This window comes from Pseudoalteromonas sp. MB47 (assembly GCF_011319765.1).
Taxonomy (GTDB): domain Bacteria; phylum Pseudomonadota; class Gammaproteobacteria; order Enterobacterales; family Alteromonadaceae; genus Pseudoalteromonas; species Pseudoalteromonas simplex.
Genome location: NZ_VFBD01000025.1, coordinates 1 through 57,671 on the forward strand (window position 1 = coordinate 1; position 57,671 = coordinate 57,671).

Consider the following 57,671-nt stretch of genomic DNA (forward strand, 5'->3'; position numbering starts at 1 on the left):
GGAAACGATCCTTCACACACCAGGACACCTTCCTCTTGATCGGATCGACGTATGGTTTCAGGACGAAGCACGATTTGGCCAGCAAAATCCGACTACGCGCATTTGGGCTGAAACAGGCACTCGGCCACGGATTGTAAAACAACAGCAATTTGACTATGGATACTTATTTGGCGCGGTATGTCCAGCGACAGGCCAAACAGAAGCGTTAGTAAGTCCATTTGTAAATAAAGAAGCGATGACGCAGCACATGCGCCAGATATCACACGCGACACCTGCTGGAAGACATGCTGTCGTGATCATAGATGGCGCAGGCTGGCACACATACGATACAGCTGCAGAATTTAAAAACCTAACGCTTATAAAGCTTCCACCTTATTCACCAGAGCTAAATCCAATAGAGCAAGTATGGAGCTGGATACGACAGCATTGTTTATCCAATAGAGTGTTTTCGGGCTATGACGAAATTGTCGATGAAGTTTCAAAGGCATGGAATCACTTTATTTCAATCCCGGATCGAGTGAAGAAAATGTGCAATCGGGAATGGATTAAATTGATTTAATCTTTATGCGGAATGGTATTACCACGCTGTTGGGTTCCGCTGCGCTCTCCCCAACCTACACCAGAACTTAAAACTTTACTCTTTCAACTTTCCCCTCGCTAACTATACTCTCGTAACTCACGAACTCGCTCAGCTACCGTTCATTAAATTAACTTTGCTTTGTTTATGGCTTTGATTTAGGATCAAATCAGTTTAAAAGCAAGAACTAATGGCCTGTGTCTAGATTACTTATTTGTTTATTATTATTTTTTTCGAGTGCTTCAACCTTTGCTGTTGAGGTGACTAATTTATATCAAGATACTCTTAAAGTTGCAGACAAATCACGTGATGCTCGTTTGGCAGCAAGCCGTGAAGCGCTGCTAAATGTGTTGGTGAAAGTAAGTGGGGAGACAAGCGCAGATCAAAACCCGGTTGCTAAACAACGCACCCGCGACATTTCCGATTACATGCTCAAATTTGAATATGACGAAAAAGCAGATGGCAGTTTAAATCTAGTTGTTAAGTTCGAAGCCAATAAGATTAATGCATTAATCAAAGATCTTGGCTTGCCACTTTGGGGGACACGTCGTCCTTTGGTGGCGATCTGGCTAGGCATTGAAGATAACTGGCGCCGTGAATTGGTTACTCAAGAATCATACCCACAGCTTGAACAGCTTATATACGACAAAGCAAGTCGTCGTGGTTTACCTGTGGTTGTGCCACTACTTGATTTACAAGATCGCGCTATTGTTGGGATACCAGAAGTGTGGGGTAATTTCTCTGAGCCTGTAGAGCGAGCTTCAAGCCGTTATAGTGCTGAGCGCAGTATTACTGCAAGAATGTATCAACAAGCTGATTCAGAAACCTGGATCCTTGATTGGCGTTTCACTAATGCTGAATTATTCGATACTAATCGTTTGATGGGTGATAAGCAGCAAATTGTTGCAGATATGATTGATAGTTTAGCAGGTGGCTTAGCAGCAGAATACGCAATAGATCCAACGATGATTGGCCAACTTGCTACAGCAACTTTCTATCTTAAAGGTATCAATAACTTTGTTGATATTGAATTTGCTAAACGCCGTTTAGAGAGCTTAAGTGTTGTTACTCGTGCCGTAATATCTGTGCGTACACCTGATAGCGTTCAATTTACTGTTAATCACACTGGCAGCATGAATGATTTTAGAAAAGCGTTAGAACTTGATAGTGCCTTTAAAGCGTATCAGGACCCGCGTGATTTCTATCAAGTAGTCAATAAAGGTGAGCTTGAATATCAGTGGCAGGGGCTTTAATCGCAGTGCAAGAACCAATGCAAATGGCATTACCTGTTACTTTGCCTGATGATGAAACATTTACTTCTTATTTTGGTGGCGAAAACTCGCTTGAAGTGAGTCACCTTAAAGATGCGTTCACAAAGCTTAGTAACAAATTTCAATATACTTATTTATGCGGTTTGGGCGATTCAGGTAAATCGCACCTGTTGTATGCGACCTGTATTCACGCTCAAGAGCGCGGTTTGTCAACCATGTTACTTTCGATGCGTGAAGTGATTGACTACGGCCCTGTGGTACTTGAAGGTCTCGAAAACCTTGACGTGTTATGTATTGATGACGTGCACTTGGTAGCAGGCAACGATGCATGGGAGAAAGGATTATTTAACTTTTTCAATCGCTTTAATGAGCCGGGCAAATACCTTGTGGTCACAGCTGATTTATTACCTGACATGCTACATATCAACCTACCGGATTTAGTTTCGCGTTTGAAGTGGGGCACAACGTTACAAATTCGTTCAATGAGCGATGATGACAAAGCCGAAGCGCTCGTACGCCGTGCTCACATGCGTGGCCTTGAATTGACGGATGAATGCGCGCGCTTTTTATTAACGCGATTAAGCCGTGATATGCGTGCATTATTAGACGTTTTAGATAAACTTGACCACGCCTCAATGGCTGCACAAAGAAAATTAACAATTCCTTTTATAAAATCAACGTTAAAGCTTTAGTAGGGCTAGAATCTAGTCCTTGCTTTCAGTTATCATTAGCTATTACAAAAATCCTTCTGTGAAAGACCAGGTACTCAATGAACTTAGAAAATATTTTAGCGCAAGCACTTGAGGCAGTTGCCAGTGCGAATGAAATCGCGCAACTAGAAGATATCAGGGTTAATTACCTTGGTAAAAAAGGTGAAATCACCAGCTTACTTAAAACGCTAGGCAAGATTGCCCCTGAAGAGCGTAAAGAAGCGGGTCAAGTGATTAACCAAGCAAAACAAGAAGTACAAACAGCCATTAACGAAAAGCGTGAGTTACTAGCAAGTAAGGCTCTTGAAGAGAAGCTAGCGGCAGAAACGATCGACGTAACTTTACCGGGTCGTGTTATGCCAACAGGTGGCTTACACCCAGTAACTCGTACTATTGAACGTATTGAAAGCTTTTTTGGTGAGTTAGGTTTTGCGGTTAAATCAGGTCCTGAAGTTGAAGATGATTTTCATAACTTCGATGCGCTAAATATTCCTGAGCACCACCCAGCGCGTGCTGATCACGATACTTTCTATTTCAACCCTAAGCTTGTATTACGTACACAAACAAGTGGTGTACAAATCCGTACCATGGAAACTGAGCAGCCACCACTGCGCATCATTTCTCCAGGTCGTGTTTATCGTAACGATTACGACCAAACACACACGCCAATGTTCCACCAAGTGGAAGGCTTAATGGTTGATACAGATGTAAGCTTCACTGAGTTAAAAGGTATTCTGCACGACTTCTTACGTAACTTCTTTGAAGAAGATATGGAAATTCGTTTCCGTCCTTCTTACTTCCCATTTACCGAGCCATCAGCTGAGGTTGATGTTATGGGTAAAAACGGCAAGTGGTTAGAGGTATTAGGCTGTGGCATGGTTCACCCTAACGTTCTTAAATCAGTGGGTATTGATCCAGAAAAATACACAGGCTTTGCATTCGGTATGGGTGTTGAGCGCTTGACGATGTTGCGTTACGGCGTAAACGACTTACGTGCATTTTTCGAAAACGATTTAAAATTCCTAAACCAGTTCCGTTAAGAGTGAAGATATAAAATGAAATTTAGTGAAAAGTGGTTAAGAGAGTGGGTTAACCCAGCAATCGACACACAGGCTCTTTCGGAACAGTTATCAATGGCTGGTCTTGAAGTTGACGGTGTTGAGCCTGCAGCAGCTGAGTTCACAGGCGTTGTTGTTGGTGAAGTGGTTGAGTGTGGTCAACACCCAGACGCTGATAAGTTACGTGTAACTAAAGTAAACGTAGGTGGTGATGAGCTACTTGATATCGTGTGTGGTGCACCTAACTGTCGTCAAGGTTTAAAAGTCGCTGTTGCGACTGTTGGCGCTGTATTACCAGGCGACTTCAAAATCAAAAAAGCCAAACTTCGTGGTCAACCTTCACACGGTATGCTGTGCGCATTCGTTGAGTTAGGTATCAGCGAAGAAGGTGATGGCATCATGGAATTACCAAGTGATGCACCAATCGGTACTGATTTACGTGAGTACTTAAGCCTAGACGACAACATTATTGATGTTGACTTAACACCTAACCGTGGTGATTGCCTAGGTATCAAAGGCCTAGCGCGTGAAGTGGGTGTACTTAACAGTGTTGATGTAAACACACTTGAAATCGCAGCAGTTGCTGCAACGATTGATGACAAAGTATCGATTGAGCTTGTGAATGATGATGCGTGTCCTCGTTATTTAGGTCGTGTGATCAAAGGTATTAACCTTGATGCAGAAACACCACTTTGGATGGTAGAAAAACTTCGTCGCAGTGGTATTCGCTCAATTGACCCTGTTGTTGATGTAACAAATTACGTGTTATTAGAGCTAGGCCACCCAATGCACGCATTTGATTTAAATGCAATTGAAGGTGGTATTAAAGTACGTAGCGCGAATGCAGGCGAAGAGTTAGTTCTGTTAGATGGCAACACTGCAAAACTAAACGAGTCTACGCTTGTGATTGCTGATCACAATAAAGCGCTTGCTATTGCAGGTATTTTTGGTGGTGAAAACTCAGGTGTAACTGAAGCAACTTCAGATATTTTATTAGAAAGTGCATTCTTTAACCCTGTCGCTATTGCGGGTCAAGCACGTAGCTACGGTTTACACACAGATGCGTCACACCGTTACGAGCGTGGTGTCGATTTTGCACTGCAAAAAGATGCGATGGAACGAGCGACAGCATTACTTCTTGAAATTGTTGGCGGTGAAGCAGGTCCAGTTGTTGAAGCAGTTGCAACTGACAAATTACCAAAAGTAACAGAAGTGCGTTTACGTCGTGAGCGTTTAGACCGTGTAATTGGCCACCACATTGATGATGCAAAAGTAACTGACATCCTAACGCGTTTAGGTTTAGACGTTAAAGTTGTTGATGGTGTATGGAGTGCTGACGTACCTAGCTATCGCTTTGATATTCGTATCGAAGAAGATTTAATTGAAGAAGTTGCGCGTGTATACGGCTATAACAGCATTCCTAACGTTGCACCAACTGCTAAATTAAAAATGACTAACCATGACGAGTCGCATGTTGCGGTAACTAAATTCCGCAATACGCTTGTAACACGTGGTTACCAAGAAGCAATTACTTACAGCTTCGTTGATCCAAAAGCACAAGCAATTTTACACCCGCAAAGTGATGCGCTTGTATTGCCACACCCAATTTCGGTTGAAATGTCAGCAATGCGCGTGAGCTTAATGCCAGGTCTATTAGCGTCGCTAGTTTACAATCAAAACCGCCAGCAACCACGCGTCCGTTTATTTGAGCACGGCTTAAAATTCTTACGTGACGAAAATGCTGAAAACGGCGTAAACCAAGTTGCTGTTATCGGTGGTGTAATCTCTGGTCTTGCGCACGGTGAACATTGGGTTCAAGAAAAGCGTAGCGTTGATTTCTATGACTTAAAAGGTGATGTTGAAGCACTTTTAGCTATTAGTAACGATTCGTCACGTTTTGAGATAAAAGCAGAGCAGTCTGATGGCTTACACCCAGGCCAATCAGCGGTTATTTATGTTGATGGTAAGAAAGTAGGTTTCTTTGGTGCAGTGCACCCACAAGCGCAAAAGTCACTAGATATCAACAACACAGCATTTGTGTTTGAAATCGAAATGTCTGCACTAGAAAAAAGAAAATTACCAGAAGCCGTGGCAGTGTCGAAATTCCCGTCAAACCGCCGTGATATCGCGATTTTAGTGGAAGATCACGTAAAATCTGGCGATATTTTAAATGTCATAGAAAAAGTTGGCGGAAATCAATTGGTTGACCTAAACTTATTCGATGTGTATAAGGGCAAAGGTATTGAGCCAAATTATAAGAGTTTGGCGATTGCTCTAACACTGCAAGCGGTTGATAGAACGCTCGAAGAGAAAGATATCAATCAAGTAGTTGATAATGTGGTGGCCGCACTGGCCGAACAATTTAACGCATCGTTGAGGGACTAGATATGGCGCTTACTAAAGCCGACATAGCTGAACACCTATTTGAAAAACTCGGGATCAATAAAAAAGATGCCAAAGATTTAGTTGAAGCGTTTTTTGAAGAAATCCGCTCAGCGCTAGAAAAAGGCGAGCAGGTTAAGCTCTCTGGATTTGGTAACTTTGATCTTCGAGATAAGAAAGAACGTCCAGGCCGCAATCCGAAAACAGGTGAAGATATTCCTATTTCGGCGCGCCGAGTTGTGACTTTTAGACCAGGTCAAAAGCTAAAAACTCGTGTAGAAGTTGGCACAAGCAAAGCAAAATAAGAAAAGGCAGCGTTAGCTGCCTTTTTTATTTGTCTGAGCACTGCACATTAGCGAGTTGGAATTATCAAAACCCGCGTGGTGATACGAAGCTTCCTTCTTGGATACTGTCGTAGGTTTTTTGTGCTAAATCATCTAAGCTGTCTAGGCTTTTGCCTGCGGCAGCAAGTTGATTTTCGATAGGTAAAATATCGACATCTTCATACCCTGATAATTGTGCTACACGTGCAAACGTGTAGGCATGCTTATACTTTTCGTGTTTGTAGAATAAGCTCACAAGAGTAGGGTAGATCTCAGGGTTGGGTGTTTCACCTGCTTGATTTAGCTCTAGCGTTTTGTAGAGCAAATCAATGGTTTTTTCATCATCAAACTTCACGTAGTAGCTAGCTAAGAAAAACTGCATTTCGGCATCTTCAGTCACCCGTTTATCTTGTTTTTCTTCCAAGGCGAGTAATTTAGTTAACGCAGATTGGTCATTATTACGTGACCAATGGTAATACAACAAGCCTGGGTGGTCTGTGTTTTTGGTATCTTGAAAAATACGTGTCATTTCTTTGATGCTTGTTAAATGACCTTCAACACGAGACGTAGTTTTTTCTTTTAGTTTTATATGCTCAATCTTGGCGGCAAGCGACACACATTGATCGTATTTCTCAAAGTCTTTTAATAATTGGTATTTGTTTTCGTCTGTTGGCGACTTATATTCAACATAACGTTGAATGATGACCTCGGCACGTTGCTCTTTACAGTGACTGTCTTTATTTAAATCACTGCAGAAGCCAGGTGTTTCGTCGCACACTTTCGCTAGTGTAAGCGGATCTTCACAGCCTGCTAATGCCAATAAACCAAGCAACACGCTTGCTCTTAATAACATTCCTTAACCTCTACTTAATTTGTACTACTTTATTCTAGCGCAATGATTTGTTCTGTAACAGTGGAGAATCGTTCGAGTTTAAATTAGAATACCCCTGCCTGAGATGTGTTGCTCTCAAATCACAACACATTTTTTAAGGCTATCCGTTCAAAATTGTTTAATTAGGTAAAAAAAATGACCTCATCTCACGAGTTAGAATACACAAGCAGCTGGCAAGAACGTCAAGATTACGCAGAAAGTATGCAACCTATTATTGGTAGACTTTACCGTAATCGTGGTATCGAAATCGCTGTATATGGCCGTCCTCTCGTTAATGCCAGTACAATCGATATCATCAAAGCACACAAAACAGTTGCTCAGTTTGAAGGTACAAAACTACGTTTACGTGAAAGCTTCCCTTTCTTAGAAGCAATTAGCAAAATGGACTTAAACTCAGCACGTATCGATATTGGTAAACTAGCGTATGGTTATTTGTTTAACGATGCTGCTAAAGGTCGCTCAGTTGAAGAGTACTTAACTGACGAATTAGCAGAAATCGCAAACTCAGAGCGTAAAGAACCACGTGATGTTGTGTTATACGGTTTCGGTCGTATCGGTCGTTTATTAGCGCGTCTTTTAATCGAGAAGTCAGGTCCTTATGCAGACCTACGTTTACGTGCAATCGTTGTACGTGGTGGTAAAGATGGTGACCTAGAAAAGCGTGCAAGCTTACTTCGTCGTGATTCTATCCACGGTCCATTCAATGGCTCAATTACAATTGACAAAGAGCGCAATGCAATTAAAGCTAACGGTAGCTACATCCAAGTTATCTATGCTAACTCACCAAGCGAAGTTGATTACACAGCTTACGGCATTGAGAATGCGCTTATTGTTGATAACACAGGTATTTGGAAAGACGAAGCAGGCCTTGGTCAGCACTTAGAAGCGAAAGGCGCAGCTAAAGTATTATTAACTGCACCAGCTAAAGGTAACATCAAGAACATCGTGTACGGTGTTAACAACCAAGATATCAAACCTGAAGATAAAATTGTCTGTGCAGCAAGCTGTACGACCAATGCTATTACGCCAACGTTAAAAGCGCTTAACGATAAGTTTGGTATCAAAAATGGTCACGTTGAAACTGTTCACTCGTACACCAATGACCAAAACTTAATTGATAACTACCACAAAGCTGAGCGTCGTGGCCGTGCTGCTGCACTTAACATGGTTATCACTTCAACAGGTGCTGCAAAAGCGGTTTCTAAAGCTTTACCTGAGCTTGAAGGTAAACTAACTGGTAACGCTATCCGTGTTCCTACGCCAAACGTATCAATGGCTATCTTGAACTTAAACCTTGAAAAAGGTACAACTGTTGAAGAACTAAATGCGTTCTTACGTGAAACAGCACTTCATTCAGACCTTCGTGATCAAATCGATTACACAGCGTCTACTGAAATCGTATCGACTGACTTAGTAGGAAGCCGTTACGCAGGTGTTGTTGATTCACAAGCGACAATCGTAGATGACAACCGCGTTGTACTTTACGTTTGGTACGATAACGAGTTCGGTTATAGCTGTCAGGTAGTACGTTGTATGCGTGATATGGCTGAAGTAACTTTCCCAAGCTTACCTCGCTAATACCTAAGTTATAAAGAATCTAGAAGCCAGCATTATGCTGGCTTTTTTAGTCGTGAAAGTTTTTGCAAATTTTCAGCATGTGATAGGCTGTTAAGGGTCTACACCATATTACTAACAAAACGTTCTAACTACAGAGCGTTGACTTAATTCTGAACTAACAAGCGAATAGCTAAGAATTATTTTTAACCAATAGGTTTATAGAATGAAAATCACCAGCAATTTTGACAGTGGTAATATCAAGGTTATTGAAGCCGTTGATCCACTGAATATTCAATTAGAAATCAATAAAGACAATCAGTCTGATTTTTTCCAGTGGTTTCACTTTCGTCTTGAAACAACTGCGTTTCAAAACCATAAATTATACATTAATAACCTAGAGAACTCAGCATACCCTGATGGCTGGGAAGGTTACCATGCGGTTGCATCATACGACCGTCAAACTTGGTTCCGTGTCCCATCTGAGTACGCAAACGGCACACTATCATTTGAAGTAGAGCCTGAGTGCGGCAGCATGTACTTTGCTTACTTTGCGCCATACAGCTATGACCGTCACTTAGATTTACTAGCATGGGCACAAAGCCAACATGCCTGTGAATTAGAAACATTAGGCGAAACCCTTGATGGCCGTGACATGAGTGTTTTACGTGTGGGTATTCCTAGCAGTGAGAAGAAAAAAATCTGGATCACGGCGCGCCAGCACCCAGGCGAAACTATGGCTGAGTGGTACGTTGAAGGTTTACTTCATAAATTACTTGATGATGAAGACCCACATGCAGCGGCACTATTATCTAAAGCGGTATTCTACATCGTGCCAAATATGAACCCAGATGGCAGTGTGCGTGGTCACCTACGTACTAACGCTAAAGGCGTTAACTTGAACCGTGAATGGCAAACACCGAGCATGGAAAATAGCCCTGAAGTTTTCTTAGTGCTTAACAAAATGCGAGAAACTGGCCTTGATATGCACTTAGATATTCATGGTGACGAAGCAATTCCTTATAACTTTGTTGCGGGTAGTGAAGGTATCCCGGGCTACGATGATCGCTTAAAAGAGTTAGAAGATAGCTTTAAAGCTGCGCTTTTAACTGTGACGCCTGAGTTCCAAGACGAACATGGTTATCCAAAAGATGAGCCGGGCCAGGCTAACTTAACTGTCGGTTCTTCTGCTGTCGCGCATGAATTTAATGCATTAGCGTACACGGTAGAGATGCCATTTAAAGATAACGATGATTTACCAGATCCAGATTATGGCTGGTCAGATCGTCGCTCGTATCAATTTGGTCAAGATACGTTAGCGGCTATTGTTAACGTGGTTGATAAATTAAGATAACGACCCTTACGGGCATCAGCAAAACTGATGCCCGTAATTGTATCTGATACCAATTTGCAAAAATACTTAATTAAACAAATTGGTATGAAAGTTAAAAAAGCAGCGGTGCAGAGCAGGATGCATCGAATGTTAATTTAGTAGGTACATTTATCATATTGAAAATTAACTGTTAACAAACTTGGTTGGTTTAAGTTAATATCCAATATATTCAGCTGTGAAGTAACAAAATTTCATTTTTATTTCTCACAGTTATCGAGTCGCGCATTCTCACAAGCTCACGCTGAGTATCGTAACTAACAATAAAAAATATAATCATAGAGGATATCCATGGAAGCTTTAGTAAGCGCCGTTAACGACATAATTTGGAGTGATGCACTCATTTATTTATGTCTAGGCGCAGGTCTGTTTTATTCCGTTTTAACCCGATTCGCACAAGTTAGACATTTTAAAGAAATGTGTAAATTATTACTTAGCTCTAATAATTCAGATACGGGTATTTCTTCGTTTCAAGCGCTAGCGGTTTCGTTATCAGGCCGTGTAGGTGTAGGTAATATTGCCGGGGTTGCTGCAGCAATCGGCTTTGGTGGTCCGGGTGCGATTTTCTGGATGTGGATAGTTGCGTTTCTTGGTGCAAGTACTGCGTATGCCGAGTCAACACTTGGTCAGATTTATAAATCAGAAGAAGACGGTCAATACCGCGGTGGCCCAGCATATTACTTCGACCGCTGCTTACAGCAAAAGTGGTTAGCCGTATTATTTGCAGTATCGGCGATTATTGCTTGTGGTGTATTCCTTCCGGGCGTTCAAGCGAATGCGGTAGGTAATGCATTCACACAAGTTTTTGGTGAAGGCACATTGGTTAGCACCAGCTTTGGTGAAGTAGGTAGCTTTAAGTTGGTTGCTCTTGCAATCATCTTAATTGTGCTTGCATTTATCATCTTTGGTGGCATTAAGCGTATCGCAAACTTCACACAAATTGTGGTGCCATTTATGGCGCTAGGTTACATCGTGTTAGCGTTAATCGTGGTGTTCTTAAACCTAGATAAAGTGCCAGGTATCTTCTCAATGATCTTATCTGATGCATTCACCGCGCAAGCAGGCTTTGGTGCTGCTATTGGTTGGGGTGTTAAACGTGGTATTTACTCAAACGAAGCAGGGCAAGGTACGGGTCCGCATGCAGCATCAGCTGCCGAGGTAGATCACCCAGCTCAACAAGGCTTAGTGCAAGCATTTTCTGTTTATGTTGATACCATTTTTGTTTGTACAGCAACTGCGTTAATGATTCTAATCACTAAACAATACAACATTGTGGGTGAGTTACCTGCAGGTCAATTCATTGTGCAAAACGTTGATGCTGCAACTGAAGTAGGCTCTGCTGCTTTTACACAAATGGCATTATTTAGCGTATTTGGTGGCTTTGGTGAAGCATTCGTTGGTATTGCTTTATTCTTCTTCGCATTTACTACAATTCTTGCTTATTACTATATTGCTGAAACGAACGTTGCTTATTTAAACCGTTATTTCAAAGGCAATATTCCGTTGGTTGTTGTGAAGTTTGTCATCATGTTTATGGTGGCTTACGGTATGGTAAACAACTCAGGTTACATCTGGAATATTGGTGACATTGGCGTAGGCTTAATGGCCTGGATCAATATTGTGGGTATTTTGGCTATTTTCTTTGTCGCAAAACCTGCACTTAACTGTTTACGTGATTACGAAGATCAAAAGAAAGCCGGTGGTGAAATCACTTTTGATCCAGTTAAATTAGGCATTAAAAATGCGACTTTCTGGGAAAAGCGTCTAGCTGAAAAGGCGAAACAGAAACAATAAATCGTTTTTTTGAGTTTTTACGGTGAATTTAGTTGTGCAGGTTTTCGAATCTTCATAAATGAATGAAATTCAAAAAAGACATCGACTCATAAAACAAGTACAATAAAGGGCGCCTAAAGGCGCCTTTTTTATGCGTAGTATGGAGAAAGATATGGCGATTATTAGTTGCCCGCAGTGTGCAAAATCAATATCTGACAAACATAAGCAATGCCCGCATTGTGAATGCCAAGTCACCGATCTAAGCAATGAGCAATTGCAGCAAATGCAAAAAGAAACGCGCATTCGTAGACAACAAAAGTTTATGAATCAGTCTTTCCTCGCACTGATTTTATTTTTAGGGGGCTTTTTCTGTTATTACTTTATGCACCCCGAAGCAAAGTCTCTTGAGTGGTATGCCTATACATCGGCAATGGCAGTAGGTTTTGTGTGGTATCTTGTAAGCCGCATCTATTTAGTTGTTTTAAAAAAGAAAAAGTAACATGAATATTGATCACATCGTTAAAAATATCACCCCAGAAGTATTTGAACGTCTTCAGTATGGTGCCTCTACGGGTAAGTGGCCAGACGGCACTCCTTTGACTGAGGAGCAAAAACAACAAACCGTTCAACTCGTGATGCTTTATCAGGCTAAAGTTTCGCAAAGCAATGAGCAGTTTACCATTGGCGCAAATGGTGAAATGGTGCAAAAGAGCAAAGCTCAATTGCAAAAAGAATTCGCATCAGAAAATGAAATAGCTAGGTTTAGTGAAAATGATCTTTAAACACCTGTTTACTCCAAAATGGAAGCACCCTAAAAACCAAGTGCGTTTAGCTGCGGTTGAACGTCTTGATACAGAGCGTGACCTTAGCATCTTAAATAGCATTGCCCTTGAAGACAGCTCAGCTGAAATCCGCAAAAAAGCATTAAACAAAGTGAACGATATCGTTTTATGGTGGCAAGCATACAAGCAAGACCAAGCACTGAAAGACCTTGCTGAGCAGCATATCAATCAAGCGGTTTTAAATACCGACAGCCAACTAGATGCAAATATCAAAAATGAGTTTATTGAGCGTTACGCACCTGTCAAAACTCTTGAGAAACTCGCCTTTGCAGAAAAAGAACTTCAAGTTCGTGTTAAGTTATTAAAGCGTTTAGCAAACCCAAGCTTAATTGATAAAGCTTTTAAAGAAGGCCGTGAAGAGCTGCAATTGCAACTTGTTGAGCTTGTGATTAATCATCAACTTGCTAAATCACTATTAAAGCATGCAAAAGGTGAGGCGCATACCCAACTGGCGACTCATCTTGACAATGAACGCTTAGCGATAGAAATGCCTGCCAAAGTAGAAGCTGATACACGTGTGGTATTAGCAAAGCTTAATGCGCTTCGTGATAAAAATGACTTTCAGTTAGTGTCGATGCAACATGCTGAGTTATTACAGCAGTGGCAAGCTATCGAACTAAAATGGCTGAGCGATGAGCAAGTAAGCACGCTTGATAAAAAATATTCAGCGATTACGCAAAAGCTTGAATCGCATATTGCAGTTTTAAGTAAAGAGCATGAAGCAGCGCAGCAAGCGTTAGCTGAGCAACAACGTCAGGTATTAGCACTTGCAAGCCTTGAAGCAATTGGCGAAGAAATTGAAAATGCATTGCAATTAGGCTTAGAAACGCCAGAGCAAATTCAGCAAGATTGGCTCGAGGCAAAAGTTGCAGAGGCAAAAGATGCCTTAGTAGAGGCGAACTTACCTGAAAGTAAACATGTTAGTGATGTAAAACAGCATTTAGCAACTTTATTTAAGCAAGTTGAACAGTTACCGCAACTAGTTAGCGCGATTGCTGAGTTTAAAGAGGCATTTGATCAATTAAATATCGTTGCGACAACTGAAGATGAAAGCGAGTTTGACGGCTTAAAGCAGCAGTTTGAGCAACAGCAAAAACTAGCACGTAAAAAGCTGGCAAGTATTCCTAGTCGTTTACAAGGTCGCTTTAAAGCAAATTTAGCTGAAACAATAAACAGCTGGCAGCAAGCGATGGCACCGCTGACGAATAAGTTTGAGAAAAATCAACAAACAGCTAAGCGTAAAGCTCGTGATGTAAAACGCTTAATTGAGCAAGGTCGCTTTAATGTTGCCTTTGGTGTGTTTAAAGGTTTTGAAGAGCTATACGCAACACTTACAGACTATTACAAACAGCCATTAAATAGCCTTAAAGCTGATTTAGAAGCCCAACTAGCAGAAGCAAAAGATTGGCAAAAATACGCATCGGCACCAAAGCGTGATGCGCTACTCGTTGAAGTAAATGAACTTGTTGCAACCGAGTGTACTGACCCTAAACAACGTGCAGAGCATGTTAAACAGTTACGTCGTCGTTGGAATGAGTTAGGGCGTTTAGATACTGATGCAGAAAAGCAACAAGGCGAGTTATTCGATCAACAAATTGAATTACTGTTTGCGCCTTGTCGTGAGTATTTCGCAGAGCAAGAGCAACAACGTGAACAAGCTAAAGCACAGCGCGTTGAAATAATCTCGCAAATGCAGCAGTTAACAGAGCTTGATAGCTCTTCTGATGAGTTTGATTGGAAGCAGTTTGAAAGCAAGTTCAACCGTACCGCAAAAGCGTGGCGTTCTGCAGGTAACGTCGATCCTAAAACATACCGTGAACTACAAGCGCAATTCAAAGCTGCACAATCACAAGTTCAAACTCAACTTGCTGCATTTCATAAAGCAAACGCTGATCAAAAAGCAGCACTTGTTGAGCAAGCAACACAGTTATCACAAAGTGATGATTTAGCTGCTGCGTGCCAAGAGCTAAAAGCGCTTCAACAAACTTGGCAGACTATTGGCTTTGCTGGAATGAAAGCTGAAAACACCTTATGGCAGCAATTCAGACGAGTTAATGACGAGACTTTTGCTAAGCGCAGTGCTGAGTTTGAACAGCAAAAGCAAGTACAGCAACAAAATGACGAAGTTGCCGCACAGCAGTTAAGTGAGCTTGAGTCTGCACTTGAGACCGTGATGCATCTTGCACAGCTTAAAGATTTAACAGTGAAGCTAGCAGAGCTTGAATACTCAAAAGCGTTATCCGCACGCGTGACTCAGTTAGAGGCAGCGATTAGTGCAAAATCAGCGCTAATTAGTAAGCAAGCAGAGCAGTCTAAATTAACGGCTTTATTTGCTGCTCTTGAAAGCAACAGCGAACTGCCTTCGCAGTTTCAAGCTTCATTAACAACTAAGCTAAACGCTGCGCAGCTGTTAACTCGTATCGAAATTCTGGCAGGCGTAGAATCGGCTGATAGTCAGTTACGTATGACAGAGCAAGTTGCGATGTTAGATGATAAACACCGTGGCGAACAGGCAGATGTTTATTATTACTTAAAGCAATTACTTGCAGTCAGTGAGGGTTCAGTTTCAGCTGACACACTAGCAAGGCTTAAAGCAATATTTGCAATTTAACGAATAAAACCGCTTTTTAAAGCGGTTTTTTTCCGTGTGTTTTTGAGGAAAACAATGAGAATTTTATTACTACTTACCTGTTTATTTTTAGGGGCATGTAAAACGACAGATCAAGGGATGTCTGTTTACTCGTTTACCAACTCTGAAATTGAAGCAGCCCTTGCTAATCAATTACCAAAACTAAGTGAACAGATTAAGCTGATGGGCTTACCCGTTGATTTTGCGGTAAACGACCTGAGTGTCAATGTTGGCCCAGATAAACGTGATGTGGTGGTTTTAGGGGCCGATTCTAGTGCCGTCATCAAAGCGTTTGCGCTTAAGTATCCAGTACGCTTAAAGCTACAAATCGAAGGTAGCCCATTTTATGACAGCGAGAAAAAAGCGGTCTTTTTACGTAATGTAAAACTGGTTGATACAACAATCGACACCGCGGGTTTCAAGGGCAGCTTAAACTTATTAGATGATCAGGCAATGCAAGTGATTAACGGCTTTTTAGCGGTTAATCCTGTCTATAAGTTAAATATGAACGACCCTAAAGTTGCACTATTGAGCAAATTACCATTAGATATGAAAGTATCTCAGGGCGAAATTATCTTAGTGCCTACACTGTAAACCCATACGATATATTAAAGCGGCTTCTAGTCGCTTTTTTTATGATTGCTTGTTAAGCATGTTCAACCTTGTCATAATTGCTCGTGATATTTCGCGAATTGAGTGATTACTATGATCAAGGAATTTTTAAACGACCCCACGTTATTGCTAAACGCCGTTGGCGAGGGAATTTATGGCTTCGATTTATCGGGTAATGCAGTTTTTGTAAACCCTGCTGCGGAGCGCATGACAGGCTGGAAAGCAGACGAACTCCTTGGTAAAAAAATACATCAATATCATCACCATACTCGTAAAGATGGCTCGCCATATCCCGCAGATGAATGCCAAATATATTGCACCATGTTCGATGGCAAACACCGTCATGTAAACGATGAAGTATTCTGGCGTAAAGATGGTAGTTATTTTGCTGTTGAATATACATCAACACCAGTGTACAAAAACGGTGCCCTGATTGGGGCAGTCGCGATTTTTCGCGATGTATCCAAACAACAGCAAACAGAAGCGGCGTTGCGTGATGCCTTAGCACAAGTTCAGCACCTATCTGAGCAGCTTCAAGCTGAAAATGCTTACCTTATTTCAGAGTTAAATGAAGATTGGCAAGATTCTGGTTTAGTCGGCCAAAGCCATTCATTTCAAAGTATGCTTGAGCAAATTACTTTGGTAAGCCAAACCAATAGTACGGTTTTGATTTTAGGTGAAAACGGCACGGGTAAAGAGCTGGTGGCACGAAACCTTCACCGCTTGAGCAATCGTGCGGAGCAACCTTTCATAAAAGTGAACTGTGCGGCGTTTTCAGCCAACTTAATTGAGTCTGAGTTATTTGGTCATGAGAAAGGGGCGTTTACTGGCGCTAATGAACGCAGAAAAGGGCGTTTTGAACTGGCTGATAAAGGCACTTTATTTTTAGATGAAGTGGCAGAGCTGCCATTAGAGGCGCAAAGTAAATTACTGCGGGTACTACAAGAGCAAGAGTTTGAGCGCGTCGGGGGCAGTCAAACTTTAAAAGTCGATATCCGAGTGTTAGCTGCAACAAATCGTAACTTGTGGCAAATGGTTGAGCAGGGCAGCTTTCGAATGGACTTGTATTATCGCTTAAATGTGTTTCCTATTCGAGTGCCTGCGCTTCGTGAACGCAAGGAAGATATTCCACTCCTCGCAGCAAATATTATAACGCAGTTAAACAAGCGCTTAGGTAAACAGTTAAAAGGGCTAAGCAAAGCAACACTCACCAAACTGGCGAATTATGATTGGCCAGGCAATATTCGTGAGCTACAAAATATCCTTGAACGTGAAGCAATTCTGTCTAAGCAAGCTGTATTACAGCTTTCAGCACCTTTGAGTAACGAGCAATCAAATGAGCAGGTGGTTTCTCTTGATGCTGTTCAAAAGCAGCATATTTGTGAGGTGCTAAAACGCTGTAACGGGCAAATATCAGGTGAAAATGGTGCTGCAACCTTGCTGGGACTTCCCGAAAGTACCCTTAGATCAAAAATGAAAAAGCTAGCGATAAAGCGTTAGTTCGTGATATATCGCGATCATTCGCGATATATCGTGCTTTTGAGCGTTCAAATATAAATTTAATCATTTAATATCAATAACTTATTTTTAATTTTTCTTGGCCTGATTGTTGCTCTGTCAGGTTATTACCGACACAAAAGTAAGTAGCAAAATGAAATTTGATATTAAAGAGCAAGACTTAATCATCAAGCCCTACAACCAAGAAGGGCCAATTTATATTCGTGAGCAAAAGGGGTATTTCCAACGTATCCGCCGTTACTTAGGCTGGGTGCTGATGCTGACGTTCATCGCCATTCCGTGGATCCCCTATGATGGCCGCCAAGCCGTATTACTCGATGTAGCCAGCCAAAAATTTACCCTGTTTGATTTAACGCTGTTACCACAAGATTTTATGATCTTAGCTATGTTATTTATGACAGGGGCGTTTGCATTGTTTTTCGTCACTAATTGGTTAGGGCGTGTTTGGTGTGGTTACACTTGTCCTCAAACAATTTGGATGCTGATGTTTACTTGGATCGAACACAAAGTTGAAGGTAACCGTAATCAGCGTATTAAACTTGATAAAGCTGAATGGTCAGTGAGTAAATGGCAAAAGAAAATTACTAAGCATGCAGCTTGGCTGGTGATCTCATTGCTTACATCTATGTCATTTATGGCTTATTTCATCCCCGCTAAGTCTCTATACATGAGCTTATTTACCCTAGAAATGTCTGGTATCGTCAGCTTTTGGGTATTCTTGTTCGCGTTTTGTACCTATGGTAATGCGGGATTCTTACGTGAAAAAATGTGTACAGTGGCGTGCCCATATTCACGTTTTCAATCTGTGATGTTTGATAAAGACACGTTAGTTGTTACCTACGATCAAGCGCGAGGGGAGTCTCGTGGTGCGCGTAAGCGTAAAGCCGACCCTAAAGAATTAGGCTTAGGTGACTGCGTAGACTGTAACCTATGTGTTGAAGTATGCCCAGCGGGTATCGATATTCGTAATGGCTTGCAGTATGAATGCATAAACTGTGGCTTATGTATCGATGCATGTGATAGCACTATGGAAAAATTCAACTATCAAAAAGGACTGATCAAATACGCCTCAGAAAAACAAATGGAAGGCAAAACGACCAACCCATTTAGATTAAAACTGCTTGGCTATGGTGGTTTAACGGCGCTGTTTGTCGTTGGCATGGTTGTGTGGATGGCAATGCGAACACCTATTGAGGCCTCTGTCATTCGTGACCGTAATTCCCTGTATCGTGTTAATTTTGAAGGTTTAGTAGAAAACCCATATACCTTATCAATTATCAACAAAACACAGCATAGCTTGAGCTATTCAATCGGTATCAGTGGTATTGCAGAAGCAAGCTTACAGGTGCCTGAAAAGATAACTGTTGAAGCAGGTCAGATGAAACGTGTGCCTGTCACTGTGGTTGCTGATGGCTACGAGTTAAAGTCAAAAGTAACGCCTATTAGTTTTCACATTCAAGCATTAGAAGATGCTGATATCGCAATAACTAAAGAAACTAAGTTTTACCGAGATTAACCTCAATCACGGCTCTAGAAACGAAAATGGCTTGTTTTTAACAAGCCATTTCTGCAAATTCGAGCTGCTTTAGCACATAAGCTTTAGCGCTGTCTAAATCATCAAATAAACAGTCCATTATTTGAATTGGAGATTGTGCTTGTGCAATGATGCGTTTCATTTGATTAAGCACAATAGACGAGCTAAACATATAAGCGGTTGCTATACAGTTAGTGCCTTGCAGGGCACGGAATAATTGAGTAAAACCACGTTCTGCATCAGGGGTGGTAGCAAGTAAATGGGTAGAATGACTAATATACGCCCACGGCTTTCCAGCGAAAGCAGTAATATGCTTTTTTAAATTGATTGCAAAGTCATTGACTAAACGAGCGTTAATATTGCCAGAAAACTGCCCAATAACAATTGGACCTTCAGTAATAATCCTGACACTGCCATAGTGATTCTTAAATTCCAATTTGCTTCCTTTTGAACTTAAAAAGAGCGCGAATTTTATACAATTCTATGTATGTGTCTAGTTATTTAGTATACAAATTTCAAAAAACATAACTTTTTCATTAATTTTATTTTTATGTGAATACTATCTAATTATTTTGCATTGGAGTGAATAAATAATCCACTCCCTTTTTAAAGTATAGCTAACTATTTGTTAACAATGTAATTTAGAGCACCGGTAATTGAGGCTACTTGTGCATCAATACAAATGTCATCATTTGCTTGTGGACTATCAGGGTAAACCTCTGTTGTTGTGACATATTCTGCATCGGTTAAGCCCATACATAACCCCAGTTTTTTCGCTTGGTAATTAATTACACCAAATTGAGTTTGTGGTACGCCAATCAATTGGTTATTCTCATCACTTGGTGCGATGTGGGTTACTTTCTCAACTGATTTTATAATCGCTGTTTGAAATGCATCATGCGGACGCTCACTATCAGCGACAAGATAAAAGCCATCTGGGATATTCCAGTTATCGTGGGTCGTTGCATCACGTGCTGCTAGAGCAGGGCGAAACTCACTATTATCAGTGTCTGTCGTTTCATGTAGGTCAATATGCACATAAGGTGCAATAGTGTTATCTGCTAAATATTGCATAATTGCTGCAGACTCTTCAGCGGGGCTATCTGCATAGAAAGAGCGATTTGGATCCGTGGCATTTGGATTCCAGCGGTTAATCGTTTCATATCCCCAAGGGCTGATACACGGAGCCACTAAAATATTAAAATCAGCAAAGTAGTCTTTGGCACTTCTCTTAGCAAACGCTAAAGCACCATGCACGCCACTTGTTTCATAACCATGAACACCACCGGTAACCAGCACAACAGGTTTATCAGCTTGCCATTGTTTGCTCTTTAAAATGTAAAGAGGGTATTTGTCGCTGTCGTAACTTAATGCGCCATATTGCTCAATATTGAAATCGCTTGTTAAAGAGTCTAGTTGCGATACAACATCATCTAAATAGCTACGCTTTACTGACTGTAATTCAAACCATGCTTTCTTATCTTCTTTGTTCCACGGCTTACCAGGGGTTCCTATAGGGTAACTCATAAAATACCTTGTTGTGACTTGCTGCAAAACGCCAAGCTTATCTAAGCTGTTAAGCTGCTGCAACTAGATAAGCTCAGTAGTAAAGTTACCTTGCTCGTACAGCTTTGCATGATGGTGCTTATGGGTCTCAAATAAGTAATTACGAAGTGCATCTTCACCTTGGCACACTTTCACTATTTTTCCGGCAATTCCTTTGCTGGTCGTTCTTATTGGCTTTACGCTAAGAATAACCTGTTCTTCACTCGGTAAATTAAATGCCAACAGTATTTCTTTATTGAGAATAGGAGTTTGACGCTTTGGCTTGAGTAACACGCCTGTGCTTGATAAAGACAATATTTGAAATTGTTCGGTGTGTATTTCGAGATCAGGCGTACGCCAGCTGCGCTCAATGCCTTTGGTGTCTATTACTTCTGGTGCGCTAAGTACAGGGATCAGCTGACCATTCTCGTCCTTGGTAAATTCAAGCGGAAACCACAATTGATAAATCCCCACTTCAGCAAGCAGTGTCAGTTTGGCATTGGTAAGTAAGCCGTTTAATTTATCAGGCAAATTGAGCCTAATAGACATTTTTGTGTCGGTTGGATCGCTATCAGTCCGTTCTGCCTCGAATAAACGGTTGAAAAAAGTGAGTTCTTGTTCGGATAAATGTGCCATATAAAGCTCCTTTTAAAGCACGCTTAGTTATATGTATCATAAATTGTTCAAATTATGCACGTATAAAGAGCATTAATTGTGCCAGCAGCTTTGTGATTTATTTTGCAACGTATTTCACTTACACTGATAAAAAAACTAACAAGGATTTTATTTTGTCGAGCCTGACTGGTGTAAATAAAAGTTTAGTGATATTTGCTGCTTTAGTCGTTGTTTTAGCTGGTATTAAAGCTGCAAGTGTGATTGTTATCCCATTTGTATTGGCAGCCTTTATTGCCATTATTTGTAATCCCTTAATTCGTTTCTTTGCCAAATACGGTATCCCTAAAGGCATTGCTGTTGTATTTGTGATGTTGATGATTGTCGGTGTAGGGATAAGCCTTGCCGGGTTGGTTGGGCAATCGATGACCGATTTCTCTGAAAAGCTGCCTGAGTACAAAGCACAACTAAAAGAAGAATTTGTCTGGGTGGTCAATGTTGCAGCGAGTTATAACATCCTGATTGATAAAGAGCAGATTATTTCTTTATTCGATCCGGGCAAAATGATTGATGTTGCAACCAACATGCTCACAGGCCTCGGTGGCGTGATGGCTAACTTGTTTTTGATCATCCTAACCGTGGTGTTCATGTTGTTTGAAGGACCTATGCTGAGTAAAAAAGTGCATTTAGCACTGGACGATCCTGAAATGAAAATGCAGCAGGTTGATCGCTTTTTAGATTCAATTAATTCTTATCTGGCTATTAAAACGCTGGTTAGCTTAGGCACAGGTATGCTTGCAGGCTTTATGCTGTGGGCACTTGATGTTGATTACTTTGTACTTTGGGGTGTAGTGGCGTTCATGCTTAATTACATTCCAAACATAGGCTCTATCATTGCTGCCGTGCCTCCTGTGTTACTTGCTTTGATAACTCAAGGCCCACTGGTTGCAGGGTTTATTGCTGGCGGATATTTGGTTATTAACACCGTCATGGGTAACATTGTTGAACCGCGCTTTATGGGTAAAGGGTTGGGTTTATCGACGCTGGTGGTGTTTTTATCGTTAATATTCTGGGGCTGGCTGATGGGGACCGTGGGCATGTTGTTGTCAGTCCCATTAACCATGATAGTTAAAATAGCCTTAGAGACTAGTCAAGAAGGGCGATGGTTAGCTACCTTGCTTGGCAATGGCGAAGAGCTAAAACTTGAAGAGTAATACCAATCCGCAATAATACTTAATCATTTTGAGGGATTAAACCTGTCGCTATCTGCGTTAAAAATTTCTGATTTAGAACAACTAAATAACGAAATTTTTGCCTTGCTATCAACGAGGTTTTCTTGCCTCAAAATAGACCACTTAATTAAGCGAATTGGTATAAAAAGGCGCTTAAGCGCCTTTTTGTCCATGAAAATCTGTGAGTTGCTATTACTTTAGAGGTCGCTGTAAAACCTGCACATGGTTTTTTAGGATCTCAATTTCACATTGCTTGTAGGCAATAGCGGCTTTCGTACTATTTGGCATTTTTTGTAGATAACGCCAACGACAGCTGTCTTCTAAATAACGCTCTTGGTTCTTGATGCTGCGATTAAAAATCGGTAGCAATTGGCTGTTACCGCTATCTTCTTTGATTTTCTCAAGATCCATAGTGAGCTTATTAATCCACATCTTTTGGTCACGCTGCAGATCGGCGATAACTTGATCAAGACATTGAATATAGCGTTTGGTGTCATCGGTATTGTTGCTAGCAAGCTCACACGTTTGCTCTGCTTGAGCATGCGATGCACTCGCAATTAAAGCTAGAAAGCTGCCCTTAACGAGTATTGATGTTTTATTTTTTATCATGGTAATTAAACTCTAATATAAACTCAGCACCGGCTAGTTTCTCTGCATCTTTAATGGTTAAGGTGCCATTATACGAGTTGACTAAATCCGACACGATAGCCATGCCGACACCGTGGCCACTTTCATAGGTATCGAGTCTGGTACCGCGAGTCAGTAATGATTCACGCTTGTGCTCAGGGACACCTGGGCCATCATCACTTATACTGAGGGTTAACTTTTTGTTCTGCTTAACCTTTATATCGACCTGTGAACGGCAAGCTTTACAGGCATTATCGATTAAATTACCAAGTAGTTCCATCAAATCTGTTTTATCACCCAAGAAATAGTCTTTTTCACTAACCTCTGAGGTAAATATAATATCTTTGTCGCGATAAACCTTGCTCATCGCGCTTATAATTGAGTCAATAACAGGCTTGATATGAGTTTGTTTCTTCCATGTGTCAGACGCACCTGTTGCAGCGCGCTTTAACTGGTGTTCGATCATCACATTAATTCGGTCTAGCTGCTCTTGTGCATCCGCATCATTGGCTAAAGGGCTTGATTTAAGCACTGCCAAAGGCGTTTTTAATGCATGAGCAAGGTCGCTCAACGAAGCACGGTAACGCTCTTTTTGGCGTTGCTGCGATTCAAGCAATAAGTTTAAATCGGCTTTAATAGTTTGTAGTTCAACCGGGTAAAGACCTTTAATTTGTTGGTTATCACCCGACTCAATGGCTTTAATTTCTTTATCGAGTCGTTGCAGTGGTCTTGCACTCCAAACAAAACCAATCGCCATGAGTGCAGCAATGGACACTCCCATGACATACATCCAATTTACGAGTGTCTGCTTAAAGCCATCCATCAACCTCAGTAGGGCATCATTACGCTTTAATAGGATAAAACGTGCATGCTCAGATTGATCAATGTTTTCTAAAATAACGGTAAGGGTTAATTGCCAGTACACGGTATTGTTGTATTCAACCCGACGAAAATCCGCAGAGCCAGCTGGGGCTTCAAAGTTATCAGGAATAAAGTTGATATTAGTAGCCGATTCAGAATACCAAACTGGTAAGTCACCGCGATAAACCATCGCGTAGGTATCTGAGTTTAATCGATTTAGCTCTGGCGTTAAGATGGTGCTTGGCATAACAATGCCACGTTCAGTGAAATCAACTTCAGAAATTAATGAATATAAGTGAGCTTCGAGGGTTTTTTCGGTCGCTTCGACCAAAGAGGCGTAGTAAGCCTTACCAATTGAGAAAAACAGAATTGGTAGGGCGACTAATAAAACAAAGACAAGGATAAATCCTTGCCTTACTTTAAGCGGTATTTGCGATGCTACCACTGACTTTTTAGCCTATAACCACGGCCGCGTAATGTTTCAACAGGGTTAAGGGTACCATCAGGGTCAAGCTTCTTACGTAAACGCAATACGAAAACTTCGATTACGTTTGAATCAAGGTCAAAGTCTTGGTCGTAAATGTGCTCAGTTAGTTCAGATTTAGAAATTACCTTTTGTGGATTAACCATTAGGTATTCTAAAACTTTGTATTCGTATGCCGTTAAGCTAAGTTCTTTATCGTTAACCCATACTTGCTGTGAGCGAGTATGAATTTTAATAGGGCCAGCTGTCATTTCTGGGTTTGCTTTACCGGCGCTACGGCGGATAAGCGCATTACAGCGGGCAATTAGCTCTTCAACGTGGAAAGGTTTAGTTAGGTAGTCATCTGCACCTGCATCTAAGCCTTCTACTTTATCTTGCCAACGGTCACGTGCCGTTAAAATCAAAATAGGAATGGTAATACCTTGTGCACGTGCTTTGGTAATTAGTTCAATACCATCAACTTTAGGTAAGCCTAAATCGACTACCGCCATATCTAGCGGGTATTCGGTAATATGGAATAAACCAGCTTCACCATCGTGACAAAGGTCAACGCTGTAACGCTCTTTTTCTAGGGCATTACGAAGGTTATCTGCTAAGTGTAAATCATCTTCAATTACTAAAATTCGCATTCTTAATCCTTTTTCACTTCGCCAGTCTTTTTGTTCACATGGACATCAACCACGTGGCCGTTCGTTTTTAAAATTCTTACGGTAAATACTTTATCTTGCTCTGTGATTTTTAGGGTTCGGCCGTCTTCAGACTTTTTGGCGATCGTCACAGCCTGCTTTTTAGTCACCTCTTGGGCTTGTTTCTTATTGGCATCAGCATGAAAGCTTGATAATGCAAATAAAAGACTAAAACTGAAGGCTAATAATATGCGCATGACGGGGAACTCCTAAACCAGACCCATTTAGTTTAATTAACCAATTAACTAAAATTCAAGTAATTACGTTAAATTCTGTAATTCAATAGCCAAATCTTAGTTAATAAGCCGTGAACAAACACTGAATTATTGGTTCAGTTAAGTTCAGAGGTTAACCAAATACTTTCTTAAATGGTTTTACGACTGAGTTGTCGTAAACACCCGCCGCAATATACGGATCGTTTGCTGCCCATTCACGTGCTGCTTCTAATGACTCAAACTCAGCAACCACTAATGAACCAGTAAAACCAGCGTCAGCTGGATCTTCACTGTCAATGGCTGGCAATGGGCCTGCCGTAAATAAACGGTTTTGATCGTCTAATTCTTGAAGGCGTGCTAAGTGAGCAGGACGTGCAGATTTGCGAGCTTCTAAACTATTTTCAACATCCGTTGAATAAATCATATACAGCATGGTGTGTTCTCAATGTTATTTTTAAAAAATAGTAGCATATTCTTAGCAATAGACGAGAGATTATTCGCGTAATAATCTTTACACAAACCCATATAACTTTAACTTATAAAGCTTGAAATACGCGGTGTAACACTGGTAGAGTCGCTGGGTTGAGAAAATAATAATAAGGTTTTTAAATGAGCGAAAAACGTGAGCATTTTAGCTCCCGCCTCGGTTTTATTTTAGCGGCAGCCGGTTCTGCTGTAGGTATCGGAAACTTAGTAGGTTTTCCTGTTTCAGCCACAAAAAACGGCGGTGGTGCTTTCCTTTTAGTCTATGCATTGTTTGTCATTTTTATCTGTTTGCCAGTGATGATGGCTGAAATGGCCATGGGTCGTAAAGCGCAAAAAGATCCACTAGGTTCATACAAATTTTTAGCGGGTAATGATCCAAAATGGAACTTTGCTGGCTTTTTAGCTGTATTAACGCCATTTATGATTGCTGTTTTTTACATGGTGATCACGGTATGGATTTTCGGTTATTTATCGCAAACCGCTTTTGGTAATCTAGATGCCTTGGCGCAGCCGGATAATTTTGGCACCTTTATCAATAGCTACACCGTGTTTGGTTATATGGCCGTGGTTGCCATCATCGTTAACTTGATTTTAGTGGGCGGTGTTAAAGAAGGTATTGAAAAAGCGGCTAAGTTTATGATGCCAGCTTTATTTGTACTACTCACCGCGTTGGTTGTATACGTACTAACTCTTGATAACGCAATGGCCGGTGTTAAGTACTATGTTGTTCCTGACTTTTCAAAAATGGATGCCAGCGTATTAAATGGTGCATTAGCTCAAGCGTTTTTCTCGTTGTCACTGGGTATGGGTATCTTAATGACCTATGCATCGTATATTTCTAAGAAAGATGACATTGTTGGTAGTGCAAAAATGGTTGCAGTTACTGACTCGATGGTGGCATTTATTGCTGGTCTAATGGTGCTTCCAGCTATTTTCAGTTTTAACCCAGATACTGACCCTAGTAATTTATCAGATTCGTCAGTATCGATGATTTTTGTTTACCTACCAAAAATTTTATTAGCGTTACAAGCTGATATTGGCTACGTGGGTGCATCAATTGTTGCGTTTGTATTCTTCTTACTTGTCTTTTTTGCTGCAATTACGTCACTTGTATCAATTGTAGAGGTGCCAACAGCGACTTTAAGCGACCGCAAAGGTATTAGCCGTAAAAAAGCACTGGCTATCTTAACTTTATCTACAGGTGTTTTAACTGTGCTGTGTACAATGTCATTTGGTATGGTTGACTCGCTTACAAAGTTTGTTAGCTATGGCGGTGCAGATAAGAGCTTATTTGATATTGTTTATGATGTGTTTTACGACACAATTTTACCGCTTAACGGTTTAATGGTGTGTTTATTCGTTATGTATCGTTGGAAAAAAGCTAACTTGTCGGCAGAGTTAAGCCAAGGCTGTGAAGGCTATATTGGCAGCTTCACAGAGAAGTATGTGAACTTCTCACTATCAACGTTTATCCCTGCCATTTTATTACTAATCTTTGTAAATACGGTGGCGACTAAGTTTTTTGCATTTAGTATTTTCGGATTTTAAAGACCAGTTCAATACTTAGCCGCGCACTTTGCGCGGCTTTTTTATGCCTATTAAATTAAAAGGCCCCCGCATCGAGCGCATCACCCAAGCCAAGGGTAAACATCCAAAGTCCCCATAAACTGTGTTCAATCACACACACGAAGGTTGAGCGGCTTTGCGCATAGGTGTAAGAAAACAGCAGCCCCCCTAAAAAAGCCAACAGTACAGCCAAAACATTCGCATAGACAATATGCGCCAATGCAAACACTGATGCGCTGACAATAATACGCACTGTTTTACTTGGCATAATGCGTTTGTAGCGATGGAAAAAATAGGTTCTAAAAATAAGCTCTTGCGGCATCACCGATAAAATGGGGTAGAGCAATAACAACATTAGCCAATCGTTAAACGAGTTTCGTGGCAGTGAAAACCAGTTTTCTTGATTCATGATCCCGTAAAACATTCCAGAGAATAGCGCCCCTAAAAAGAAGAAACTAAATAAGCGACGTTTTACCGCACTAAATTGCCCAAGGCTTGTTAAACGAAAGCGTTTAAAATGGGGATCAGATAAAAGCAACATGCCGCACACGGCCATTAAAATAATAAGGGCAGGAATAAGCCAGTTAGCGAGGTAGGCACGAAGAAAGAAGCCTAATAGCGGCAAAGAAACAAATATGAGGGTAAATTCAAGCCAGCGGTATTGGTTAGCGTTCAATGTCGTCTCAGCGTGTTTTTTGCTTACGCTAACAAGCTAAGACGACAGATTTATGACATTAAGATTGCTTTGGATCTTTCTCTTCGTCATCTTCTGGTAAGTATTTGAATAGGGTGATGATCGTTGCTAACACGCAAACAAAGGTAATGCCCATTAAGCCAAACACTTTAAAGTTAACCCAAAAATCGAGCGAGAAGTTATAGGCAATGTAGATATTCAGCGCCGAGATACCTGCAGTCACCGCAACCCAAAATAGGTTAAGCTTATTCCAGAGCGCTTCAGGTACGTTGATTTCTTGTTTACTCTCAGAGGCATTTTCTAAAATCGAGCTAAGTGCTTTTTTCACTAGGTTTTTGCCAAGAATATAGCGGCTTACTAACAAAGTAACACTGAAAATGGCATACACAATGGTGGCTTTCCATTTTACGAACTGCTCGTCGTGGAACACTAAGGTGAGCGTACCCAGTACAACTGCAATGGCAAAAAACACCCAGTGACGGGTTGGCACTTTACCATCTTTAAAATAACAGTAAGCAACTTGAATTAAGGTGGTTAGCATCAGCAAGGCTGTTGCCCAATAAATATCAACTAACTTGAAAACCGCAAAAAACAGGATCAGCGGGATGTATTCAATAATCGCATGCATAAATTTATAAATGCTCTAATTTAAAAAGATACTGGGTTGTATCAAGTTATCGTGCAAGATACAAGGTTGACTTAGCAGCCCTGAAAGCTTAGCCTCCCGAGCCAATCTGGCCTAAACCTGCGTTTAGGTTGTTTTAACTTATCTTTTTCCGCTTAACCTCAGATGATTAAGCGGCGTATTTTGGAGCACTTTTTATGAATAAAGCCGCGTTAGTATCGCAAATGGCTGCCCACAGTGAATTAACAAAAAAAGACACTCAAGCTGCCTTAACCAGCATGTTAAATGCTATCGAAAAGTCTCTTTCTGAGGGCGATCAAGTGCAAATTAATGGCTTTGGTACGTTTGCTCTGAGTTATTACCCAGCACGCAAAGGACGCAACCCACAAACCGGTGAAGAAATTGAAATAGAAGGCGCTAACAAGCCAGTTTTTAAACCTGCTAAAGCACTCAAAGACGGTTTATAAGCAGGATTTGCAAAGCTGTTGTAGTATTTACAGAGCATAAATAGAACACCTGAAAATTTATTCAATATTTTCAATCTATTAAGTTTGGCATGTTGTATGCTGTTAATCATTTAGGTTTACCTAAATAAGGAGATAACATGTCAAATTTAAATAGCCAACTGAATGGTAAAAAGATTGCTATTCTTGCAACCAATGGTTTTGAGCAAAGCGAGCTATTGTCACCACGAAGCGCATTATTAGAAGCGGGTGCACTTGTCGAAGTTGTGTCACTTGAGCGTGGCGATATCACCGCATGGGATGAAAACCAATGGGGTGAGCGAGTCAGTGTTGACCGTGTAGTCAGCGAAGCAGACTCTGCTGAGTATGACGCGTTACTTCTGCCTGGTGGCTTATTTAACCCAGATACGTTACGTCAAGATAGCGAAGCAAAAGCCTTTGTTGATGGTTTTTTCAGTGCCGGTAAAAACAAGCCCATCGCCGCGATTTGCCACGGCCCATGGTTATTAGCCGAAATTAATAAACTACGCGACCGCAAAGTGACCTCATACCCAAGTATTAAAACTGATTTAATCAATGCAGGAGCTAATTGGGTTGATCAAGAGGTGTGTGTTGATGAGGGCATAGTTACAAGCCGAAGCCCAGCCGACTTAGAGGCTTTTAATCGAAAATTCATAGAAGAAATTAAAGAGGGCGAGCATCGCCATCATTAATCATAAATTGTTAAGCACAAAAAAGGGCCTTTATGGCCCTTTTTTAAGCAATACAATAAGTTACTTTGTAGCTGCCTTCATACTGGCTACAAACTCTTTTAAACCAGTTAGCATCGCTGCCTGGTCATCAAGATTTGCCTCGATGATTTTAACAACCGCAGAGCCTGAAATCGCACCAGCAGCTCCTGAATCGAGTGCTGACTTAACATCTTCTGGTGTTGATACACCAAAACCAAGTAATGCCGGTGCAGCATGGTAGTCTTTTAGTTTTTTAACTAATGAATCTGCTGGCATTTGTGCCTTGGTTTCTGTGCCTGTTACACCTGCGCGTGAAAGAAGGTATGTGTAACCACGGCCATATGACGCACACTCTCGTAAAGTGTCATCATCAGCATTCGGTGTAGCAATAAAAATTGGGTCAATGCCATTTTTCATTGCTGTTTGGCGAAATAGCTTTGATTCATGTAGCGGCACGTCAGCCACTAAAATTGAATCGACACCGGCTTCTTTAGCATCTTGATAAAACTTCTCAATGCCACGCTTAAACACAAGATTTGAATACAATAATAGGCCAATTGGAATATTGGCATTGTACTGGCGCACTTGTTTGATGATATCAAAGCAATCTTGGGTATTAATGTTTTCATCAAGTGCACGAATGTTGGCAGCTTGGATCACTGGGCCATCAGCAATCGGATCAGAAAATGGAATACCTAGCTCAAGGGCATCAGCGCCGCCATCAATTAAGCTTTTGATGATTTCTACACTCAGTGCTTTATTAGGATCGCCAATCGTAACAAAGGGTACAAAAGCACCTTGGTTTGTTTCATTTAATGTGGCGAACAGTTGTCCGTAACGGTTAGTCTGGCTCATAGTGCGCCTCCTTCTGATAAAACACTGTGTACGTGAGCCAAATCTTTATCGCCTCGGCCGCTTAGGTTAACCACTAAAATGGTGTCTTCGGTTTGTTGCTCGGCATATTTAAGGGCATATGCGAGGGCATGGCTTGATTCAAGCGCCGGAATAATCCCCTCGTTCTTAGCCAGTAGTTGGAATGCTTCAAGTGCTTCAGTATCGGTAATACCTACGTACTCAGCACGGCCAGTTTCATGTAAGTGCGCATGTTGTGGGCCAACAGCAGGGTAATCAAGACCTGCTGATACAGAGTAAGACTCTTCAATTTGGCCATCATCATCTTGCATAATGTAGGTATAGGTACCGTGTAAAATGCCTTTGGTGCCTTTACATAAGGTTGCACCATGCTGGTGGGTATCTAAGCCTTTACCAGCAGGCTCTACACCAATTAATTTTACGCTTGGCTCATCAATAAAGTCTGTGAACATACCAATGGCGTTAGAGCCACCACCCACGCAAGCAAGCACAGCATCCGGTAAGCGGCCTTCAGCTTTCAGTACTTGTTGTTTTGCTTCTTCACCAATCATTTTTTGGAACTCTCGCACCATGGTTGGGAATGGGTGAGGGCCTGCTGCAGTGCCTAGTAGATAGTGAGCATCTTTGTAATTTGCTGACCAGTCACGCAGGGCTTCGTTTACGGCATCTTTTAAGGTGCCAGAGCCCGCTGTGACAGGAATAACCTCTGCGCCCATTAATTTCATACGAAATACATTTGGTTGTTGGCGTTCAACGTCTTTTGCACCCATGTAAATACGGCACTTTAAGCCAAGTAGGGCGCAGGCTAGGGCCGTTGCAACACCGTGTTGGCCGGCACCTGTTTCTGCAATCACTTCTTTTTTACCCATGCGTTTGGTAAGGAGTGCTTGACCAAGTACTTGATTGGTTTTGTGCGCACCACCGTGCAGTAAATCTTCACGCTTTAAATACAGTTTTACTTTAGGGTTTTTAACTAAGTTACGTGTCAGTGTTAATGGCGTAGGGCGGCCTGCGTATTCATTTAATAGTTTTTCAAACTCAGCCTGAAAAGCTGGATCGCTTTGCGATTTATTAAACTCTGCTTCTAGTTGCTTGAGTGCTGGCACAAGCAGCTGTGGTACAAACATACCACCGAATTCACCGAAATAAGCTGGATTTTGCATTCTAACCTCAATAATTTCTGATATGCGAAAACGCATTTTGTAATTTTGTTTGGCACTTTTTACCCGCTGACGCTTCAACGCCAGAATTTAGGTCAAGACCATTAGCACCGCGATAAAGCGCTGCGTGAATATTTTCTGGGTTTAAACCCCCGGCTAACATAAACGGCACGGTTGTCGTTTCTAGCACAGACCAATCAAATGCTTCGCCTGTGCCGCCTTTTTGGCTTTTGCTGTAAGTGTCGTACAAATGGCGGTCAACCCCTTCAAGCGGTTTGGGTAATTCGCCTTTAACGGCTTGGGCTTTCCAAATTTCACAGCCAAGCGGTAATTGCTTTCTGAGACTTTGAATATACTCGCTATTCTCGTCACCATGTAATTGCACTGCAGCTAATTTTAAGCTTTGTGCATAATCGACCACTTGTTCAAGAGGTGCATTGACAAACACACCCACATACGCGAGCGGGGCACTTTGCGTAACTTGCTTGGCACAGTCGATATCGACATAGCGCGGTGACTTAGGATAAAAAATTAAGCCACCATACACAGCACCACTGGCGTAGGCTGCCATCGCATCTTGTGAACGGGTTAAACCACACACTTTGTTCTCACCTAAAATGACTTTACGGCATGCGGCTTCTAAGTCGCGCTCAGCCATCAGTGAGCTGCCAATTAAAAAGCCATCGCACAATGGTGCAAGACGTTTTACATCTTTATGGGTATAAATGCCCGATTCTGAAATCACTACTTTGTCATTTGGGATAAGCTGACGTAAACGCTCAGTTGTTGCAAGATCAGTACTTAAATCACGAAGGTCGCGGTTATTAATACCGATAAGGCTGGCATTAAGTGCAAGTGCACGACTAACTTCTTGCTCATTGCTAACTTCAGTGAGGACCGACATATTTAAAGAATCAGCCACTTTATGAAGCGCTAAATATTGCTCGTCATCAAGGACAGAGAGCATTAATAAAATGGCATCACCACCAGATAAGCGTGCTAAATATACTTGGTACTCATCAATAAAGAAGTCTTTACAAATAAGCGGCTGTTCAACTTGGCTGCGCACATACTCAAGGTACTGATAGCTGCCTTGGAAATATTTTTCATCTGTTAGTACGCTCATACAGGTTGCGTACTTTTTATAAACCGATGTAATTTCGTCTAAATTAAATGGTTCGCGAATAAGTCCTTTTGACGGTGAGGCCTTTTTACATTCTAAAATAAACTGTGTACCGGTTGCTGCTAATGCGCCTTCAAAGTCTCGCTTGGTTGGCACAACCTCGTTAATGAATGACTCAAGCGGGCGCTGTGCTTTTCTTTGTTCTAATTCAATACGTTTGTCGGCAACAATTTTGTCTAACACGTTAGCCATGACTTACCTCAATAATTGCGTTCAATGTGTCCATCGCTTTGCCTGATGCTAATAAATTGCTTACTTGATCTGCGGCTGCTTTTAAATCACTTGCTTTATCGGTTAAATAAAGAAGAGCGGCAACGTTGGCTATAATGGCTGCGTTATGCGCCATTTCACCTTGACCTTGTAAAATCGCTAAGCTTGCTTTTGCGTTATATTCTGGGCCTTGGCCTGCTAGTTGTTCAAGTGAATAGTTTGCAAGACCAAAATCGCTCGCTGTTAGCGTGTATTCACTCAGTTCACCGTTATTAAGTTCAACCACTTTGGTTGTTCCGTGTAAGGCAATTTCGTCAGTGCCTGCACCGTGAACCACCATAGCGCGTTTTGTGCCAAGGGTTTTTAGGGTTTCGGCCATTGGTAAACACAGCGAAGGGTCATAAACACCAAGCAATTGCACCTCAGGGGCAGCAGGGTTCGCCAGTGGCCCTAGGATATTAAAAATTGTGCGGCTTTTAAGGGCCGTACGCACGCCCATCGCATGGCGTACACCACTGTGATAATGCGGTGCGAATAAAAATGTAAAGCCGGTATTGTCTAAACAATGGGCAGCTTGCTCAGGGCTCATATCGATATTGATACCCAAGGCTTTGAGTAAATCTGCAGAGCCCGAGTTACTCGACACACTGCGATTACCATGTTTGACCATGTTGATGCCCGCAGCGGCAGCAACAATAGCAGCCGTGGTACTAATATTAATTGTGTTTGAGCCATCGCCACCGGTACCACAGCTATCAGCAAGTAAGGTTTTGCTGGTTTGAAATGGCACTGCATTGGCGCGCATTGATGCCGCCGCACCGGCGATTTCATCACTTGTTTCGCCTTTTAGTTTTAGGGCGATAAGTGCAGCCGTTAATTCAATATCATTAAGCTGGCCATTCATGATGGCATCAAATAATGCAGTTGCTTGCGAAAATGATAAATCTTGCTTTGCTAATAATTGGTTTAACTGGGTTTGAGTTGTTGCTTCCATGTTATTCCTCTACTGCACGCGTGCGGTTAAAAATTCAATGCTTTGCTGTAATAGCAATGCGCCATTTGGCGTTAAAATTGACTCAGGATGAAACTGATAGCCAAGGGCATTATCTTGTTGATGGTAAATTGCCATCGGAATATTTTCATAACAAGCAATTACTTCAACGTCATCAGGGACTTTGGTTGCCATTAATGAATGATAACGAGCAACCGGCATTTTATCGCCCATACCCGCGAATACTGGGTGCTCAGTCAACGAAATAATTGATGACTTGCCATGCACAGTTTCACCTGCATGACCAATAACCCCACCGTAGCTTTGTGTTAGTGCTTGCTGGCCTAAACAGATGCCGAGCATAGGGAAGCGGCCTTTACACAGTTCAATGAGTTCCATTAAACAACCCGCATCAGATGGTGCGCCAGGGCCAGGTGAAAGCACTAATAATACAGGCACTGTCTCTTGGCACATTTTGTCGAAGATGCTTTGTGCACTGATGTTATTACGGTATACCACTAACTGGCACCCTAACATAGAAAGTTCATCGACTAAGTTATAACTAAATGAATCAAAGTTATCTAAAAAGTAGATTTTATAGGCTGATGTTGTCGTCATTATTGTGCCTCGTAAGTCGATTGAATCGCAGTGATCACAGCTTGTGCTTTAGCGCGGGTTTCATTGGCTTCTGATTGTGGATCTGAATCAAACACCACACCTGCACCTGCTTGCACATAGGCTGTGCCGTTTTTAACAAAGGCAGAGCGAATAACAATACAGCTATCCATGGCGCCATCGCCCGTTAAATAACCCACAGCACCACCATAGCTGCCGCGGCGTTTTTGTTCGGTTTTACGAACTAACTCAGCAGCGCGTACTTTAGGTGCACCCACTAAGGTGCCCATGTTCATACAAGCTTGGTAAGCATGTAGCGCATCGAGTTCAGGTTTTAAAGTACCCACAACGCGTGAAACTAAATGCATCACTTGTGAGTAGCGGTCTACTTTTAATAACTCTTTAGCGTGACGTGTGCCTGGTACGCTAATACGGGCAACATCATTTCGCGCTAAATCAACTAGCATCAGGTGCTCGGCACGCTCTTTTTGGTCGTTGCGAAGTTCAAGCTCAATGCGGCTGTCTAGGTCTGGATTAATTTGCCCGTTAGCAAACTTGCCACGAGGGCGAGTGCCGGCAATAGGGTATACCTCAACTTGTTTACTCTCTGCGCAATATTTGAGGGCTGACTCGGGTGATGCGCCGAATAACACGAACTCTTCATCGCGCATGTAAAACATATATGGGCTTGGGTTTTGTAGTTTTAATTGGCTATAAGCATGAAGTGAGTCAGGGCAGGCGAGAGAAAAAGTACGTGATGGCACAACTTGGAATATATCGCCATCAACGATGTTATTTTTTAACTTGATGACATGTTCGCAGTATTGCTCGTCGCTAACATCAACAGAAATTGGGTTTGAGCCTGTTTGCTTTTGCCCTTGGTAGCTTTGTGCATTGTCACATACGGCATTTAAACGCTCTAACTGTTGACCAACCTCAAAGCAGTTTGCATGGACTTCAGGGCCGTTGAACACATTGCCAATTAGCTCGGTTGTTTTTGCTTGATGGTCGATGACAACTAACGTTTCGGCTAGGTAGAAAACATAATCCGGGCAGCTGTTTTCGCCGTCAGGCACATCAGAAAGAGTTTCGAAATTAGCAACCATGTCGTAGGCAAATACACCGCCTAAGAACACAGAAAATGGGTTATCTGTGGTGCTTTTAATACTATTAATACAGCTACGTAGCGCACTAAAAGCATTATCTGCTACTAATTTACTGGCTTCATCAATATCGCTTGCTACCTCGTTGTAGGTTAACGTTAATGTATCTTCTACAAGCTCTGCAGAGCAGTTTTGCACATGAGTTTGTAAATAAGGCAGTAATTGTTTGCCGTTATTTGACTGTGCAGTGAGTGTGACCTGCTTGCCTTGGCAAACAATACGTAGCGCTGAGTCAACCAAAATTAGACTTTTTACACTGTCTTTAGAATCAATTTCAGCAGACTCTAACAGCAGTGAATTAGGCTTATCGAGTAAACTGTATAACGCAAGTGGGCTACTGATGTAATCGCGCACTTGAGTGATACTGGTTACTTCACCCGGTGTCGTTGTTATATGACTAAAAATCAAACCTCATTCTCCCTCATTCCCAAAAACTCTTTAAAAAACAAAACCCCGCGAAGCGATGCTTGGCGGGGTTCGTATAAAGATGCCTATAAATTAGATAGACCCTTACCGTCCCGCTAAGCCAGGCGCCACCACCAATGATGTGTAAGAGTTGCTATGTAATTCATTATAAAACCTTAAAATTTAGATATAAAAAAACCCGCTACTTGAGCGGGTTTTGAAATCGTTAGACACGACAATTCGTCACCCGCTAGTTACGAGTGCCACCACCAAATTGTGATTTGAATTGTTTTGTTCATTGTTATTACTTATTTAACGTGTCTGAAAGTGCATACAGTAAAGCGTACCTAAGCGGATACTGTCAAGTATTAATTTACATATTAGTACGAGTTCGGCATTTACCCATCGCAATTGCCCATTTATGAGGGTATATATGTCTAACCTAAAAAGATAATCACGCCCTGGCAGTAAATTTTTGTTATACTCACATCATTGATTCAAGAACTTACGTAAAGCAGTCTTTCCCTTTGATAAAATACGATTTACATAGCCACACCACATACTCAGATGGTCAGCTATCAGTCGAGCAATTGTTACACCGCGCGGTTGAGAAAAACATAGATGTGTTTGCAATTACCGATCACGACACGTTAAGTGCGATAAAACCAGCTCGCCAAGTCATTGCAGATGATAATTTACCGCTTAAATTAATTGCTGGCGTTGAAGTATCAACAAAATGGGAAAGTTTTGAAATTCATATAGTTGGCTTAAATGTTGATGACGAAAATGACGCACTGTTGTCATTATTACAAGCGCAACAAGGCAAGCGTGAAGAGCGCGCTTTAGAGATAGGTCGTCGCCTTGCTAAAAATGGTTTTGAAGGCATTTACGACCAAGCAAAAACATTTGCCGAAAACGCCCAAATCACACGGGCGCATTTTGCCCGTGCACTGATTGAACGTGGTGTAGCTAAAAACTTTCCTGGGGTATTTAAGAAATACTTAGGGCGAGGAAAAACAGGTTATGTACCAAGTAGTTGGTGCGATATGCAAACTGCAATTGCTGCCATTCATCAAGCCGGTGGGGTTGCCGTTCTAGCACACCCTGGGCGTTATCAAATGTCGAATAAGTGGCTACGGAAATTAATTATTGAATTTAAAGATGCCGGTGGCGATGCGATGGAAGTTGCACAACCACAGCAAGCACCCAGTGAGCGCCAGTTTTTAGGTGAACTTTGCCGTGAATATGGTTTACTTGCGTCGCAAGGGTCAGATTTTCATTTTCCGACAAGTTGGTTGGAGTTAGGTAAAAATTTATACTTACCAAAAGATTGCCAAGGGGTTTGGCATGCATGGGAAGGGCAATAGGAGCGTGTAATGAGTCAGTTTTTTCATATTCATCCAGATAATCCGCAACCACGCTTAATCAGCCAAGCGGTTGATATTATTAAGCAGGGCGGTGTTATTGTATACCCAACCGATTCGGGTTACGCACTTGGCTGTAGCATTGGTAATAAGCAAGCAAAAGAGCGTATCGAACGTATTCGTGGCATTGAAAAACACCATAACTTTACTTTGGTCTGCCGCGACTTATCTGAGCTATCTACCTATGCTCGCGTTGATAATCAGTTATTCAGATTGATTAAAAATAACACCCCTGGGCCTTATACGTTCATCTTTAAAGGCACTAAAGAAGTACCAAAGCGTTTATTAAACGAAAAGAAAAAAACCATTGGTATTCGTGTTATCGAACACCCAATCACCTGTGCTTTATTGGCTGAATTAGGTGAGCCGTTAATGTCGTGCTCTTTAATTTTACCGGGTGAGCAATATACCGAGGCAGATCCTGATGAAATTCGCGATCGCATTGAAAAGCAAGTTGATTTAATTATTCATGGTGGTTATCTTCCTGAACAGGCAACCACAGTAATTGACTTGTCGGATGATGATATCGAAATCTTACGTGTGGGTTGTGGTGATACTAAACCATTTGAGTAGAGACTTCATTGACTAGCCCAGAGCTTGACGCGCCAGATAATTTACAAGAGCCAGTACAGCAAAAGCTGCCACTGGCTTTTTTGCATGGTAAAGCGGTGGTTGATAAACCTGAAGATTTATATATTCCCCCCGATGCGCTAGAGATCATTTTAGAAACCTTTGAAGGTCCTCTCGATTTACTTCTGTACTTAATCAAAAAACATAAACTCGATGTGCTAGAGCTCTCTATTTTTAGTATTACTGAGCAATACGTGAGTTATGTTGAAATGATGAGCGAGTTTCAGCTTGAGCTGGCAGGTGAATACCTTGTGATGGCGGCGCTATTAGCACAAATTAAATCACGATTATTATTACCAAAACATGAAGAGCTTGAAGAGGAAGAAGACCCACGAGCTGAGCTTGTAAGACGTTTACAAGAATACGAACAATTTAAAAAAGCCGCAGAAAATCTTGATGAAATCCCTCGCGAAGGCCGCGATATCTTTGTTGCCGAAGCACTGGTGCCAGAATTCAGTGAGCGTGAGGTACTGTTACCTGACGTTGACATGAAAGACTTGTTAGTTGCGCTAAGCGACGTTATGGCCCGAGCTAAAACATTTGAACACCATCATATTACCGCAGAAGCCTTATCGACCCGTGAACGGATGAGCTTAATCTTAGATAAACTCTCAGAGGCTCAATCACAGCTGCCTTTTAGCACTCTTTTTACGGTAGAAGAGGGCAGAAGTGGTGTTGTAGTAAGCTTTATCGCCATGTTAGAGCTGGTGAAAGAAAACCTGATCAGCTGCTTTCAGGTAGATGCCAATAGCCAGATTTATGTTGGTTTGGTGGAAGAAAGCGAATAGCTAGAAGTTAATGGTTTTAAGCAGTAAGTTTTAAGTTAGCTGTCAGAGTAGACTGAAAAATATAAGGAAAGCAGATGCAAAGTAAACATTTTACAATCAAAACCATGACCAAGAAGGAAGTCGAACTCATGATTGATTGGGCTGCAGCAGAAGGCTGGAATCCGGGCCTTAATGATGCAGAGTGTTATTTTGCTGCTGATCCTGAAGGATTTCTTGTCGGTTTTCTAGATGATGAACCTATTGCTACAATTTCTGCCATTAATTATCACGATGCATTTGGCTTTATCGGCTTTTACATTGTTAAACCTGATTACCGAGGCAAAGGCTACGGAATGCAAATTTGGAATGCCGCGTTAAAGCGCCTTGAAGGGTTGAATATTGGCCTTGATGGTGTGGTGGAGCAGCAAGAGAACTACAAAAAATCTGGTTTTAATCTGGCTTATCGCAATATCCGTTTTGCAGGAATAGGCGGTGGTAATTTACCGCAAAATGCTGACATTGTTGATCTTAATACTGTGCCATTCGAAATTATTGACGCATACGAACAGGCTTTTTTCCCGGTAAATAGAGCAAACTTTACCAAAGCATGGTTAAGCCAACCCCAATGCGACGCTTTGGGCGTAATGAACAATGGAGAACTGGCAGGATACGGCGTAATTCGCAAGTGCCAGAACGGCTTTAAAGTTGGCCCCTTATTTGCCGACTCACCAGAATTAGCTGAATCTTTGTTCCTTGCTTTAAAATCTAAAGCGAGTGCATCCGACGCTATTTTCCTTGATACACCAGAAATCAATCAAGCTGCTGTTGCTTTGGTACAGAAATACAACATGCAGGTGTCATTTGAAACCGCCAGAATGTACACCGGTGAATGTCCGAACTTGCCATTAAACCGTATTTTTGGCGTCACTTCTTTTGAAATCGGCTGAGTTTATTGGGTTGAGTGATTAAACGGTTGTGCGTAAAACTCAAAATTTATCACGTTAAGAATTAGATGCTTTTATCAACGAGTATTCATAATATTGCTAGCACCTAGCACCTAGCACCTAGCACCTAGCACCTAGCACCTAGCACCTAGCACCTAGCACCTTCTGTCTTTTTCCTTTCCACTTTCCCCTTACTACTTTCACCTTTCTCCTTTGCCTGGGTGTGCATATACGCACAGAAGCTGTTCGTTTTACGCTATTTTCATTATATAAATCCTAAGCTAAGCTGTATCTAGTTTCACGATTCTCATGGGAAATGAGTATGTTAAAGAATTCAAAGTCAAGTTATGGCTGGGTGGCCATCTTAGTGCACTGGTTAATGGCACTTGGGGTGTTTGGTTTGTTTGGCTTAGGCGTATATATGGTTGAGCTAACCTATTACGACGCTTGGTACAAAGGCTCTTTGGACTTGCATAAAAGCGTTGGTATTACCTTAGCAGCATTATTGCTGTTTCGATTTGGTTGGCGTTTGTTAGGTACTCAGCCTGAGCCTGTTGCAGGTAGCTCAAAAGCAATGAATCTAGTTGCTCACTCAGTTCATAAACTAATTTATTTAGCTTTAATCGTCATTGTGACATCTGGCTATTTAATTTCTACGGCTGATGGCCGTGCAATTGAAGTATTTAATTTATTTGCTGTGCCGGCATTACCAGAGTCTGTCGCGAACCAAGAAGATATTGCAGGTAAAATTCACTTTTATGCCGCGTATGGGCTAATAGCTGTGGTTGTTTTACATGCTTTAGGGGCACTAAAACATCATTTTATCGATAAAGATAAAACCTTAATTAGAATGATCAAACCATTGAAGGATGATTTACATGAAAAAATTACTATTAGGCACAGCACTAAGTGCTGCACTTTTCTCAACAGCTAACGCAAATGCAGCTGACTACGTTATTGATACAGATGGTGCGCACGCATTTGTCACTTTTAAAATTAAGCACTTAGGTTACAGCTGGTTACATGGTCGTTTTAATACTTTCTCAGGTGATTTTAGCTATGACGATAAAGCGCCTAATGCATCTAAAATCAATGTAACGATTGATACTAAAAGCATCGACTCAAACCATGCTGAGCGTGACAAGCACTTACGCGGTAAAGACTTCTTAAATGTTGATAAATACCCAACTGCAACATTTAAAAGTACCTCAATCAAGTTCGATGAAGACGGTGATGAAGCAGATGTAACAGGTGAATTTACCTTAAATGGTGTGACTAAAACCATTACTTTTGAAATTGATAAAATTGGTGAAGGTAAAGATCCATGGGGTGGATACCGTGTTGGTTTTGAAGGTGAAACAAGCCTTAAACTAGCTGACTATGGTATCGACTACAATCTAGGCCCTGCTTCTACGCATGTTGATATCGGTTTATTCATTGAAGGTGTGCGCAAGTAAGCACCATTAATACGACTGCCAATTCGCATAACTATGTGGATTAGGAAATTAAAAGTGCCGCTCAATGAGCGGCACTTTCGTTTCTATCTTTTAACCTTTTTTCTAAAATGGGCTGTAAATTATCAGGTAGCCAGCGAACTAAAACATCATGAAAAGCGTTTGTGTGAGCTATTTTTTCAAGGGTTTCATCTAGTAGTTTTACCGTTTCTTTGCCTTGTTTGTTATTTGTACAACCTATATAACCAACGCTTAATGCCGGTGCTTCGGTGAGTGTCAGTTGGGTCAATTCATCTTTAAAGCCCATTGAGTGCGCCAAATAGTAATGTTCGCTAGGGTAGCCAAGTAATATATCAATGCGCTTCTTATGCAGCATATAAGTTAAGCTTGCGAGTGTATCTCTGCCGGGGCGTGAGATAATATTAGCGTCATGGCTTTCGTTAATCACGCTATCTATATCGGCGCCAAACGAGCGGCTCATTGATACCCCTAATGCCAAGTGTTTTTCGTTTAATAACGACTTTAAAGACACGGGTTTTGTCACGTCTAACTTAAGTTTTGTGGCTAACTCTTTACGTATGGCAATGGAGGGTGATAAACCCACTGTTGAAGTGTGCTCTGTAAACTGAATATGCTGCTTACGGTGCTCGCTTTGATATAACGACAGCATACAGTAATTGTTGTGTGGGTTTGATAGTTCATGCACGGCGCGACTGGCTGACAATAGGGTGCGTTTAAATGAAACCTCTGGCAGAAATTGCTCTAGTAATTTGATCACACTTTCGTCACGACCTGTGCCTTCATATTTGTCATTCATGATGTAGTAGGGAGCAAAATCAACCATGATCCATTCGATTGACTTCGGTTGCTTAGTTGCAGCAACGGGGAGGCAGAAAAGTAATAGTAAAATAGAGCACGTAAAACGCATTTTTACTACCTATTTGTGGGCTTAAAATATAAGTGTAGCAGGAATTTAGCTATATGCAGGCTGGTGATGAAAAACTAAAACGCCAGCGTATTGGCTGGCGTTTATCGGTAGGGTTTAGTTGGCTTTTAGCCACTTCACAAATTGGCGTGCATCACTTGCCTTTTGGAAGATGGCGTTTTTTAAACCTTGCGTGTCACTAAAAATTACACGCTGTTTATTTACCGAGATTGATTGCACTGGGTGTGCGATCTGGATCAAAGATCCGTTGTATTTATATGACATAATAAAACTCACTCTTTCTTTTGTCTGTGTCTGTAGAGCTTTAATAGGCATTTAAAAAATACAGACCGACATTTGTTGTCTTGCTAACAGTGTTGACTAAGTTTGTGACAGTTTGGTGATGATTTGAAAATTCATCAAAATGTCATTTAGCAAACGAGTTGCAAGTATTTATACGAATATGCGGGAATTACTGGATCAAGGTAAGGGGTTAACCGCGTGGTTTCTAAAAACCAGACAAGTAGATTACTGTAAGAATTAACTAAGCGCAAGGTTTATTTTTTAAACATCAAAAATAATTTCTGGATGTTTAATAGAAACGGGCGTATTGTGATTAGGCACAAAATAACAATAAGAAGTATGCATATGAATTACCTTTTGGTGTCAGATATATTTGGTAAAACAGCGCATTTATCGCTGCTTGCCCAGCAGCTTCGCGGTAAGGTGAGTCTTTGCGACCCTTACCAAGGAGAAATTCAGCTCCCTATAAATGAGCAGTTTCAATACCAGCATTTCTTAACACAATGCGGCCATGATAGTTATTTTGAAAAAGTACATTTAAAAATGGCTGCTATTCGTCAGCCAACCACGATTATTGCATTTAGTGCAGGCGCGGCTGCCGTTTGGCGAGCTCAAGCAGAGTTAAAAAATTCATTCATTAAAAAAATTATTGCCTTTTATCCATCCCAAGTCAGATATCATCTTGAGCTTGAGGCTAACGTCCCTTGTCGATTTATTTTTCCTCACAGTGAAGAGCATTTTGATATTAAGCCTGTGGTTGCTTCATTAAAAAGCAAAGCAAAGGTGAGCTGTGAAATAGCCGACTTTGGTCATGGTTTTATGAATCCGTTATCTGAAAATTTTAATCAGTTTGGCTATCAGCAATTTACAGAACAACTGTTAAAAGAAAGTTGTCATCTAGAAGTTACCACCAACCATTAAAAACTAGTCTATAGTCATTACTAAACAATAATATAAGTAATAACTATGACGGACCAAGCAAATTACAGCCATTTCTTATCTAACCCGGTTGCTAAACCACCTTGTCGAATGATCAATGCGCAAATGTACGGATTTTTTGTTGCAGGGTGTGAGCAAAAAATGCAGCAGTATGTTGATGCAACTTTAAATTTATTAGCAACCGAATCAACCACGTTTAATGTGTTAGGGAGCACGTGTTTACTTACCTTCACTGATATCGAAAAAATTTCTTCGTTAACGCCACCGTTTTCAGAGCATGGCTGGATGCAAGAAACTGATATTATTATTTGGCTCCCAGTCGCAAAAATGCAAGGTGGTGACATTAGTCATTTATATTGGTATCCGGCATTTATTAGCGTCAATAATATTTATGCCTTAATTAATGGCCGAGAAGCCTGGGGCTACAATAAATACCTCTGTGAATACCAAATGCCAGCTGCTGTGAGTGATGCGGGCGCCTTTAGCATTTCTTTAGAATGTTTTGATGTGTTTAACCCAGACTCTAAATTAGCGATGCATGAGCTATTAACCATTGAGCAAACGCAGGCAAGTACCAAGGAAAACCTACTCGATAACTTATCGCAATTTTCTAAACACGTTACAGACTTGTTTGATGCGCAAATTAAAGGCATTGATTTATCACTTCTTAAACAATTATTAGACGGGTTTATTCATCCGCAGATGGATCAGATTTTGTTTAAACAATTTCCCGATGGTCAAGGAGATAAAGCCGTTTATCAAAGCGTGGTTCACTCACCATCGTTAATCAAAAAAATTCACCAATTAAAACTTTTACACAATGATTTTAGTTTGGATGTAAAAGCCCTTGCGAGCTTTCCTCTGAATGACATGTTTGGCATTGCACTTGGCAAACAAGCGGTTCATTTACCTTTTTACGTCAATATGGACTTTGACCAGCTTGGCGCAACACAATTGTTACCAGTATAGGGGGAAGCATGGAAAAAGAAAAAATCACCATTGTCGGTGGTGGTGTTGCAGCGATGACTGCAGCAGTGTATTTAACCGAGCAAGCTAATTGGCAAAGCCAGCGCGAAATTACCGTTTATCAACAGGGTTGGCGCCTTGGTGGTAAAGGGGCGAGTGGCCGAAACGCCCATTTTGGACAACGAATTGAAGAGCATGGTTTACATGTTTGGTTTGGCGCCTACGTGAATAGCTTTCGCACCTTAGAAGGGGTGTATAACGCACTCAACCGACCCGATAGTTGCTCATTGGCTACTTGGCAGCAGGCATTTAAACCACACAGTTTTATTGCTTTACAAGAGTTTATTGATAACGAATGGCAAACTTGGCCGATAGATTTTCCTACCATTGAAGGGAACCCCGCTGATGGCAGCCTAGATATAACAGTGTGGGACTTTGTCACCATGACATTAGCATGGCTAAAAAAATGGACCGAAGGCATTGTGCATGTTTGTCAGCAGCAAGATGCTAAAACCTCTTTAGTGACTAAAAAATCACGGGATCAATCGTTACTCAAACACATGTATCAAGAAATCAAAGCAGACATTGATACCCATTTAAATGGCGCAAAGAAATTCATCGATGATATTGAAGCAGGCGCAACTGAAATTGCCTCGAACCCACGAACATTGATAACTCATTTGCTGCAGTTCACCGAAAAGCAGGCCACCCATACAGATAAACAGGCCGATCGACTGGTGATTTGGTATATCGTCAGAAAGTTAAAACGTTGGTTTAAAGACCAAGTTATTGATTTACTCGATGACAGCCCAGAGCTGCGCAGACTTTATATTTGTGCCGATCTTGCGATTGCAATGCTCACCGGGTTGATTAAAGACAAAGTATATCGCGACGGTTTTGGTGTCATTAATTGCTACGACTTTCGTCAGTGGCTCGAAAAAAATGGTGCTAACAAAACTTACAGTGTCGATTCAGCGCCAGTGCGTGGCTTTTATGATTTGGTGTTCGCATACCCTAAAGGTGACTTTAATAAACCCAATGTTGAAGCAGGCGTTGCCGCCCTTGCCATGTTACGTATAGGTCTTTGCTATAAAGGCGGCGTGATGTGGAAAATGCAAGCTGGGATGGGCGATGTCATTTTTGGGCCAATTTATGAACTTTTAAAGCAGCGCGGCGTTAAGTTTAAGTTTTTTCATCAGTTAACTAACTTAGCTGCAGGGCAAACTGACCAAGGTGAACAGCTGGTAAGTGAAATTGAGCTTTGTCAACAGGTGAGTTTAGTTGGCCAAGATTATGACCCGCTCATTGATGTAAAACAGCTGCCATGCTGGCCAAGTGAGCCTCTGTATGAGCAAATCAGCTCTGAACAAGCGCACTTATTACAAGAATATCAAATCAATTTAGAGTCATTTTGGAGTAATTGGCCCGAGGTGTATCAAGAGCACTTTGGTACCCCATTGCCAACAGTGACGCTTCGCCATGGTATTGATTTTGACACACTTATTTTAGGTGTATCGGTTGCCTCACTTGAACACGTGGCCCCTGAACTTTTAGCTGTAGATTACGCGCTCTCTCAACAAGCTACAAAAGTACAAAGTGTAGCGACTCAGGCTTGCCAGGTATGGTTGAATAAAACCGACCAACAACTTGGCTTTACGCAAACCAATGCCGCTCATGAAGGACCTATTTTAAGTGGCTTTGTTGAGCCGTTTGATACCTGGGCGGCAATGGGCAACTTGCTCGATAAAGAAGATTGGCCAAGTGAAAATGCGCCCGTGAACATTGCCTATTTTTGCAGTGCATTTAGCTGCGAAAACTATCCACCTGCCAGTGCTCATCAATTCCCAGAGCAAATGAAAGCCGAAGTAAAATCAAATATGCATAATTTGTTTAGTGCAGATATGCGGCCACTTTGGCCTCAAGCCTATATTGATAACAAATTTGATTGGCGGGTTTTTTACAGTGATCCGCACAGCATTTTACCTGCTCTCGAGCAACAATACTGGCGCGTTAATGTTGATCCCAGTGAGCGCTACGTCTTATCTGTGGTTGATACAAGTAAATACCGCCTAGCTACTGATGGCAGTCAGTTTGTCAATTTGCGCATCACTGGCGATTGGATAAAAACCGGTGTTAATGCTGGCTGTGTTGAGGCTGCTGTAATGGCCGGTATGCAAACAGCGCGGGCAATATGTGGTTGGCCAAGCGAAATTAGCGGAGAGCATGCATTCGAAAAAAGTTAGGGTGAGCAAAGTTATAAATAAGTATGCGTATAAGTCATGAATTTTCATGATTTATATGCGACTTTAATCTATTGTTTGGTCTATACTTACCACTAAATTACAACAATTTAACAAGTTTCCCTCTTTTAAGGTCTAAAAGCCAATGAAGCGACCCTTTCTGAATGATCCTAAATTTATGATGATGTCGAGCACCTGCTTGGCAGCATGTGTAATGGCAAGCGCTTTTGCACAAGGAGCTGAGACTGAAAAAGACATGGAAGTTATTAGCGTTTATGCACAAAAGCGTCCGCAAGCAATTGAAGATGTGAGTGTAGCGGTAAGCCAAGTGGATGGCGAAATTTTAAAAGCTCAGCATTTTAAAGATTCAACTGAAATTGGCTTGTTTGCGCCAAATGTTAAAATCACCCAAAACGCCGCAGAAGGGACGCCTCCCGCTGTGAGCATCCGTGGGGTGGGATTACTTGATTACAATACGGCGAATACCTCACCTGTTGCTATGTATCTTGATGGCGTTGCGGTGGGGTCTGCTAATAATCAAATTGTTAACTTGTACGATATTGAACAGCTTGATATTTTACGCGGCCCGCAGGGTACCTTATTTGGTCGTAATTCTACCGGTGGTGCAATACTTATACGCTCAAATCGTCCTGAGTTTGATAGCTATGGCTCGTTGACATTAGGCGTTGCCAACAATAATGCCACCAGCGTTGATGGTATGTGGAACCAGCAACTATCAGGTTCCAGTGCATTACGAATTGCGGTTAACTATCAAGACTACGAATACTCAACAAAAAACACTTATGCAGACTCGCCAACAGCAGGCATGGAGCAAAAAAATGCCCGTGTGTCTTTTTTGTCTGAGTGGGATGAGGTTGATCTTTACCTGCAAGCGCATATTGAAGATTGGGATGGTATTGCCCAGCCAGTTGGTAGTATTGGTATTGTCGCAAACCCTTTAACGGGTGAGCTGTGTTCACCAGCAGATGCGGGCTCAAGACGCTGTTTTGATAACTTTGGTTTCAATGATGGCAGTGATGACTTCTTTGCGGTGAGCGTCAATAACGACTCACCTCATAAATCCGATGGCTACGGTTTTATTGCTGAACTGAATTGGCATTTAAACGAGCAAAGTACATTTACTTCACTGTCGAGCTTTAACGATTTAGAAAGGAGCCACGCTTTTAACTGCGATGGCTCCCCAGCTCGTTTGTGCGAAGGGGTATTAGGGTTAGATACCCAACTATTCAGCCAAGAATTCAGGTTATTAAACGAACTTGCTGATTACACACTCACCAGTGGTATTTATTTTGCCGATGAGACAATTGAGCAAGATAATTTAAATGATATTTTGCGTGATTTCCGGGGTGTTTTACCGACAAATTTAACCGCGACCTTTATCTACGATAACGAAATCAAGATGCAAAATTTGGCTGTATTCAGCCAAATTGAAGTGCCTGTCGCAGATAAATGGATGATTACAGCCGGTCTTAGATATGACTATGAGTCACTTGAGTATGACTCAATCGCCACCTTAAATGCGGTGGTTGATGTAAACGACTTAGATGGGGTACTGGTACCATTTTATCGTGTTACCGATGAGCAATCAGATAACGGTTTTACCGGGCAATTTGCCGTTAATTATCGCTATTCAGATACAAGCAATCTTTATTATCGTTTTGCTAATGGTAGTAAAAGTGGTGGCTACAATGGCGGCTTTTTGTCATCCGAAGAACAAGCAATCTTGGCAAACTATGGCAAAGAGCGCTTAAATGCCCATGAAATTGGCTTAAAGTCGTTCTGGCCTGGGAAGCAACTTAGAATGAATTGGGCGGCGTTTTATTATGATTATAACGACCAACAAGTGTTTATGAACCAAGCGTCAGAAACACCGCAAATGCCCCCAGTGCAATTACTTGAAAATGTGGCTGATTCAACTATTTACGGCCTTGAAACTGAAATTAATTACCAAGCAACTAAACAATTAGCCATGCTACTTTCAGTAGGCTATATCCCTCATGCTGAATTTGAAGAATACGTTGATCCACTTGGTAATAGTATTACCGATAACCAACTACCATTTACTTCTAAATGGAATGTATCAGCGGGGTTAAAATACGACACCAGCTTGGCGTCGTATCCGTTATCGGCCAACATTATTTACGATTATCAGTCTGAGTTTTATTTTGATCAGAACATGAACCCATATGCCCGCCAAGACGGTTTTAGCATTGTTAATGCGCATCTAAAATACGATGTTGAAAATTGGTCATTTACTTTATGGGGCAAAAATTTATTTGATACTGAATACAGTCAGTTAAAGTTCGATTTAAGCTCGTTCCTAGGCATGCTTGAAGACTTTAAAGGGGAAGGGCGTCGCTATGGCTTTGATGTTTCACTGCAATTCTAGTCGTTGCCATCTCCACACTGGTACAGGGGTTTTGTGAATGCGGTTTAAGCTGTATTTTAGTACTCTGCTGTTTTTGTTGTTATTAAGTGTTTCGGCTAATGCACAAGAGACGTTTGTCTACACCGATGCTGTGGCTGATCAAAATCTTCATGATGTCGGTGATGTGTTTACGGCGAACGATAATATGTTCCCGCAATCGGTGGCTGAAATTGATACTTGGCGAGCCAGCAAAAAGCCACAATCTCGAATAAGCTCGGTTGGTGGTAGTTATTGGTTAATTGTTGAAATTGAAAATCAAAGTGATATCGAAGATTTAGTGCTCTATCCGTATAACACCTTGGTTTCAAAAATAGAAAGCCGCATTTACGATATCACTGATCCAACAGCCCCCATACAGCACTTTGTAACGGGTGGTAAAGAGCCAAATCAGTTTGCATTCCACTATGGTAATCGTTTGTCTCTTGAGAAAGGCAAGCGCTATACGCTTATTACCTATTTTGAAAGTGACTACTTTTATACCCCTGCAAAGCTAGTATTAACGCCATACCAAGATTATTTTCAGAATATAACCGTTGAAAATATGGTCATGATGCTCTGCTTTGGGGTGGGTATTGCGCTTGGCTTATATAACTTATTAATTTATTTGGTTTCCCGTGATGTCACACATCTTTACTATGCATTATTTACTGCATCTTGGGTGTTTGCTTGGAGCCACTTTTTCCATATTTCGGATCAGCTATTTGGTTACTATAATCCTCACCTTCATTGGCTTGGCTTTGCGCTCACGCCATTAACCAATATTCTGTTTTACAACAACTTGCTTAAACTCAAAGAGACATTTCCGAAACTGGCGCAATTATCATTGATGGTGGGTGTGATCGCGACCTTGGGTATACCGTTTTGTATTTTATGGCCAAGCTTTGGTTTTTATTGGTCAACGTTAGTGACGGGCGTTGCTTTATGTTTAGGCTTATACATAGGTATTCGCTGTATGCTTATTGGCTTTAAGCCAGCGCGATATTTTGTGCTTGCTTACATAGCCATGATGCTACCGAATATGGTAGGTAATTTAACGAATTTAGGCTTGCTGCCAGCAACCTCCATTAATTTATATTTATTGGGTTTGATAGGCACCGCTATGGACGCTATGTTGCTGGCATTTGCTGTGGCCGATAAGTTTAGGCTGCTTCATGATGACAACGTAGAGCTCAACAAAAATCTAGAAGAAAAAGTCCATTTAAGAACGTTGGAGCTTGAAGAACTCGCCTCAGAGCTTCGCGATGCAAATGAGGCTAAAAGCCGTTTCTTAGCGAATATCAGTCATGAAATTCGCACCCCAATGACGTCAATCATTGGTTATGCAGATGGTATTATGCTCGGGGATATTAAGCCCCATGAGCGCAACCATGGAATTGGGGTTATTTTGCAAAATAGTCGTCATGTTCTTGGATTAATTAACGATATCCTCGATATGTCGAAGATTGAAGCTAACAAGCTCGAAATTGATTTAGTCGAAACAGACTTGTTTGCCACGATTGCCAATATAGAGTCGCTCATTGGCAAGCAAATTCGCGATAAGGGCTTAAAGTTCAGTGTCGATTATCAGTTCCCATTACCAGACTACTTGATTACCGATCCGAGTCGATTAAGGCAAATCTTATTAAACTTAACAACCAATGCCCTTAAGTTCACGCAAGTGGGGCGTATAACCTTAACTGTGAGCTGTCACAACGATAAGTTGTCAATTAGTGTAAAAGATACTGGCATTGGTATGACTGAAAAAGAGCAGCAGTTGTTATTTAGTGCTTTTTATCAAGCTGATTCGAGTATTTCTCGGCAATATGGTGGTACTGGGCTTGGTCTTAATATTTCAAAGAGCCTTGCGCAGAAATTGGATGGGGATATCAGCGTTAAAAGTAATGTCGGCTCTGGCAGTGAGTTTATTTTCACTATGTCGGTGTACACCACAGACAACACTCGTTGGCTCAATGATATGAGCGAAGTGAAACTTGTTGAAACCTCACCGTTTAGTAAGCTTGATGCACCAGAGAATTTAAAGGGCAGGGTATTACTTGCCGAAGACCACCCAGACAACCGACGTTTAATTGCGCGAATACTAGAGCGTATGGGGCTGACAGTGACCACTGTTGAAAATGGTAAAGACGCAGTACAAGCAACCCTCGAAGACAGCTTTGACCTTATTTTGCTCGATATTCAAATGCCGATTATGGACGGCCAAGAAGCTTTAAAAATGATGCAAGCAACCGGAGTAAGCGTGCCTATCATTGCGCTAACAGCGAATACTATGAAGCATGAAGTGACGCGCTATATGAAGCAGGGCTTTAATGATTTGATTGCTAAACCAATCGATAGAAATGCCTTTAGTCATAAAATTGCCAGTTATTTAGAATGCGATGAGTTAGCAGATATAAAGTTGCCTGAAAAAGAGTTTCAGGCATTAAAAAATGATTATATAAAAGGGTTAGAGACACAGTACAAAGAAATGCTAGAACAATATAAAAAAATGGATTTAGAAGGGTTCAGCAAAAATGTGCATATGCTCAAAGGTGCAGCTAATATGTTTGAGTGTGAAATGCTGTATGTAAAAGCAGTGGCTGTCGATACGGCCTTAAAAGAGGATACTGTAACCTTGGATACCCAGTTAATTGGCTCATTATTTAATGCGATGGAAAATGAATTTACCAAGGTAACCCATTGATTGTTTGAATAGCGGCTATTTATTTGTAAGCACAGACAAATTAGCTATTTCTTGATATTAATATTGTTAAAACTCTTTGCTGAGAAGGCATGATGCAGTATCAACATATTTCAGTCCCCTCGAGCGGCGCGCAAATTACGATTGATAGTAAGGGCCAATGGCATATTCCTGATAACCCGGTTATTGCTTACATTGAAGGCGATGGTGTGGGTCAAGATATTAGCCCGGTGATGCGAGATATTGTCGATGCTGCGGTGAGTCATGCTTATCAAGGTGATAAACAAATACATTGGATGGAAGTGTTCAATGGCGAAAAAGCGGCAGCATTATACGACGGCGACTGGTTCCCGCAAGAAACCCTACATGCCGTTAGACAGTATAAAATTGCCATAAAAGGGCCGCTAACAACCCCCCTTGGCGGTGGTTTTCGCTCTTTAAATGTGGCTCTTCGTCATGAGATGGATTTATTCGTTAACATGCGGCCTATTCGCAGTTATCCGCATTTACCTTCGCCCTTAAAAGAGCCTGAAAAAACCCAAATCACAGTAATACGTGACAGCTCAGAAGACGTTTACTCGGGCATTGAGTGGCAGGCTGGCAGTATTGACAACGAACGTATGCTTGATTTTCTGTGCCAAGAAATGGGGGTCACCCGACTTCGTTTTGATAACCAATGTGGCATTGGCATTAAAAATAGCTCGAAAGAGGCGGCAGAGCGATTAATGCGTTACGCCCTAAACTTTGCAATCAAAGAGCACAGTGAATCACTGACTGTGGTACACAAAGGCAATGTACTTAAATTTACCGATGGCGCCTTTAAACGCTGGGCATTTGCCCTTGCAGAGCAAGAGTTTAACGCTTTAGCGCATGAAAATGGTCGTTGGTTAGTGATCAAACGAGACAATCAAGATGATTTAATCATCAAAGAAGTCATTGCCGATAACATGCTACAACAAGCGCTGCTCACCCCTGAGCAATTTGATGTGGTGGTAACAACCAATCAAAACGGCGATTACTTAGCTGATATGCTAACCGCACAAGTTGGTGGGGTAGGTATTATGCCTGCGGCAAACTTAAATAATGAAGTGGCCTTTTTTGAACCGACTCATGGTACATTTAATCGCATCGCCGGGGAAGACAGTGCAAATCCAACAAGCAGTATTTTAAGTGCGGTCATGATGCTACGCTTTATGGGTTGGCACGAAGCGGCGAATAAAATAGAAAAAGCCCTAGAAGAGACGCTTAACGCAAATGAAATGACGTTTGATTTGGCTAACTTAGTAGCCGATGCGACGATGCTTAGTTGCAGTGATTTTGCAACAAGCATCATCGCGCGAATAAGTAACTCAAATAATGAACCATATTAAGCGGCATTGGCGCTTTTAACTGCGTAGACACATGGTTTACCTGTTAACTGTGCTGCACGTTGATAAATGTGCTCTGCACCTGGCTCATTGCTTGTCATGCCTGTTAATGTATCCATTAACGCAACCACTAAAATAGCTGGTACTTGGCAGCAGTATTCATCGAGCACCGCAGTTGTTGTTTGTGCATCAACATGGCAATGCGGGTGAGTACGTACTGTGCTATATGCTTTTAACAGTGTGTCTGCTTGTAAAACATCATCATCTTGATGTTTGGTTTTACGACATTGGCAACCAAACTCATCAACCATGGTTGCCAGTGTTTGGTAAATTTCTTCGCAAGCTAAATCGCTTTTTTTACAAAGCTGCTGCTCGATGAATGAGTGTAATTGACCATTGATGTAAAGGCTGTCCTGTTGAGTGAATTGCGCTGAAGTTTCCATAATCATTTTCTCTTTGTTTATGTGCTTAACTTCACTCTAGCCCTTCACTCATTATTAATGAAATTGTTGTTTTCAATAACTGATATTGATTTTATCAATATTATGCTTGTTTTTAGCGATCAGCCACAGTACTGGCAAAGGCGAGTAGCTCTCTACGCAGCCACTGATGCGGGTTTGCGTGATGTAGCAAAGGGCTCCATAACATTTTTACTTCAATAGGAACTATTTGAAATGGCACTGGACTTATTACCAAATCAGTGTGTTTTGCAAGTAACATGGCTTGGCGGCGGGGCAATGTGGCAATAAGTTGAGGTGATTGGCAAAGTAGGCTCGCCACCATGTAATGGCGGGTGAATACGCGAATATTGCGGGTTTGTTCTAATTGCCATAATGCCTCATCGACCCAGCCAAGTTTTTGGCTGCCTGATTTATTTGTTACTGCGGCTTCTACGCCCCAACCAGCCCGATTTACCCAAATGTGTTCTTGTGCAAGGTAGCCTTCAAGGTTTTGTTGTTGTAAGTAAGGGTTGTCTGGGTGTGTTAAGCAGCAGTAATTGTCTCGCCACACACTGGCTTGGTGGAATGAGCGGGGCAGGCCGTTAAAGCGATTAATGGCAAGGTCGATGGTGCCTTTTTCCATATCTTGAAGGTTAACATCGCTTGGGCTCAAAATATCAAAGTTAAGCCCCGGATTTTTTGCAAGCTGCTGAGTGATAAACGGCGCAATAAGGGTTGATTCAAGGTAGTCGTTTGCCATGATCCGAAACGTTATATTCGCGGTACTCGGGTCGAATACTTCACTTGGCTGAGTAATTTCTTCGGCCATTTTTAACAGTGATTCTATCTCTGGTTTAAGGCTGAGCGCTTTTGCTGTTGGCGTCATTGTGCCAGCGGCTCTCACTAACAATGGATCATCAAATAAATCACGCAAACGTTTAAGGGCATTACTCATTGCAGGTTGAGTCAAAGCTAGCTTATTGGCGGCTTTAGACACACTTTGTTCGTCAATGAGAACATTTAAATACACTAATAGGTTGAGGTCGACGTGCCTAATATTCATTTGATCAATCTTATTTATTATCTTTATTAATTACCTAAATTAAAGCGCGCTTGCTATTGTGTGTAAACAAGGCGACTAAAATAATCAGCATAAGCGATAAAAATAATGCCACAGCAGAGTTCACATTTGGCTGTTAAATCACACAGCGAACAGTTAAATCAGGTCGTAGCGACTAAGCTTGCCCGTGCGGTGTATGCTGGCTTTGAGGCTATGTTTGCAGAGTTTTTAAATATAACTCTCGGCGCTCAAAGTCGTTTTGAACAGCGCCAGTGGCATCAAGTTCAAGGAGCTATGAAATCGCGACTGCAGGTTTACGAAGGGCAAGTAAAAAAGGTAAGCCAAGCGGTAAAAATTATTGCTTATAGCGAAGTAGACGACCCAGCGCTTTGGTTACTAGCCAAACAAATATACGCAGAAATGGTGCAAAATCACGAAAACCAGCCCATTGCTCATACCTTTTTTAATTCAACCTTCGGTGCAATTTGGGACTCACGAAAAATCCGCAATGTGCACTTGTTTGTGCTAAAAGCGCGCTATCAACTGGGGCCAAGGCCCTTTGATTCACTGGTTAGCCGCATTTCTCTGCAAAATGGCTTTGAAAGTGCGATTAGTAGCTTGATAAAGCGCCATGTGTTTCGCTCACAATACGCTAACTTTGCTGATGATGTAGCCATGTTACAGCGCACCTTGATTGCTGGAGCGAAACAACAATGCCCACAAGTTTATGAGCTGCTTGCTCTCAACGATGGCTATATTGAATACGCCAATTCATTGTTTTTCAGAAATAAAGCGTGCTACATCATAGGCCGCTGTATTGCTAAAAATGGCGATAACATGCCATTTGCTATTGCGCTATTAAACAGTGAAAAAGGGTTGCACATTGATGCTGTGATGATGGGAGCTGATCAACTCAGCTTGTTGTTTGGCTTTGCGCGTACTTATTTTATGGTCGACACTGACCAACCCGCCCGATATGTTGATTACCTCAGTGTTTTAATGCCTCATAAGCAACGTTTTGAGCTGTTTAATGCCATAGGCTTTATCAAACACGCGAAAACCGAGTTTTATCGTTACAAAGTTGATACCACCCGTAATAGCCCCGTTGACGATAAATACACACTTGCGCCGGGGACGCCGGGCATGGTGATGCTGGTATTTACCACCCCAGGCTCAGATTATGTCTACAAGGTAATAAAGGATAAATTTAGTGCGCCAAAAACGGCCACCAAACAACAAGTAATGGCCAAGTACGACTTTGTGAAACAAGCCGACCGAGTAGGCCGGCTAGTCGATACCCACGAATTTCGTTATTTAGCGTTTGATTTAAGCCGATTTAGTGATGAGCTTATACAAATAATGCAACAGCAAATTGGTGACAGCCTTGTGATTTCAGGTAATGCACTTATTTTGCGTCATGTGTATGTAGAGCGCAAAATGACGCCGCTTAATTTGTATATCAACGACTGTGATGAGCGAAAACTGCAGCAAGTAATGGTTGATTACGGTAAAGCAATAAAAGAGCTTGCGGGAGCTAATATTTTCCCCGGTGATATGCTGATGAAAAACTTTGGTGTAACTCGTTGGGGAAGAGTGGTGTTCTACGACTACGATGAAATTTGCCCGATGACAGAGTGCCAATTTCGAGAGCTGCCAAAAACCGAGGATTCATTAGATGAACTCAGTAGCGAAAGCTACTTTGATATCGCTGAAAATGACGTATTTCCGAGCCAGTTTAAAGTATTTTTTAGCGCCAATAAGCGGGCGTTTGATCACTTTAATGTTGCGCATCAAGATATTTTCACCGCCACAATGTGGCAGCAATTACAAACAGCTATAAACGATGGACAATTGCTTGATGTTTATCCTTATAAGCAGTCTTGGCGCTTTTCTTCGATGAGAGCTCAAATGAAAAAATCTCAATCTATAACTGTTTAATAGGAACATAGTGTTAGCGTATGCTGTTTAAAAAGCTAAGGAACGCACTATGAAAAACACACTGTTAATATCGAGTTTATTTATTTCGTCTATGGTAAGCGCCAATCCGTTATTAGGTAGCTGGCAATTTGTTGAAGGCAAATATGCAACCAATGACGGCTATGTGACGGCAAAAGCGCCAGAAATAACCTCAGTTAAACTGATTACACCCAGTCATTTTAGCTATATCACCCAAAAGCAAGGCAACTTTCATTATGCTGGTGGCGGCAAATATGTTTTGCAAGACCAGCAATTTATCGAAACTTTCTCCTATGGTAATGTACCTTCACTACTTGGTAAGACCATGGCATTTGATTACAAAATAGAAGGTGACTTGTGGCACCACACCTTGTATGAAAATGGCAAATTAGTCGAAGCTGAGATCTGGCAACGAATTAAATAGAAGGTGATATGCGTTATATTAAGCACGAAGACTCACAGTTACATTTTGCGCAAACAGATAAACCAGTTCTAAAAGATAACGAAGTTCTTATTGCTGTTGCAGCAATCGGCGTTAATCGCGCAGATTGCTTACAGCGACAAGGTAAATACCCAGCCCCAAAAGGTGACAGTGACATTTTAGGGTTAGAATGCGCCGGTACCATTGTTGAGCAAG

At 41.5% G+C, this 57,671-nt stretch carries 55 protein-coding genes (1 of these 55 running past the window's edge); 35 read left to right on the plus strand and 20 right to left on the minus strand.

Annotated elements, in window-relative coordinates; translation table 11 throughout:
• The 6 genes from IMPJCBKJ_RS13350 to ihfA all read left to right on the plus strand — a co-directional run.
• The coding region (locus IMPJCBKJ_RS13350) for an IS630 family transposase (protein WP_166340672.1) at positions 1–559 on the plus strand (559 nt) is incomplete at its 5' end.
• 215 nt (positions 560–774) lie between these two features.
• Positions 775–1,830, plus strand: coding sequence for a DUF2066 domain-containing protein (locus IMPJCBKJ_RS13355; RefSeq protein ID WP_166340673.1), 1,056 nt, complete (start codon positions 775–777; stop codon positions 1,828–1,830).
• Entirely contained in the window at positions 1,830–2,540 is a 711-nt protein-coding gene (gene hda, locus IMPJCBKJ_RS13360; protein ID WP_171038282.1) for a DnaA regulatory inactivator Hda, read from the plus strand. Before IMPJCBKJ_RS13355 ends, hda begins: the two co-directional genes overlap by 1 nt.
• Before the next feature lie 77 nt (positions 2,541–2,617).
• Entirely contained in the window at positions 2,618–3,598 is a 981-nt protein-coding gene (gene pheS / locus IMPJCBKJ_RS13365; RefSeq protein WP_054552893.1) for a phenylalanine--tRNA ligase subunit alpha, read from the plus strand.
• Between the two features lie 15 nt (positions 3,599–3,613).
• Positions 3,614–6,001: a phenylalanine--tRNA ligase subunit beta gene (gene pheT / locus IMPJCBKJ_RS13370; RefSeq protein ID WP_166340674.1), complete on the plus strand. Its 2,388-nt coding sequence runs from the start codon at positions 3,614–3,616 to the stop codon at positions 5,999–6,001.
• Positions 6,002–6,003: 2 nt separating this feature from the next.
• On the plus strand, positions 6,004–6,303 hold the full coding sequence (ihfA, locus tag IMPJCBKJ_RS13375; protein WP_002960690.1) for an integration host factor subunit alpha: 300 nt from the start codon (positions 6,004–6,006) through the stop codon (positions 6,301–6,303).
• Positions 6,304–6,367: 64 nt separating this feature from the next.
• Here ihfA and IMPJCBKJ_RS13380 read toward each other — a convergent pair whose 3' ends face one another.
• Complete coding sequence (locus IMPJCBKJ_RS13380) at positions 6,368–7,174, minus strand: DUF2989 domain-containing protein (RefSeq protein ID WP_166340675.1); 807 nt, start codon at positions 7,172–7,174, stop codon at positions 6,368–6,370.
• 174 nt (positions 7,175–7,348) lie between these two features.
• Between IMPJCBKJ_RS13380 and IMPJCBKJ_RS13385 the strand changes: the two genes are divergently transcribed.
• From IMPJCBKJ_RS13385 to ccoG, 9 genes are all read left to right on the plus strand, one after another.
• Positions 7,349–8,791 (plus strand): glyceraldehyde-3-phosphate dehydrogenase, encoded by a 1,443-nt coding sequence (locus tag IMPJCBKJ_RS13385; RefSeq protein ID WP_054552896.1) that lies wholly within the window; start codon positions 7,349–7,351, stop codon positions 8,789–8,791.
• 202 nt (positions 8,792–8,993) lie between these two features.
• Entirely contained in the window at positions 8,994–10,121 is a 1,128-nt protein-coding gene (locus tag IMPJCBKJ_RS13390) for a M14-type cytosolic carboxypeptidase (RefSeq protein WP_166340676.1), read from the plus strand.
• A 327-nt stretch (positions 10,122–10,448) separates the two neighbouring features.
• Positions 10,449–11,951: an alanine/glycine:cation symporter family protein gene (locus IMPJCBKJ_RS13395; RefSeq protein WP_054552898.1), complete on the plus strand. Its 1,503-nt coding sequence runs from the start codon at positions 10,449–10,451 to the stop codon at positions 11,949–11,951.
• Between the two features lie 151 nt (positions 11,952–12,102).
• Positions 12,103–12,429, plus strand: a complete 327-nt coding sequence (locus IMPJCBKJ_RS13400) for a hypothetical protein (RefSeq protein ID WP_054553080.1) — start codon at positions 12,103–12,105, stop codon at positions 12,427–12,429.
• A gap of 1 nt (position 12,430) precedes the next feature.
• Positions 12,431–12,712, plus strand: a complete 282-nt coding sequence (locus IMPJCBKJ_RS13405; RefSeq protein WP_054552899.1) for a DUF1315 family protein — start codon at positions 12,431–12,433, stop codon at positions 12,710–12,712.
• Entirely contained in the window at positions 12,702–15,383 is a 2,682-nt protein-coding gene (locus IMPJCBKJ_RS13410) for a DUF349 domain-containing protein (RefSeq protein ID WP_166340677.1), read from the plus strand. Before IMPJCBKJ_RS13405 ends, IMPJCBKJ_RS13410 begins: the two co-directional genes overlap by 11 nt.
• Positions 15,384–15,437: 54 nt before the next feature.
• Positions 15,438–15,995: a DUF1439 domain-containing protein gene (locus IMPJCBKJ_RS13415; protein ID WP_166340678.1), complete on the plus strand. Its 558-nt coding sequence runs from the start codon at positions 15,438–15,440 to the stop codon at positions 15,993–15,995.
• Between the two features lie 111 nt (positions 15,996–16,106).
• Entirely contained in the window at positions 16,107–17,513 is a 1,407-nt protein-coding gene (locus IMPJCBKJ_RS13420; protein WP_166340679.1) for a sigma 54-interacting transcriptional regulator, read from the plus strand.
• Between the two features lie 151 nt (positions 17,514–17,664).
• Positions 17,665–19,047, plus strand: a complete 1,383-nt coding sequence (gene ccoG, locus IMPJCBKJ_RS13425) for a cytochrome c oxidase accessory protein CcoG (protein WP_166340680.1) — start codon at positions 17,665–17,667, stop codon at positions 19,045–19,047.
• Between the two features lie 37 nt (positions 19,048–19,084).
• Here the strand turns inward: ccoG and IMPJCBKJ_RS13430 are convergent, their stop codons facing one another.
• The 3 genes from IMPJCBKJ_RS13430 to IMPJCBKJ_RS13440 form a co-directional block, all read right to left on the minus strand.
• A complete protein-coding gene (locus tag IMPJCBKJ_RS13430; RefSeq protein WP_054552903.1) occupies positions 19,085–19,501 on the minus strand; it encodes a hypothetical protein in 417 nt (138 codons plus the stop codon).
• A 185-nt stretch (positions 19,502–19,686) separates the two neighbouring features.
• Complete coding sequence (locus tag IMPJCBKJ_RS13435; protein WP_166340681.1) at positions 19,687–20,592, minus strand: M14 family metallocarboxypeptidase; 906 nt, start codon at positions 20,590–20,592, stop codon at positions 19,687–19,689.
• Positions 20,593–20,655: 63 nt separating this feature from the next.
• Positions 20,656–21,246 (minus strand): hypothetical protein, encoded by a 591-nt coding sequence (locus IMPJCBKJ_RS13440; RefSeq protein WP_166340682.1) that lies wholly within the window; start codon positions 21,244–21,246, stop codon positions 20,656–20,658.
• A 152-nt stretch (positions 21,247–21,398) separates the two neighbouring features.
• On the opposite strand from IMPJCBKJ_RS13440, the gene IMPJCBKJ_RS13445 reads away from it, so the two are divergent.
• Positions 21,399–22,436 carry an AI-2E family transporter gene (locus tag IMPJCBKJ_RS13445; RefSeq protein ID WP_054553083.1) on the plus strand — a complete coding sequence of 346 codons (1,038 nt, stop codon included), beginning with the start codon at positions 21,399–21,401 and terminating at the stop codon, positions 22,434–22,436.
• A 210-nt stretch (positions 22,437–22,646) separates the two neighbouring features.
• Here the strand turns inward: IMPJCBKJ_RS13445 and IMPJCBKJ_RS13450 are convergent, their stop codons facing one another.
• The 5 genes from IMPJCBKJ_RS13450 to IMPJCBKJ_RS13470 form a co-directional block, all read right to left on the minus strand.
• Positions 22,647–23,063: a hypothetical protein gene (locus IMPJCBKJ_RS13450; protein ID WP_138602354.1), complete on the minus strand. Its 417-nt coding sequence runs from the start codon at positions 23,061–23,063 to the stop codon at positions 22,647–22,649.
• Positions 23,050–24,387 carry an ATP-binding protein gene (locus tag IMPJCBKJ_RS13455; protein ID WP_054552906.1) on the minus strand — a complete coding sequence of 446 codons (1,338 nt, stop codon included), beginning with the start codon at positions 24,385–24,387 and terminating at the stop codon, positions 23,050–23,052. The genes IMPJCBKJ_RS13450 and IMPJCBKJ_RS13455 overlap by 14 nt, the downstream gene beginning before the upstream one ends.
• Positions 24,381–25,055 (minus strand): response regulator transcription factor, encoded by a 675-nt coding sequence (locus IMPJCBKJ_RS13460; protein WP_054552907.1) that lies wholly within the window; start codon positions 25,053–25,055, stop codon positions 24,381–24,383. Before IMPJCBKJ_RS13460 ends, IMPJCBKJ_RS13455 begins: the two co-directional genes overlap by 7 nt.
• Before the next feature lie 2 nt (positions 25,056–25,057).
• The gene (locus IMPJCBKJ_RS13465; protein WP_054552908.1) at positions 25,058–25,309 is read right to left on the minus strand and encodes a PepSY domain-containing protein; all 252 of its coding nucleotides are present in this window, start codon (positions 25,307–25,309) and stop codon (positions 25,058–25,060) included.
• 151 nt (positions 25,310–25,460) lie between these two features.
• A complete protein-coding gene (locus IMPJCBKJ_RS13470) occupies positions 25,461–25,760 on the minus strand; it encodes a YciI family protein (protein ID WP_054552909.1) in 300 nt (99 codons plus the stop codon).
• Positions 25,761–25,936: 176 nt separating this feature from the next.
• Here IMPJCBKJ_RS13470 and IMPJCBKJ_RS13475 point away from each other — a divergent pair, with 176 nt between their 5' ends.
• Positions 25,937–27,361 (plus strand): sodium-dependent transporter, encoded by a 1,425-nt coding sequence (locus tag IMPJCBKJ_RS13475; RefSeq protein WP_054552910.1) that lies wholly within the window; start codon positions 25,937–25,939, stop codon positions 27,359–27,361.
• A gap of 55 nt (positions 27,362–27,416) precedes the next feature.
• Here IMPJCBKJ_RS13475 and IMPJCBKJ_RS13480 read toward each other — a convergent pair whose 3' ends face one another.
• Together IMPJCBKJ_RS13480 and IMPJCBKJ_RS13485 are read right to left on the minus strand one after the other, a co-directional pair.
• Positions 27,417–28,055, minus strand: coding sequence for a CPBP family glutamic-type intramembrane protease (locus tag IMPJCBKJ_RS13480; protein WP_166340683.1), 639 nt, complete (start codon positions 28,053–28,055; stop codon positions 27,417–27,419).
• A gap of 58 nt (positions 28,056–28,113) precedes the next feature.
• On the minus strand, positions 28,114–28,701 hold the full coding sequence (locus tag IMPJCBKJ_RS13485) for an inner membrane-spanning protein YciB (RefSeq protein ID WP_054552912.1): 588 nt from the start codon (positions 28,699–28,701) through the stop codon (positions 28,114–28,116).
• A gap of 194 nt (positions 28,702–28,895) precedes the next feature.
• On the opposite strand from IMPJCBKJ_RS13485, the gene IMPJCBKJ_RS13490 reads away from it, so the two are divergent.
• Entirely contained in the window at positions 28,896–29,165 is a 270-nt protein-coding gene (locus IMPJCBKJ_RS13490; protein WP_054561225.1) for an HU family DNA-binding protein, read from the plus strand.
• Between the two features lie 137 nt (positions 29,166–29,302).
• On the plus strand, positions 29,303–29,875 hold the full coding sequence (locus IMPJCBKJ_RS13495; RefSeq protein ID WP_054552914.1) for a type 1 glutamine amidotransferase domain-containing protein: 573 nt from the start codon (positions 29,303–29,305) through the stop codon (positions 29,873–29,875).
• 60 nt (positions 29,876–29,935) lie between these two features.
• Here IMPJCBKJ_RS13495 and trpA read toward each other — a convergent pair whose 3' ends face one another.
• The 6 genes from trpA to IMPJCBKJ_RS13525 are packed head-to-tail and all read right to left on the minus strand — an operon-like array spanning position 29,936 to position 36,496.
• On the minus strand, positions 29,936–30,748 hold the full coding sequence (gene trpA / locus IMPJCBKJ_RS13500; RefSeq protein ID WP_058584766.1) for a tryptophan synthase subunit alpha: 813 nt from the start codon (positions 30,746–30,748) through the stop codon (positions 29,936–29,938).
• On the minus strand, positions 30,745–31,929 hold the full coding sequence (gene trpB, locus IMPJCBKJ_RS13505; protein WP_166340684.1) for a tryptophan synthase subunit beta: 1,185 nt from the start codon (positions 31,927–31,929) through the stop codon (positions 30,745–30,747). The genes trpA and trpB overlap by 4 nt, the downstream gene beginning before the upstream one ends.
• 7 nt (positions 31,930–31,936) lie before the next feature.
• Positions 31,937–33,301, minus strand: coding sequence for a bifunctional indole-3-glycerol-phosphate synthase TrpC/phosphoribosylanthranilate isomerase TrpF (trpCF, locus tag IMPJCBKJ_RS13510; protein WP_166340685.1), 1,365 nt, complete (start codon positions 33,299–33,301; stop codon positions 31,937–31,939).
• The gene (gene trpD, locus IMPJCBKJ_RS13515; RefSeq protein ID WP_138619901.1) at positions 33,294–34,313 is read right to left on the minus strand and encodes an anthranilate phosphoribosyltransferase; all 1,020 of its coding nucleotides are present in this window, start codon (positions 34,311–34,313) and stop codon (positions 33,294–33,296) included. Before trpD ends, trpCF begins: the two co-directional genes overlap by 8 nt.
• Before the next feature lie 9 nt (positions 34,314–34,322).
• Positions 34,323–34,928: an aminodeoxychorismate/anthranilate synthase component II gene (locus tag IMPJCBKJ_RS13520; protein WP_054552918.1), complete on the minus strand. Its 606-nt coding sequence runs from the start codon at positions 34,926–34,928 to the stop codon at positions 34,323–34,325.
• Positions 34,928–36,496 carry an anthranilate synthase component 1 gene (locus IMPJCBKJ_RS13525; RefSeq protein ID WP_166340686.1) on the minus strand — a complete coding sequence of 523 codons (1,569 nt, stop codon included), beginning with the start codon at positions 36,494–36,496 and terminating at the stop codon, positions 34,928–34,930. Before IMPJCBKJ_RS13525 ends, IMPJCBKJ_RS13520 begins: the two co-directional genes overlap by 1 nt.
• A 524-nt stretch (positions 36,497–37,020) precedes the next feature.
• Here IMPJCBKJ_RS13525 and IMPJCBKJ_RS13530 point away from each other — a divergent pair.
• The 6 genes from IMPJCBKJ_RS13530 (at position 37,021) to IMPJCBKJ_RS13555 (ending at position 41,715) form a co-directional block, all read left to right on the plus strand.
• Positions 37,021–37,860 carry a PHP domain-containing protein gene (locus IMPJCBKJ_RS13530; RefSeq protein ID WP_138602340.1) on the plus strand — a complete coding sequence of 280 codons (840 nt, stop codon included), beginning with the start codon at positions 37,021–37,023 and terminating at the stop codon, positions 37,858–37,860.
• Between the two features lie 9 nt (positions 37,861–37,869).
• Positions 37,870–38,490 (plus strand): L-threonylcarbamoyladenylate synthase, encoded by a 621-nt coding sequence (locus IMPJCBKJ_RS13535; protein WP_130166260.1) that lies wholly within the window; start codon positions 37,870–37,872, stop codon positions 38,488–38,490.
• 8 nt (positions 38,491–38,498) lie between these two features.
• Complete coding sequence (locus tag IMPJCBKJ_RS13540; RefSeq protein WP_054552922.1) at positions 38,499–39,335, plus strand: ScpA family protein; 837 nt, start codon at positions 38,499–38,501, stop codon at positions 39,333–39,335.
• A 74-nt stretch (positions 39,336–39,409) separates the two neighbouring features.
• On the plus strand, positions 39,410–40,261 hold the full coding sequence (locus IMPJCBKJ_RS13545; RefSeq protein WP_166340687.1) for a GNAT family N-acetyltransferase: 852 nt from the start codon (positions 39,410–39,412) through the stop codon (positions 40,259–40,261).
• 319 nt (positions 40,262–40,580) lie between these two features.
• Positions 40,581–41,192, plus strand: coding sequence for a cytochrome b (locus IMPJCBKJ_RS13550; RefSeq protein ID WP_166340688.1), 612 nt, complete (start codon positions 40,581–40,583; stop codon positions 41,190–41,192).
• Positions 41,137–41,715: a YceI family protein gene (locus IMPJCBKJ_RS13555; RefSeq protein WP_054552925.1), complete on the plus strand. Its 579-nt coding sequence runs from the start codon at positions 41,137–41,139 to the stop codon at positions 41,713–41,715. The genes IMPJCBKJ_RS13550 and IMPJCBKJ_RS13555 overlap by 56 nt, the downstream gene beginning before the upstream one ends.
• A gap of 61 nt (positions 41,716–41,776) precedes the next feature.
• On the opposite strand, the gene IMPJCBKJ_RS13560 is transcribed toward IMPJCBKJ_RS13555, so the two are convergent.
• Positions 41,777–42,640, minus strand: coding sequence for a TIGR02285 family protein (locus IMPJCBKJ_RS13560; protein ID WP_166340689.1), 864 nt, complete (start codon positions 42,638–42,640; stop codon positions 41,777–41,779).
• Positions 42,641–42,693: 53 nt separating this feature from the next.
• Here IMPJCBKJ_RS13560 and IMPJCBKJ_RS13565 point away from each other — a divergent pair, with 53 nt between their 5' ends.
• From IMPJCBKJ_RS13565 to icd, 7 genes are all read left to right on the plus strand, one after another.
• Positions 42,694–42,840, plus strand: coding sequence for a hypothetical protein (locus tag IMPJCBKJ_RS13565; protein WP_166340671.1), 147 nt, complete (start codon positions 42,694–42,696; stop codon positions 42,838–42,840).
• Positions 42,841–43,285: 445 nt separating this feature from the next.
• Complete coding sequence (locus tag IMPJCBKJ_RS13570) at positions 43,286–43,861, plus strand: dienelactone hydrolase family protein (RefSeq protein WP_166340690.1); 576 nt, start codon at positions 43,286–43,288, stop codon at positions 43,859–43,861.
• A 45-nt stretch (positions 43,862–43,906) separates the two neighbouring features.
• Entirely contained in the window at positions 43,907–44,848 is a 942-nt protein-coding gene (locus IMPJCBKJ_RS13575; RefSeq protein WP_166340691.1) for an acetoacetate decarboxylase, read from the plus strand.
• Between the two features lie 8 nt (positions 44,849–44,856).
• Positions 44,857–47,088 (plus strand): NAD(P)-binding protein, encoded by a 2,232-nt coding sequence (locus IMPJCBKJ_RS13580; protein WP_166340692.1) that lies wholly within the window; start codon positions 44,857–44,859, stop codon positions 47,086–47,088.
• A 142-nt stretch (positions 47,089–47,230) separates the two neighbouring features.
• A complete protein-coding gene (locus tag IMPJCBKJ_RS13585) occupies positions 47,231–49,495 on the plus strand; it encodes a TonB-dependent receptor (RefSeq protein WP_166340693.1) in 2,265 nt (754 codons plus the stop codon).
• 37 nt (positions 49,496–49,532) lie between these two features.
• Positions 49,533–52,214 carry a 7TM diverse intracellular signaling domain-containing protein gene (locus IMPJCBKJ_RS13590; RefSeq protein WP_054552930.1) on the plus strand — a complete coding sequence of 894 codons (2,682 nt, stop codon included), beginning with the start codon at positions 49,533–49,535 and terminating at the stop codon, positions 52,212–52,214.
• A gap of 92 nt (positions 52,215–52,306) precedes the next feature.
• Positions 52,307–53,581, plus strand: coding sequence for an NADP-dependent isocitrate dehydrogenase (icd, locus tag IMPJCBKJ_RS13595; protein WP_166340727.1), 1,275 nt, complete (start codon positions 52,307–52,309; stop codon positions 53,579–53,581).
• Here the strand turns inward: icd and IMPJCBKJ_RS13600 are convergent.
• Together IMPJCBKJ_RS13600 and IMPJCBKJ_RS13605 are read right to left on the minus strand one after the other, a co-directional pair.
• On the minus strand, positions 53,578–54,021 hold the full coding sequence (locus tag IMPJCBKJ_RS13600) for a hypothetical protein (RefSeq protein ID WP_166340694.1): 444 nt from the start codon (positions 54,019–54,021) through the stop codon (positions 53,578–53,580). The two genes, icd and IMPJCBKJ_RS13600, sit on opposite strands and share 4 nt — an antisense overlap.
• A gap of 112 nt (positions 54,022–54,133) precedes the next feature.
• Positions 54,134–55,081, minus strand: coding sequence for a LysR family transcriptional regulator (locus tag IMPJCBKJ_RS13605; RefSeq protein ID WP_055021137.1), 948 nt, complete (start codon positions 55,079–55,081; stop codon positions 54,134–54,136).
• A gap of 105 nt (positions 55,082–55,186) precedes the next feature.
• On the opposite strand from IMPJCBKJ_RS13605, the gene aceK reads away from it, so the two are divergent.
• The 3 genes in view from aceK to IMPJCBKJ_RS13620 are tightly spaced (at most 49 nt apart) and all read left to right on the plus strand, a layout consistent with a single transcriptional unit that may run on beyond the window.
• A complete protein-coding gene (gene aceK, locus IMPJCBKJ_RS13610; RefSeq protein ID WP_166340695.1) occupies positions 55,187–57,016 on the plus strand; it encodes a bifunctional isocitrate dehydrogenase kinase/phosphatase in 1,830 nt (609 codons plus the stop codon).
• Positions 57,017–57,065: 49 nt separating this feature from the next.
• Positions 57,066–57,458: a hypothetical protein gene (locus IMPJCBKJ_RS13615; protein WP_166340696.1), complete on the plus strand. Its 393-nt coding sequence runs from the start codon at positions 57,066–57,068 to the stop codon at positions 57,456–57,458.
• Positions 57,459–57,466: 8 nt separating this feature from the next.
• Positions 57,467–57,671, plus strand: partial view of a zinc-binding dehydrogenase gene (locus tag IMPJCBKJ_RS13620; protein ID WP_166340697.1) — the start only. 758 nt of this gene lie beyond the right edge of the window; only the first 205 of its 963 coding nucleotides appear in the window; the start codon lies at positions 57,467–57,469; the stop codon falls past the right edge of the window.

Bases quoted from the DNA above. Each gene is read 5' to 3' on its own strand.
- IMPJCBKJ_RS13415 (WP_166340678.1), top strand. From the start codon at position 15,438: ATGAGAATTTTATTACTACTTACCTGTTTATTTTTAGGGGCATGTAAA.
- IMPJCBKJ_RS13520 (WP_054552918.1), bottom strand. From the start codon at position 34,928: ATGACGACAACATCAGCCTATAAAATCTACTTTTTAGATAACTTTGAT.
- IMPJCBKJ_RS13550 (WP_166340688.1), top strand. From the start codon at position 40,581: ATGTTAAAGAATTCAAAGTCAAGTTATGGCTGGGTGGCCATCTTAGTG.
- IMPJCBKJ_RS13385 (WP_054552896.1), top strand. From the start codon at position 7,349: ATGACCTCATCTCACGAGTTAGAATACACAAGCAGCTGGCAAGAACGT.
- aceK (WP_166340695.1), top strand. From the start codon at position 55,187: ATGCCACAGCAGAGTTCACATTTGGCTGTTAAATCACACAGCGAACAG.
- pheT (WP_166340674.1), top strand. From the start codon at position 3,614: ATGAAATTTAGTGAAAAGTGGTTAAGAGAGTGGGTTAACCCAGCAATC.
- IMPJCBKJ_RS13495 (WP_054552914.1), top strand. From the start codon at position 29,303: ATGTCAAATTTAAATAGCCAACTGAATGGTAAAAAGATTGCTATTCTT.
- IMPJCBKJ_RS13575 (WP_166340691.1), top strand. From the start codon at position 43,907: ATGACGGACCAAGCAAATTACAGCCATTTCTTATCTAACCCGGTTGCT.
- IMPJCBKJ_RS13600 (WP_166340694.1), bottom strand. From the start codon at position 54,021: ATGGAAACTTCAGCGCAATTCACTCAACAGGACAGCCTTTACATCAAT.
- IMPJCBKJ_RS13465 (WP_054552908.1), bottom strand. From the start codon at position 25,309: ATGCGCATATTATTAGCCTTCAGTTTTAGTCTTTTATTTGCATTATCA.
- trpA (WP_058584766.1), bottom strand. From the start codon at position 30,748: ATGAGCCAGACTAACCGTTACGGACAACTGTTCGCCACATTAAATGAA.
- IMPJCBKJ_RS13590 (WP_054552930.1), top strand. From the start codon at position 49,533: ATGCGGTTTAAGCTGTATTTTAGTACTCTGCTGTTTTTGTTGTTATTA.
- icd (WP_166340727.1), top strand. From the start codon at position 52,307: ATGCAGTATCAACATATTTCAGTCCCCTCGAGCGGCGCGCAAATTACG.
- IMPJCBKJ_RS13615 (WP_166340696.1), top strand. From the start codon at position 57,066: ATGAAAAACACACTGTTAATATCGAGTTTATTTATTTCGTCTATGGTA.
- trpCF (WP_166340685.1), bottom strand. From the start codon at position 33,301: ATGGCTAACGTGTTAGACAAAATTGTTGCCGACAAACGTATTGAATTA.
- IMPJCBKJ_RS13545 (WP_166340687.1), top strand. From the start codon at position 39,410: ATGCAAAGTAAACATTTTACAATCAAAACCATGACCAAGAAGGAAGTC.
- IMPJCBKJ_RS13380 (WP_166340675.1), bottom strand. From the start codon at position 7,174: ATGTTATTAAGAGCAAGCGTGTTGCTTGGTTTATTGGCATTAGCAGGC.
- IMPJCBKJ_RS13605 (WP_055021137.1), bottom strand. From the start codon at position 55,081: ATGAATATTAGGCACGTCGACCTCAACCTATTAGTGTATTTAAATGTT.
- IMPJCBKJ_RS13420 (WP_166340679.1), top strand. From the start codon at position 16,107: ATGATCAAGGAATTTTTAAACGACCCCACGTTATTGCTAAACGCCGTT.
- IMPJCBKJ_RS13395 (WP_054552898.1), top strand. From the start codon at position 10,449: ATGGAAGCTTTAGTAAGCGCCGTTAACGACATAATTTGGAGTGATGCA.
- IMPJCBKJ_RS13435 (WP_166340681.1), bottom strand. From the start codon at position 20,592: ATGAGTTACCCTATAGGAACCCCTGGTAAGCCGTGGAACAAAGAAGAT.
- IMPJCBKJ_RS13470 (WP_054552909.1), bottom strand. From the start codon at position 25,760: ATGCTGTATATGATTTATTCAACGGATGTTGAAAATAGTTTAGAAGCT.
- IMPJCBKJ_RS13585 (WP_166340693.1), top strand. From the start codon at position 47,231: ATGAAGCGACCCTTTCTGAATGATCCTAAATTTATGATGATGTCGAGC.
- trpD (WP_138619901.1), bottom strand. From the start codon at position 34,313: ATGGAAGCAACAACTCAAACCCAGTTAAACCAATTATTAGCAAAGCAA.
- trpB (WP_166340684.1), bottom strand. From the start codon at position 31,929: ATGCAAAATCCAGCTTATTTCGGTGAATTCGGTGGTATGTTTGTACCA.
- IMPJCBKJ_RS13410 (WP_166340677.1), top strand. From the start codon at position 12,702: ATGATCTTTAAACACCTGTTTACTCCAAAATGGAAGCACCCTAAAAAC.
- IMPJCBKJ_RS13555 (WP_054552925.1), top strand. From the start codon at position 41,137: ATGAAAAAATTACTATTAGGCACAGCACTAAGTGCTGCACTTTTCTCA.
- IMPJCBKJ_RS13485 (WP_054552912.1), bottom strand. From the start codon at position 28,701: ATGCATGCGATTATTGAATACATCCCGCTGATCCTGTTTTTTGCGGTT.
- pheS (WP_054552893.1), top strand. From the start codon at position 2,618: ATGAACTTAGAAAATATTTTAGCGCAAGCACTTGAGGCAGTTGCCAGT.
- IMPJCBKJ_RS13580 (WP_166340692.1), top strand. From the start codon at position 44,857: ATGGAAAAAGAAAAAATCACCATTGTCGGTGGTGGTGTTGCAGCGATG.
- IMPJCBKJ_RS13440 (WP_166340682.1), bottom strand. From the start codon at position 21,246: ATGGCACATTTATCCGAACAAGAACTCACTTTTTTCAACCGTTTATTC.
- ccoG (WP_166340680.1), top strand. From the start codon at position 17,665: ATGAAATTTGATATTAAAGAGCAAGACTTAATCATCAAGCCCTACAAC.
- IMPJCBKJ_RS13400 (WP_054553080.1), top strand. From the start codon at position 12,103: ATGGCGATTATTAGTTGCCCGCAGTGTGCAAAATCAATATCTGACAAA.
- IMPJCBKJ_RS13490 (WP_054561225.1), top strand. From the start codon at position 28,896: ATGAATAAAGCCGCGTTAGTATCGCAAATGGCTGCCCACAGTGAATTA.
- IMPJCBKJ_RS13390 (WP_166340676.1), top strand. From the start codon at position 8,994: ATGAAAATCACCAGCAATTTTGACAGTGGTAATATCAAGGTTATTGAA.
- IMPJCBKJ_RS13565 (WP_166340671.1), top strand. From the start codon at position 42,694: ATGCAGGCTGGTGATGAAAAACTAAAACGCCAGCGTATTGGCTGGCGT.
- IMPJCBKJ_RS13570 (WP_166340690.1), top strand. From the start codon at position 43,286: ATGAATTACCTTTTGGTGTCAGATATATTTGGTAAAACAGCGCATTTA.
- IMPJCBKJ_RS13450 (WP_138602354.1), bottom strand. From the start codon at position 23,063: ATGATAAAAAATAAAACATCAATACTCGTTAAGGGCAGCTTTCTAGCT.
- IMPJCBKJ_RS13535 (WP_130166260.1), top strand. From the start codon at position 37,870: ATGAGTCAGTTTTTTCATATTCATCCAGATAATCCGCAACCACGCTTA.
- IMPJCBKJ_RS13405 (WP_054552899.1), top strand. From the start codon at position 12,431: ATGAATATTGATCACATCGTTAAAAATATCACCCCAGAAGTATTTGAA.
- ihfA (WP_002960690.1), top strand. From the start codon at position 6,004: ATGGCGCTTACTAAAGCCGACATAGCTGAACACCTATTTGAAAAACTC.
- IMPJCBKJ_RS13560 (WP_166340689.1), bottom strand. From the start codon at position 42,640: ATGCGTTTTACGTGCTCTATTTTACTATTACTTTTCTGCCTCCCCGTT.
- IMPJCBKJ_RS13460 (WP_054552907.1), bottom strand. From the start codon at position 25,055: ATGCGAATTTTAGTAATTGAAGATGATTTACACTTAGCAGATAACCTT.
- IMPJCBKJ_RS13475 (WP_054552910.1), top strand. From the start codon at position 25,937: ATGAGCGAAAAACGTGAGCATTTTAGCTCCCGCCTCGGTTTTATTTTA.